53 protein-coding genes and 1 pseudogene (2 of these 54 running past the window's edge) are annotated in these 57,014 nt (G+C 61.7%); 26 read left to right on the forward strand and 28 right to left on the reverse strand.

Features of this window, described 5'->3' with window-relative positions; genetic code table 11:
- Positions 1-406: the 3' portion of an SDR family NAD(P)-dependent oxidoreductase gene (locus OIU19_RS19745; protein ID WP_264236446.1), read on the forward strand. 104 nt of this gene lie to the left of the window's left edge; only the last 406 of its 510 coding nucleotides appear in the window; the start codon falls outside the window, past its left edge; its stop codon occupies positions 404-406.
- Positions 407-740: 334 nt separating this feature from the next.
- Here OIU19_RS19745 and OIU19_RS19750 read toward each other — a convergent pair whose 3' ends face one another.
- From OIU19_RS19750 to OIU19_RS19815, 14 genes are all read right to left on the reverse strand, one after another.
- Positions 741-1,565 carry an SDR family oxidoreductase gene (locus OIU19_RS19750; protein ID WP_264236448.1) on the reverse strand — a complete coding sequence of 275 codons (825 nt, stop codon included), beginning with the start codon at positions 1,563-1,565 and terminating at the stop codon, positions 741-743.
- Between the two features lie 472 nt (positions 1,566-2,037).
- Positions 2,038-2,502: a multidrug transporter gene (locus tag OIU19_RS19755; RefSeq protein WP_186553810.1), complete on the reverse strand. Its 465-nt coding sequence runs from the start codon at positions 2,500-2,502 to the stop codon at positions 2,038-2,040.
- A 267-nt stretch (positions 2,503-2,769) separates the two neighbouring features.
- Complete coding sequence (locus tag OIU19_RS19760; protein WP_264236449.1) at positions 2,770-4,224, reverse strand: mannose-1-phosphate guanylyltransferase/mannose-6-phosphate isomerase; 1,455 nt, start codon at positions 4,222-4,224, stop codon at positions 2,770-2,772.
- A gap of 33 nt (positions 4,225-4,257) precedes the next feature.
- On the reverse strand, positions 4,258-4,914 hold the full coding sequence (locus OIU19_RS19765; protein ID WP_264236450.1) for an alginate O-acetyltransferase AlgF: 657 nt from the start codon (positions 4,912-4,914) through the stop codon (positions 4,258-4,260).
- A 17-nt stretch (positions 4,915-4,931) separates the two neighbouring features.
- Positions 4,932-6,089, reverse strand: a complete 1,158-nt coding sequence (locus OIU19_RS19770; protein ID WP_264236451.1) for an alginate O-acetyltransferase — start codon at positions 6,087-6,089, stop codon at positions 4,932-4,934.
- Between the two features lie 13 nt (positions 6,090-6,102).
- On the reverse strand, positions 6,103-7,560 hold the full coding sequence (locus OIU19_RS19775) for an MBOAT family protein (protein WP_186553814.1): 1,458 nt from the start codon (positions 7,558-7,560) through the stop codon (positions 6,103-6,105).
- 192 nt (positions 7,561-7,752) lie between these two features.
- Positions 7,753-8,856, reverse strand: coding sequence for a mannuronate-specific alginate lyase (locus OIU19_RS19780; protein ID WP_264236452.1), 1,104 nt, complete (start codon positions 8,854-8,856; stop codon positions 7,753-7,755).
- Between the two features lie 8 nt (positions 8,857-8,864).
- Positions 8,865-10,307: an alginate O-acetyltransferase gene (locus OIU19_RS19785; protein WP_264236453.1), complete on the reverse strand. Its 1,443-nt coding sequence runs from the start codon at positions 10,305-10,307 to the stop codon at positions 8,865-8,867.
- A 14-nt stretch (positions 10,308-10,321) separates the two neighbouring features.
- Complete coding sequence (gene algG, locus OIU19_RS19790; RefSeq protein WP_264236454.1) at positions 10,322-11,878, reverse strand: mannuronan 5-epimerase AlgG; 1,557 nt, start codon at positions 11,876-11,878, stop codon at positions 10,322-10,324.
- A 17-nt stretch (positions 11,879-11,895) separates the two neighbouring features.
- The gene (locus tag OIU19_RS19795; protein ID WP_186553818.1) at positions 11,896-13,374 is read right to left on the reverse strand and encodes an alginate export family protein; all 1,479 of its coding nucleotides are present in this window, start codon (positions 13,372-13,374) and stop codon (positions 11,896-11,898) included.
- Positions 13,371-14,879 carry an alginate biosynthesis TPR repeat lipoprotein AlgK gene (algK, locus tag OIU19_RS19800; protein ID WP_372353336.1) on the reverse strand — a complete coding sequence of 503 codons (1,509 nt, stop codon included), beginning with the start codon at positions 14,877-14,879 and terminating at the stop codon, positions 13,371-13,373. Before algK ends, OIU19_RS19795 begins: the two co-directional genes overlap by 4 nt.
- A 12-nt stretch (positions 14,880-14,891) precedes the next feature.
- Positions 14,892-16,058, reverse strand: a complete 1,167-nt coding sequence (locus OIU19_RS19805) for an alginate biosynthesis protein Alg44 (protein ID WP_264236456.1) — start codon at positions 16,056-16,058, stop codon at positions 14,892-14,894.
- 37 nt (positions 16,059-16,095) lie between these two features.
- Entirely contained in the window at positions 16,096-17,577 is a 1,482-nt protein-coding gene (locus OIU19_RS19810; protein WP_186553821.1) for a glycosyltransferase family 2 protein, read from the reverse strand.
- A gap of 62 nt (positions 17,578-17,639) precedes the next feature.
- Positions 17,640-18,956 carry a nucleotide sugar dehydrogenase gene (locus tag OIU19_RS19815; RefSeq protein ID WP_264236457.1) on the reverse strand — a complete coding sequence of 439 codons (1,317 nt, stop codon included), beginning with the start codon at positions 18,954-18,956 and terminating at the stop codon, positions 17,640-17,642.
- 881 nt (positions 18,957-19,837) lie between these two features.
- Here OIU19_RS19815 and OIU19_RS19820 point away from each other — a divergent pair.
- Positions 19,838-20,971, forward strand: a pseudogene (locus tag OIU19_RS19820) (hemagglutinin repeat-containing protein); the annotation flags it as partial.
- Positions 20,972-21,077: 106 nt separating this feature from the next.
- Here the strand turns inward: OIU19_RS19820 and yaaA are convergent.
- Positions 21,078-21,854, reverse strand: a complete 777-nt coding sequence (gene yaaA, locus OIU19_RS19825) for a peroxide stress protein YaaA (RefSeq protein WP_264236458.1) — start codon at positions 21,852-21,854, stop codon at positions 21,078-21,080.
- A gap of 145 nt (positions 21,855-21,999) precedes the next feature.
- Here yaaA and OIU19_RS19830 point away from each other — a divergent pair, with 145 nt between their 5' ends.
- From OIU19_RS19830 to moaE, 5 genes are all read left to right on the forward strand, one after another.
- Positions 22,000-23,142 carry a polysaccharide deacetylase family protein gene (locus OIU19_RS19830; protein WP_264236459.1) on the forward strand — a complete coding sequence of 381 codons (1,143 nt, stop codon included), beginning with the start codon at positions 22,000-22,002 and terminating at the stop codon, positions 23,140-23,142.
- 308 nt (positions 23,143-23,450) lie between these two features.
- Positions 23,451-24,845, forward strand: a complete 1,395-nt coding sequence (locus tag OIU19_RS19835; protein WP_186553827.1) for a PhoH family protein — start codon at positions 23,451-23,453, stop codon at positions 24,843-24,845.
- A 210-nt stretch (positions 24,846-25,055) separates the two neighbouring features.
- Entirely contained in the window at positions 25,056-25,526 is a 471-nt protein-coding gene (gene moaC / locus OIU19_RS19840) for a cyclic pyranopterin monophosphate synthase MoaC (protein WP_264236460.1), read from the forward strand.
- A complete protein-coding gene (locus OIU19_RS19845) occupies positions 25,526-25,771 on the forward strand; it encodes a MoaD/ThiS family protein (protein ID WP_264236461.1) in 246 nt (81 codons plus the stop codon). The genes moaC and OIU19_RS19845 overlap by 1 nt, the downstream gene beginning before the upstream one ends.
- A 2-nt stretch (positions 25,772-25,773) precedes the next feature.
- A complete protein-coding gene (gene moaE / locus OIU19_RS19850) occupies positions 25,774-26,223 on the forward strand; it encodes a molybdopterin synthase catalytic subunit MoaE (protein ID WP_264236462.1) in 450 nt (149 codons plus the stop codon).
- Between the two features lie 206 nt (positions 26,224-26,429).
- Here the strand turns inward: moaE and rhlB are convergent, their stop codons facing one another.
- Together rhlB and OIU19_RS19860 are read right to left on the reverse strand one after the other, a co-directional pair.
- Positions 26,430-27,869: an ATP-dependent RNA helicase RhlB gene (rhlB, locus tag OIU19_RS19855; protein WP_264236463.1), complete on the reverse strand. Its 1,440-nt coding sequence runs from the start codon at positions 27,867-27,869 to the stop codon at positions 26,430-26,432.
- A gap of 100 nt (positions 27,870-27,969) precedes the next feature.
- Positions 27,970-28,626 (reverse strand): alpha/beta hydrolase, encoded by a 657-nt coding sequence (locus OIU19_RS19860; protein WP_264236464.1) that lies wholly within the window; start codon positions 28,624-28,626, stop codon positions 27,970-27,972.
- A 337-nt stretch (positions 28,627-28,963) separates the two neighbouring features.
- On the opposite strand from OIU19_RS19860, the gene OIU19_RS19865 reads away from it, so the two are divergent.
- From OIU19_RS19865 to OIU19_RS19880, 4 genes are all read left to right on the forward strand, one after another.
- Entirely contained in the window at positions 28,964-29,992 is a 1,029-nt protein-coding gene (locus OIU19_RS19865; RefSeq protein ID WP_186553833.1) for an amino acid ABC transporter substrate-binding protein, read from the forward strand.
- Between the two features lie 67 nt (positions 29,993-30,059).
- Positions 30,060-31,238, forward strand: a complete 1,179-nt coding sequence (locus OIU19_RS19870) for an amino acid ABC transporter permease (RefSeq protein ID WP_264236465.1) — start codon at positions 30,060-30,062, stop codon at positions 31,236-31,238.
- A 10-nt stretch (positions 31,239-31,248) separates the two neighbouring features.
- Positions 31,249-32,346 carry an amino acid ABC transporter permease gene (locus OIU19_RS19875; RefSeq protein ID WP_186553835.1) on the forward strand — a complete coding sequence of 366 codons (1,098 nt, stop codon included), beginning with the start codon at positions 31,249-31,251 and terminating at the stop codon, positions 32,344-32,346.
- A gap of 10 nt (positions 32,347-32,356) precedes the next feature.
- Positions 32,357-33,121, forward strand: a complete 765-nt coding sequence (locus OIU19_RS19880; RefSeq protein WP_186553836.1) for an amino acid ABC transporter ATP-binding protein — start codon at positions 32,357-32,359, stop codon at positions 33,119-33,121.
- A 123-nt stretch (positions 33,122-33,244) separates the two neighbouring features.
- Here the strand turns inward: OIU19_RS19880 and algW are convergent, their stop codons facing one another.
- Positions 33,245-34,405, reverse strand: a complete 1,161-nt coding sequence (algW, locus tag OIU19_RS19885; protein WP_264236466.1) for a Do family serine endopeptidase AlgW — start codon at positions 34,403-34,405, stop codon at positions 33,245-33,247.
- Between the two features lie 281 nt (positions 34,406-34,686).
- Here algW and OIU19_RS19890 point away from each other — a divergent pair, with 281 nt between their 5' ends.
- The 3 genes from OIU19_RS19890 (at position 34,687) to cysN (ending at position 38,502) form a co-directional block, all read left to right on the forward strand.
- A complete protein-coding gene (locus OIU19_RS19890; protein WP_264236467.1) occupies positions 34,687-35,445 on the forward strand; it encodes a Nif3-like dinuclear metal center hexameric protein in 759 nt (252 codons plus the stop codon).
- Between the two features lie 222 nt (positions 35,446-35,667).
- Complete coding sequence (gene cysD / locus OIU19_RS19895; protein WP_264236468.1) at positions 35,668-36,585, forward strand: sulfate adenylyltransferase subunit CysD; 918 nt, start codon at positions 35,668-35,670, stop codon at positions 36,583-36,585.
- Positions 36,586-36,600: 15 nt separating this feature from the next.
- Entirely contained in the window at positions 36,601-38,502 is a 1,902-nt protein-coding gene (cysN, locus tag OIU19_RS19900; protein ID WP_264236469.1) for a sulfate adenylyltransferase subunit CysN, read from the forward strand.
- A gap of 184 nt (positions 38,503-38,686) precedes the next feature.
- Here cysN and OIU19_RS19905 read toward each other — a convergent pair whose 3' ends face one another.
- The 3 genes from OIU19_RS19905 to OIU19_RS19915 all read right to left on the reverse strand — a co-directional run bounded on the left by OIU19_RS19905 (position 38,687) and on the right by OIU19_RS19915 (position 39,918).
- Positions 38,687-38,953, reverse strand: coding sequence for a bacteriocin immunity protein (locus tag OIU19_RS19905; protein ID WP_264236470.1), 267 nt, complete (start codon positions 38,951-38,953; stop codon positions 38,687-38,689).
- Complete coding sequence (locus tag OIU19_RS19910) at positions 38,947-39,267, reverse strand: scaffold protein involved in DNA repair (RefSeq protein ID WP_264236471.1); 321 nt, start codon at positions 39,265-39,267, stop codon at positions 38,947-38,949. The genes OIU19_RS19905 and OIU19_RS19910 overlap by 7 nt, the downstream gene beginning before the upstream one ends.
- A gap of 171 nt (positions 39,268-39,438) precedes the next feature.
- Entirely contained in the window at positions 39,439-39,918 is a 480-nt protein-coding gene (locus OIU19_RS19915) for an Lrp/AsnC family transcriptional regulator (protein WP_264236472.1), read from the reverse strand.
- A 127-nt stretch (positions 39,919-40,045) separates the two neighbouring features.
- Here OIU19_RS19915 and OIU19_RS19920 point away from each other — a divergent pair, with 127 nt between their 5' ends.
- A complete protein-coding gene (locus tag OIU19_RS19920) occupies positions 40,046-41,242 on the forward strand; it encodes a methionine gamma-lyase (protein WP_264236473.1) in 1,197 nt (398 codons plus the stop codon).
- 85 nt (positions 41,243-41,327) lie between these two features.
- Positions 41,328-44,024, forward strand: a complete 2,697-nt coding sequence (gene mdeB / locus OIU19_RS19925) for an alpha-ketoglutarate dehydrogenase (RefSeq protein ID WP_264236474.1) — start codon at positions 41,328-41,330, stop codon at positions 44,022-44,024.
- Positions 44,025-44,101: 77 nt separating this feature from the next.
- On the opposite strand, the gene OIU19_RS19930 is transcribed toward mdeB, so the two are convergent.
- Positions 44,102-44,539, reverse strand: a complete 438-nt coding sequence (locus OIU19_RS19930) for a YhcB family protein (protein ID WP_264236476.1) — start codon at positions 44,537-44,539, stop codon at positions 44,102-44,104.
- A 139-nt stretch (positions 44,540-44,678) separates the two neighbouring features.
- Between OIU19_RS19930 and OIU19_RS19935 the strand changes: the two genes are divergently transcribed.
- The 3 genes from OIU19_RS19935 (at position 44,679) to zapE (ending at position 47,867) form a co-directional block, all read left to right on the forward strand.
- Positions 44,679-45,314, forward strand: coding sequence for an alpha/beta hydrolase (locus OIU19_RS19935; protein ID WP_264236477.1), 636 nt, complete (start codon positions 44,679-44,681; stop codon positions 45,312-45,314).
- 25 nt (positions 45,315-45,339) lie between these two features.
- Positions 45,340-46,689: a tryptophan--tRNA ligase gene (locus OIU19_RS19940; RefSeq protein ID WP_264236478.1), complete on the forward strand. Its 1,350-nt coding sequence runs from the start codon at positions 45,340-45,342 to the stop codon at positions 46,687-46,689.
- A gap of 83 nt (positions 46,690-46,772) precedes the next feature.
- Positions 46,773-47,867 carry a cell division protein ZapE gene (zapE, locus tag OIU19_RS19945; protein ID WP_186553850.1) on the forward strand — a complete coding sequence of 365 codons (1,095 nt, stop codon included), beginning with the start codon at positions 46,773-46,775 and terminating at the stop codon, positions 47,865-47,867.
- Between the two features lie 59 nt (positions 47,868-47,926).
- Here zapE and OIU19_RS19950 read toward each other — a convergent pair whose 3' ends face one another.
- Complete coding sequence (locus OIU19_RS19950; protein ID WP_186553992.1) at positions 47,927-48,823, reverse strand: GlxA family transcriptional regulator; 897 nt, start codon at positions 48,821-48,823, stop codon at positions 47,927-47,929.
- Positions 48,824-49,104: 281 nt separating this feature from the next.
- Positions 49,105-50,145 (reverse strand): NADP(H)-dependent aldo-keto reductase, encoded by a 1,041-nt coding sequence (locus tag OIU19_RS19955; protein WP_264236479.1) that lies wholly within the window; start codon positions 50,143-50,145, stop codon positions 49,105-49,107.
- 257 nt (positions 50,146-50,402) lie between these two features.
- On the opposite strand from OIU19_RS19955, the gene rplM reads away from it, so the two are divergent.
- From rplM to OIU19_RS19990, 7 genes are all read left to right on the forward strand, one after another.
- Entirely contained in the window at positions 50,403-50,831 is a 429-nt protein-coding gene (gene rplM, locus OIU19_RS19960) for a 50S ribosomal protein L13 (RefSeq protein WP_186553852.1), read from the forward strand.
- 14 nt (positions 50,832-50,845) lie between these two features.
- A complete protein-coding gene (gene rpsI, locus OIU19_RS19965; protein ID WP_186553853.1) occupies positions 50,846-51,238 on the forward strand; it encodes a 30S ribosomal protein S9 in 393 nt (130 codons plus the stop codon).
- Between the two features lie 263 nt (positions 51,239-51,501).
- Positions 51,502-52,095, forward strand: coding sequence for a ubiquinol-cytochrome c reductase iron-sulfur subunit (petA, locus tag OIU19_RS19970; protein ID WP_264236480.1), 594 nt, complete (start codon positions 51,502-51,504; stop codon positions 52,093-52,095).
- Positions 52,095-53,306 carry a cytochrome bc complex cytochrome b subunit gene (locus OIU19_RS19975; protein WP_186553993.1) on the forward strand — a complete coding sequence of 404 codons (1,212 nt, stop codon included), beginning with the start codon at positions 52,095-52,097 and terminating at the stop codon, positions 53,304-53,306. Before petA ends, OIU19_RS19975 begins: the two co-directional genes overlap by 1 nt.
- The gene (locus tag OIU19_RS19980) at positions 53,306-54,085 is read left to right on the forward strand and encodes a cytochrome c1 (RefSeq protein ID WP_264236481.1); all 780 of its coding nucleotides are present in this window, start codon (positions 53,306-53,308) and stop codon (positions 54,083-54,085) included. Before OIU19_RS19975 ends, OIU19_RS19980 begins: the two co-directional genes overlap by 1 nt.
- 119 nt (positions 54,086-54,204) lie before the next feature.
- On the forward strand, positions 54,205-54,828 hold the full coding sequence (locus OIU19_RS19985; RefSeq protein WP_186553856.1) for a glutathione S-transferase N-terminal domain-containing protein: 624 nt from the start codon (positions 54,205-54,207) through the stop codon (positions 54,826-54,828).
- Positions 54,829-54,838: 10 nt separating this feature from the next.
- Positions 54,839-55,273, forward strand: a complete 435-nt coding sequence (locus OIU19_RS19990; protein WP_264236482.1) for a ClpXP protease specificity-enhancing factor — start codon at positions 54,839-54,841, stop codon at positions 55,271-55,273.
- Between the two features lie 102 nt (positions 55,274-55,375).
- On the opposite strand, the gene OIU19_RS19995 is transcribed toward OIU19_RS19990, so the two are convergent.
- The 4 genes from OIU19_RS19995 to OIU19_RS20010 all read right to left on the reverse strand — a co-directional run.
- Positions 55,376-55,594 (reverse strand): YgdI/YgdR family lipoprotein, encoded by a 219-nt coding sequence (locus OIU19_RS19995; RefSeq protein ID WP_186553858.1) that lies wholly within the window; start codon positions 55,592-55,594, stop codon positions 55,376-55,378.
- A 114-nt stretch (positions 55,595-55,708) separates the two neighbouring features.
- Complete coding sequence (locus OIU19_RS20000; protein WP_264236483.1) at positions 55,709-56,287, reverse strand: BON domain-containing protein; 579 nt, start codon at positions 56,285-56,287, stop codon at positions 55,709-55,711.
- On the reverse strand, positions 56,284-56,877 hold the full coding sequence (locus OIU19_RS20005; protein ID WP_186553860.1) for a phosphoheptose isomerase: 594 nt from the start codon (positions 56,875-56,877) through the stop codon (positions 56,284-56,286). The genes OIU19_RS20000 and OIU19_RS20005 overlap by 4 nt, the downstream gene beginning before the upstream one ends.
- A gap of 88 nt (positions 56,878-56,965) precedes the next feature.
- On the reverse strand, positions 56,966-57,014 hold the end of the coding sequence (locus OIU19_RS20010; protein ID WP_264236484.1) for a YraN family protein. It continues 323 nt past the right edge of the window; only the last 49 of its 372 coding nucleotides appear in the window; its start codon lies off the right edge, out of view — the gene reads right to left on this strand; the stop codon is at positions 56,966-56,968.

A 57,014-nucleotide genomic window follows, 5' to 3' on the forward strand; every position in this document is an offset into this window, starting at 1 on the left:
GCTTAACGGCCGCAGTCAGGCCCACGTCGATGAAGGGTTCAGGCAGGTGCGCGAGGCACTTCCCGCCGCTCGCCTCATCGGCGTCGCCGCCGACCTGAGCACTGACCTGGGCACCCAGACGTTGATCGAGCGCGTGCCGCACACCGATATCCTGGTCAACGGCTTAGCCGTGGTCGAAGCCACCACCAGCCTGGCACGCCATTACGTCCAGGGTATGGTGGCGCGTAACTGGGGGCTGCTGGTGTTTCTGTGCGCTGAGCGCGAGTTGGGGACGCTAGTGGGCGGGATGGGCGAGACCTTGGTCGGCACTGGAGTGAGGGTTGATGCGGTTGTGCCCGGGGTGGCGGAGCAGGTGGCGACCAGGGTGGTTGATCTGGCGGTGGTCGGCGTCCAGCCTTTGTGCTGACCGTGCCGGCCTCTTCGCGGGCAAGCCCGCTCCCACAGGTACAGCGTCGGTCTCAGGCTCAACACACCTGCCTCAAACGACTCGGACCCTGTGGGAGATCCTGGCCGGCACTGGGGTGAGGGTTGATGCGGTTGTGCCCGGGGTGGCGGAGCAGGTGGCGAACAGGGTGGTTGATCTGGCGGCGGTTGGCGTCCAGCCTTTGTGCTGACTGTGCCGGCCTTTTCGCGGGCAAGCCCGCTCCCACAGGGCCCGAGTCGTTTGAGCTAGGTGTGTAGAGCCTGAGACCGACGCTGTACCTGTGGGAGCGGGCTTGCCCGCGAAGAGGCCAGCACAGTCAAAGCGGACGCAACAACCCAAAGCGCTTGCGCAGCACCTTGTCGAGCAGCCGCTGTGGCAGCAAGCGCGCCAGCAGCGGTAGCGCAGTGCTGCCATTGCCCAAGCGCACCAGCGCTGGCGTCGGCGACTTCTGTGTCGCCGCCAACAAACCCTGAGCGAACTGCGCGGCCGGTGTGGGTTTGTCCTGCGAAGCGCGCGCGCGTGCCTGGATATGTTCGCGCAGCGGCCACCACGGTGAATCAGCCGCCAATACCTGCTCGGCCTGCTGCTGGGCATTGCTGGCAAACTGCGAAGCAATCGCCCCAGGCTGTACCTCCATCACCCGAATGCCGAACGGCGCCAGCTCCAGGCGCAGGGCATCACTGAGTGCATGCACGGCGGCTTTCGAGGCGCAGTAGGCGCCGGCAAACGGCGTCACCAACACCCCGGAAACACTGCCGATATTCACCACCAGGCCGCGGTTGCGACGTAGCAGCGAGAACAGCGCGCGGGTCACGCCGACCACGGCGAATACGTTGGTCTCGAACTGCTGACGCAGCGCCTCGACCCCGCCATCGAGCAGCGGCCCCATGGCGCCGTAGCCGGCGTTGTTGATCAGGATATCCAGGCCACCATGGCGCTGTTCGAGTTCGCCGGCCAACTGCGTCAAGCCGTGTGCATCATTGACATCCAGCTGTCGTGCGCAGAAACCAGCCGCGCTCAGTTGCTGCACATCCTCGAGCTTGCGGGCCGTGGCCCAGACTTCGTGACCAGTATCGCGGAAGGCGTTGGCCAGGGCGCGGCCGATGCCGCTGGAGCAGCCGGTGATGAGAACTGTGGGCATGGCGGGGCCTGCGCAAAAGGGATGAAGGTTCGATCATAGCGCAGCCGGGGCCATGCAGCCTTGCCAATGCCTGACGCAACGGTGCCGCGCGGCCAACGCGCACCACCTGTGCTGAGCCTCTGACCGGCAGCAGAATCTGCGAGGGGATATAGCGTAGGTCGAGGTCCTTGAACACGGCGGTTAGCCAGCCCTCCCAGGCGGGATCTTCGAACTGGTCGAGGTTCAAGTCGTAAAAGGTGATGCCCCGCAGGCGGCGCGCCAGGCGTTTATAGACCGGCCGCAGGCTGTTGCACGGCGGGCAACTGTGCGAGCCGACGAAGATCACGCTGCGCCGCTCGCGGCGTTCGGCATCGAGCAGGTCGTCCAGGGCATCGGGGTCGCAGAGTGGATGCAGGTGCACGACAACGTCCTCCTGACAAGGCAATGCGCCTATTCAATGCCAGGTGGTGCCGCGGCGAAACTGACAAAAATGCTAGTTGGCAAACGAGCCTTGCAGGTGTTCTGGACGAAACTCCAGGGTCTGCGGGCGATACCCTGAACGCAGCGGCGGCAAGGGCAGGCAGTCGCTCCACTCGGCGCCAGGTTGCAATTCGCCGGGCCCGCGGTAGCGCGGTGCGCTGTAGGTGCTTTCGGCGAGGTTGACGGTATCGCCCGGCGCATAGGCGCCGACTCGCCAGCGCAGTTCGGTGAGAGGGGCCTTGTTGCCGTTTTTCATCGTCACGCGCAGGGCGCGGTCGGCAGGACACTGATCCGGAGCGTAGGTCAGGCGCAATTCCAGGCGGGCCAGCTGCGAAGATTCGCGGCTGTCTTGCCAGACTACCCACAGCGCAACCAGCCCCAGGCCCAATACGGCGGCCAGGGAGATCGGCAGGGCCTTGGCCGGGTAGCGCAGGAGCAGGACCAGCCAGGTGAGGATGAGCAGAGCGCCGATGATCATTGTGCAGGGCATGCCTTGGTTGGGCGGGTTTGACCATCGTAGCTGTAAAAGGGGTTCACCTCAAAAAGCAACGTTGGCGCACGCAAGGATGGCTGCGTGGCCCTGTTGGTTGATGGAACTAATAGGCGCGGGGGCGTGGGAGCGGGCTTGCCCCGCGATAGCGATCTGACAGAGTGATTGCGTTGTCTGCCATGACGCTATCGCGGGGCAAGCCCGCTCCCACGTGGTCACCACGTAGTCAATGTCCCCAGGTGATCAGGGAAACGCTTACTGGGCGATGGTCTTCACCGAAACCCCACGCTCCATCGGCGTGGACGTGCGCCCGTAGACGTCTTCGAAGCGCTCGATATCATCCTCGCCCAAGTAGCTGCCGGACTGCACTTCGATGATCTCCAGGGGGATCTTGCCGGGGTTGCGCAGGCGGTGGACCGAGGCGATCGGGATGTAGGTCGACTGGTTCTCGGTGAGCAGGAACACGTTCTCGTCACAGGTCACCTCGGCCGTGCCCGAGACCACGATCCAGTGCTCGGCGCGGTGGTGGTGCATCTGCAGCGACAGGCTGGCACCGGGCTTGACCGTGATGTGCTTGACCTGGAAGCGCCCACCCATGTCGACCGAGTCGTACGAGCCCCACGGGCGGTACACCTCAAGGTGGTTCTGGGTCTCGCTGCGGCCCTGCTTGTCGAGGGTGTTGACCATCTGCTTGACGCCTTGGACCTTGTCCTTGTGGGCGATCATCATGGCGTCCTTGGTCTCGACCACGACGATGTTCTCAAGGCCGATCACCGACACCAGCTTGCCGTTGCCGTGGATCATGCAGTTGCGGCTGTCTTGCACCACCACATCGCCTTTGGTGACGTTGCCGTTGTCGTCTTTCTCGTGCACGTCCCACAGCGACGACCAGCAGCCGACATCGCTCCAGCCGGCCGACAGCGGCACCACGCAGGCGCGCTGGGTCTTTTCCATCACCGCGTAGTCGATGGAGTTGTCCGGGCAGCAAGCGAAGGTGGCTTCGTCGATGCTCAGGGTGTCGCCTTGTTGATCGCTGCGCTCCAGGGCCAGCAGGCAGGTGTCGTAGATGTCCGGATCGTGCTTTTTCAGCTCTTCGAGGAAGCGGCTGGCGCGGAACAGGAACATGCCGCTGTTCCAGAAGTAGCCGCCGGCACGGACGAACTCGGTGGCGCGTTTTTCGTCAGGTTTTTCGACGAACTGCGCAACCCGCGCCACGCCTTCAGGCAGCAGCGCGTCCTGGCTGGAGCGGATGTAGCCGTAGCCGGTTTCCGGTTTGGTCGCCGGCACGCCGAACAGCACCATTTCACCGCGCTCGGCAGCCACGGTGGCCAGGGCCAGGGCGCGTTGCAGGGCTTTTTGGTCATCGATCACATGGTCGGCCGGCAGCACCAGCATCAGCTCATCGCAACCTTCATTGACCAGCTTCATTGCGGTCATCGCCACCGCTGGCGCGGTGTTACGGCCGAACGGCTCCATCAGGATCGCCTGGGTCTCAAGGTTCAGCGCGCTCAGTTGCTCCTGAACGATGAACTTGTGGTCTTTGTTGCAGACCACGATCGGTGCCTGCATGCCTTCGAACACCAAGCGCTCGAGGGTCTGCTGGAACAGGGTGTGCTCACCGGTCAGGGCGAGGAACTGCTTGGGGAACTGCTTGCGCGACAGAGGCCACAGACGCGAACCGCTACCACCAGAAAGAATTACCGGAATCATGATGTTTCTCCAAAGGTCGATAGAGGCAGGGGATCAGTTAGTGGACACAGGGCGGGTTACCCACACCGGCGACAGGCTGCTGCCGGAGCCAGTGACGTACAGCACGGCAGCTTCGCCGCGTTCCAGGGCGACGGGTTTGACGTCGCCGACTTTCTTGTCTCCTTGGTACAGGGCCAGGTTGACCTTGACCGGGTTGATCTCACGCTCGCCGCGGCCGTTGGCGGCTACTGGCTTGACCACTTCGGTCTTGCCGTCGGCGGTCTTCAGGGTCAGCTGCTGGTCGGTCAGGTTTTGCACGCGGACCAGGGCTTTCTGCTTGTTCTTAAACGGTGGTTCTTCGATCAACTGCGGGTTGCCAGTGCTGTTGTTGACCAGCGTGTAGTACTTATCCGAGGCGAGCTTGACCGGCACCGATTTGCCCGCGACCTGGGCGGTGTAGTCGCCGCCTGGGAGGAAGCTGAAGTCGCTGCTGGCTTGTGCGCCAACCTGCTTGATCTGGGTGTTGCCGACACTGGCGGCGGTCGGCGCGCTGCTGGCGTTGTACAGGCGCACGAAGGTCGAGCCTTTAGGCGCGCTTGGGCCGTACAGGGCCGCGTCAGCGCCGGCGAAGGCATGTACCGAGGCCAGCGCGGAAAGGGACAGGCCGGCTGCGAGGGTGAGGGCTTTGGCAAAAGATGGCTTATGGGTCATGTGCGTGTTCCTCTCTATCAGTGGTTCGCCCGGTTGGACGACAGGGCCAGGTTTTCTTCAGATTTACGGGTGTTTTTCAGCTGCGCGATCCACTGCGGATCGAACGCGCTGAGGTCGTTTTTCATTGGCAGATAACGTTCGGGGAATTCCCACACCACCACCTGTGGCGCGGCATTCTTGAAGGCATCGCTTTGCAGGTACTTGAGCATCGGGAGCAACGGCCCGTGGCCGTCTTCGGCGTAGTTGGCGACATCGCTGCGCAGCGCTTGCTGCAGGGCACCGAGGAAATTCCAGTGGGGGTTGGCGCTGTAGCTGGTGCCGACCAGGGCCACCGGGATCTGGCTGTCGGCAAACAGCGCATCGCCGGTCTCGCCTTCGGTCTCGACCGCGTGGGTGCTGCGTTGCTGCAGGTTGTCCGGAGCGGGCAGCAGGTTGCTGAACAGCGGGTCGAGCGGCAGGAAGTTGGTCAGGTCGCCCTTGTATGGCTTGGTCTCGCCCGCTTGGGTGATGAACGCCTGTGGGTCGCCGCTGAGCAGGCCCTGGCGAGCCACCGCTTCGGCCACCGCCTGGGCGGCGACCTCGGCGCCCATCGGCGTCCAGTGAGTGTCGGTACGCAGGAACACCTGGCCACGCGCTTTGGCTTGCTCCATTGGCGCTTGCAGGTCAGGGGCGAATACGTTGGCCTGACGCGCCTGTGCATGGAACTGGTTGTACAGGTCGCCATGCAGGCTGGCCGGCAGCTCCTGGCCGAGGTATTCGGAGTAGATCCGCGCCTTGGCCGGGACGATCGCCAGCACCAGCTGCGTGCCTTGGCGTTGCAAGGTGTCGCGCACACCGCGGATCAGCGCCAGGTTTTCCTGCATCAGTTGCTCGGCGCCAGCAGTGGGCTTGAACTCTTCGTCGCTGAACAGCCATTGATCGCGCCCCAGCACCACGCCGGGACGGCCTTCGTTGAACAGCTTGAAATCGAGTGCCGCCCAGAGGTTGGTACTGATGCGCTTGATCGGGAACTGATCGTCGTAATGGGTTTCGGCGGCCTTGGCCAGCTTGCCGTTGAGCAGGGTCATCTGCTCGGTGCGCTGGAACGTCGAGGCGCCGCTGAGCGACCACACGCCCAGGCCTGTGAGCAGGCCGAGGAAGGTCAGGGAGTAGGTGATGCGAAGTGTCCGGGTCATGGTCGTCCGTGCCTCAGAACTGGAAGTAGAGGAATGGCGAGTAGCTCTGCGCGGAGAGCTTGAGCACCGAGGCGACGAACAGCAGCAGCACCAGCACACGGGCCATCACCCGGGTCCAGTCCAGGCCGATCGAGCCGTCGGCGTTGATCTGCACCGGCGTTGCCTTGGCGGTTGGCTTGGCATTGCGGTAGAAGTCGCGCAGGCCGAAGAACGCCAGGCTCGCGTAGGCGATGAACATGGTCGCCACTTGCAGGCCTGTGAGGTTGGCGCGGTTGAGTTCCGACAGCTGCCACTCACCGAAGCTGAACATGGCGCCGTACATACGCCCGGCGACGTGCAGGTTCTCGGCGCGGAAGATCACCCAGCCGACCACTACCAGCAGGAAGGTGAAGGCCCATTTGACCGGGTTGAAGCGCTGCGGGTTGGTATCCAGGCCCAGGGCGCGTTCGATTGCCAGCCACATGCCGTGCCAGGCACCCCAGATGATGTAGGTGAAGTTGGCGCCATGCCACAGACCACCGAGCAGCATGGTCAGGAACAGGTTGCGGTAGGTGTTGAAGGTGCCTTTGCGGTTGCCGCCCAGGGTGATGTACAGGTAGTCGCGCAGCCAGGTCGACAGGCTGATGTGCCAGCGTCGCCAGAACTCGGTGATCGACTGGCTGATGTATGGCTGCTTGAAGTTCTCCATGAAACGGAAGCCCATCATCAAGCCCAGGCCGATGGCCATGTCGCTGTAGCCGGAGAAGTCGAAGTACAGCTGCGCGGTGTAGGCCAGGGCGCCCAGCCAGGCATCGCCGGTTGTGGGGTTTTCCAGGGCGAAGCAGTGGTCGGCGACCACCGCCAGGGTGTCGGCGATGAACACTTTCTTGATGAAGCCCTGCATGAAGCGGGTGCAGCCTTCGGAGAACTTGTCCAGGGTGTGGGTGCGGTTGTTGAACTGGTCGACCAGGTCCTTGAAACGAAGCACGGGGCCGGCGATCAGGTGTGGGAAGATCGCCACGAACGCGGCGAAGTCGATCAGGTTGCGGGTGGCCGGGGTGTCGCCGCGGTACACGTCGATGATGTAGCTGATCGACTCGAAGATGTAGAACGAAATGCCGATCGGCAGCAGCACGTGGGTGATGATGAATGGTTCAAGGCCGAACGAGGTGATGATCGCGTTGAGGCTGTCGACGCCAAAGTTGGCGTACTTGAAGTAGCCAAGGATCGCCAGGTCGACACCGACGCCGAGCAGCAGCCAGCGCTGGGCCGGCTTGGTGCGCACGCCGGCGGCGCCGACTTTCAGGCCGATCCAGTAGTTCCACAGGGTGACCCCGGCGAACAGCGCGAGGAAGTCGACCCGCCACCAGGCGTAGAAGATGTAGCTGGCAACCAGCAGCAGCAGGTTGCGATAGCGTTGCCCGCTCAAGTAGTACAGGCCGAGGAAAATCGGCAAGAACAGGAACAGGAACACGTTTGACGAGAAGACCATCCCGGTTCTCCTTATTGTTCACAGCATCCGGGGCAGCAGCCCCCCAAACCCCCCAGTCGATGACTGAAGAGCAACTCATTTCCTTGTGGGAGCGGGCTTGCCCGCGAACAATGGCGAAGCCATTGCCAGACCCTGCGGTGTCCTCTTCGCGGGCAAGCCCGCTCCCACAGGGATCACGCCCACATCGGATTGTTACTTCTTGCTTTCTGCGCTCGGGTCGTAGACCCGGGTCAGGTTGCCGCCGAGGCGGAAACTGTCGAACGGCTGCATGCCCCGTTTGCGCTGCAAGGTGTCGCCGCTGCAGGCGTAGAGGCTGCAATAGGGTTCGAGCCAGGAATACTTGCTGTCGACCTTGAGGTCTTTCATGTCCTGTTTCTCACCATTGCGGCGCTTGAACGCACTCGGGTCCTTGGCCCCGGCCAAGACTTTCTGGCCCAGGCGCTGCAAGGCGTTGTTGTTCTCACCGCGCAGGTCGACACCATTGACCTGGGCGAAACTGGCGATCATCGCCAGTGGCGGCAGGGCGTAGTTGTGATAGGCCAGCGCGCGCTGCTTGCGCTTGAGTTCGTTGGGCAAGAAGCCCTGCTCATCGACCTGGTTGGCGCCGACCTTGTATTCCTTCACTGCCCAGTCGAACAGGTCGCGGCGGTCAGTGGCCACGGCGGTGGCCATGACCGACCAGGCCGCCCAGTAGCTGTGGTTGTTGATCTTCTCCAGCGGCAGGTCGCTCCAGTCGCGCACGGTCTGTTCGGCGAGGCGGGCGAACCACTTCTCGATCAGTTCGGCCTCGGCCTGGTGCGCGGCCAGTGGCTGGGAGTTGGAGAACTTAAGACGCAGCCACGAACCACTCATGCTGCCCAGCGCCCATTTGCGCATGGACTTGCCGGTGTGGTTGTAGTCGGTCGACATCAAGGCATCGGCGCGCGCCCACGTGCCGAGCCAGCTCAGTGCACAATCGAGCTGGGCCGGGCGGCCGTCACGCATGTACTGACCGACCATCTTGCTGATGCCGCGCTCCAGCGTAGTGATGTCCTGGGTGGAACTGCGGAAGGCTTTTTCCGACGCCAGGTTGAGCGTCGCCCGGGCCTTGTCCGAGCCTTCGTACTTGCTGCGAAATTGCAGCGCACCGGTGTAGGGCTTGGGCGCCGCTTCACACTGGAACTTGCCGTCGGTGGTCTTGATCTGCTCGATCCCGGCGTAGTAACCCTGGGGCGGCACCAACGCGGCATGCGCGGCACTGCCAAACAGCGCCAGGGCGAGCAGGGCGGGGGCGGTGATGGTGCGAGTGTTGGTCATGGTTCGCCTCACTGGCCAGCTTGCGCGGTGTGCGCGGGGCTGGCGAAGTTGTTGCGTTTGCACAGCTTGGCCTCGACCTTCTGGGTGCCTTGTTCTGGCCCCTGGACTTCCAGCGCCAGCAGGTTCTGGCTGGCCCAGTCTTCGTCTTCACGCAGTTGGAAGACGAAACGCCCGTCGGTCTCGGAGGTTTCCGGTTTCTCGATCTTTATGTCTTCATGACGGCCGTTGAGGTACCACAAGGTGGCCTGCAGGACCTTGACCGAGGTGTCCTCGAACTTGATGTCCATCTGCAGGTTGCGGTTAACCAGATCCTTGATCACGCCGCCCTTGCCGTTGACCATCAGCTCGTTCTTGCCGGGCTTGAGAGTGGCGCTGGCGCTCATCTGCGCCGGGCGATCGTCGCAACCGTCGTCGAGCAGCCCGAGGATCTGCCGCCAGATGGTTTCCTGGTCCAGGCGATACAGTGGCGAGAATTCCCAGATGAGGATCTTCGGTGGGTTTTTCTGGAACTCTTCGCTGCCCAGATACTGGATCATCGCCCCTTCCAGGCCGCCACCGGGGAAGGCGACGTTGAGCACGTCGGCGCCGATGTACTGCTGCAGGAAGCCCGAGAAGTTGTAGTTCTTGCCGCTGTGGCTGGTGCCGACCAGGGTGATCTCGGCGTTGCCGCTGTCACCGAACAGGTCGTCGCCGCCGCTCGAACCCTTCGGCTCAGTGGCGAACTGGTCCATGTACTGCACCGCATAGCTGGTGCCACAGAGCTGGCCGGCGACGTTGTGCAGGGTGCCGGTCTTGCCCATGCGCCCGGATTTGTGAGTTTCGAATTCCTTGCGCGGGATGCCCTCGAAAGCGGGCATCTTGTGCACCGTATCGGCGACGATCTTCGCTGCGCGCTCGGCGCCGTATGGGGTCCAGTGCTGGTCGCCGCGGAAGTAGAAGTCCTTGCCCTGGTCGGCGGCGGCCAGTTGCTCGTTGGTCAGCGGCGACAGGTCCGGCACGTTGTAGCCCATCTTGGCGAAACGCTGCAGCATGGCCTGGTAGTTACCCAGCGCCTTCTGGTAGTCGAAGGCGGCTTTCTCTTGCGGGTTGAGCATGTTGCGGTTCACCAGGCCACGGGTTGGCTGGTACACCACGACCAGTTCGACGCCGCGTTTCTTGAACGCGTCGTGCACCTGCTGCAAGCGCTTGTAGCCGGCGGCAGTGGTGGTGAACTCGGTGCGCAGGTCTTCGCGGGTTCGGAACAGCCAGTCGCCTTGCGCCTGCACCAAGGTGGTGAAGTTCTGCTGGTAGCGAGTGGTGTAGCGGCTGGCGTCATGTGCTTCTGGGCACAGCTGGCAGCAGGGCTCGGCGCTGAAGCTTGGCGCTTGCACGTCTTCGGCGCGCACGCCTTGGCTGATCGCCAGCAGGGCGGCGGACAGACCGAGCAGTTTCATCAGATGTGGGGTCGTCATGGTCTTGGCTTTCCTTAATCGATCATTTCGGTCTGGCGTTCGACCGGGTCGATCAGCACGGCCTTCTGCTGGCGTACCAGCAGGTCGAGGATTTCGTCCTGGCGCTCGCCAAGCACGCCATTGAGGCTGATGCCGCTGGCTTTGCGTGGGGCGAGCATGGACACCTTGTACAGCTCGACCGACAGCGGCGAGTCGATCGACAAAGGCCCGGAACCATTGGCTGCCAGCTCACCGCCAACGACGATCAGCGAGACCTTGGTATCGAACGGGTCAAGGGCGATGTCGCGGTCGGTGTCGGACAGGTCCTTGATGTGCCCGTAGACCCCGACCAGGCCGTTGGCCATGGCGACGTTTTCATACAGGCGGATGTTGACGCTGTTACGCACGCGAATGCCGTGGCGACGGTTGTTGATCAGCTTGTTGCCCCAGATCAGGTTGTCGCCGCTTTCGTACAAGGTGATGCCGTCGGTATGGTTGCGGTAGATCTCGTTGTAGGCGATCAGGTTATTGACGCTGTTACGGTCGATCACCACCCCGGAGAGCTTGTTGTCGTAGCTCTTGTTGTTGATGATCCAGCTGTCGTTGACCTCACGCGAAACGATGATGCCGTGCTTCTTCTTGGTGCCGTACACGGTGTTGCCAGCGATGATCAGCCGGTGCGAGCGGTCGTGTGGGTCGATGCCGTAGACGATGTTGTCGCGGTAGGTGCTGTCCTTGACCACGAAGTCGCTGGTCTCGTAGCAATAGAAGCCGTACCACATGTCGCTGAACTCGGAGCCGATGATCCAGCCGGTCGGTTCCGGGCGGCCCATGCGCTTGGCCATGTTCGGCGTGTACTGCGAGATGCTCACGCCATACGACTTGGACTTGGCGTAGCCGAAGCTGGCCATCTTGCTATTGACGATGTAGGTCTCGGTGCCACCCCAAGACAGCAAGAAGGGGCGAAATTCCTTGGGCGAGCGGAAGGTCGATGGGCCGTTGTCCTTCTCGCGCCAGCCGGTGACCTGGGTGTCGCTGACGAACAGCTTGCCGTCGTTGACCAGGAACGAGCCGCCCTCTTGCGACAGGCGCAGCTCCTTGACCTTGCCGTCGATCTCAAGGATGCCTTTCTGCCCGACCACGATCGGCAGGCGGGCGAGGAACACCCCAGGCGAGACTTCGCGCAGGTACTGGTCAGGCACCTGCTTGCTCAGCTGCGCCATGTCGACATGCCCGTCATCGACGAAGATCGCCTGCGGGATGCCGTGCTGGCGCTGGACCCATTCGGCGGCCTTGTTGTCGCCGCCGATGAACTCCTTGAGCGACTCTTCTTGGAGCATGCGGCGCACGCTGACCTTGCCCTTGCGGCTGCGATCGATCTTCTTTTGCACCGCTTGCGCGGTGTAGCCGGAAAGATCGGGCAGCTTGGGCGGATCCATGTGCAGCGGCTCGACCGGTGCACTGGATACCGTGTAGGTCTTGGCCTGCTGCAGACCTTTGGCCATTTCCGGCTCGGCGGCCTGGACCACGCCTGCGGCCAGCAGCAAGGCGCTGGCGAGCAGACTGTGGCGAAGATGCGGGTGCAGGTTCATAGCTTTCCTCTCCCGGCTCAGAAGCGCCAGATCACGTCGACGAAGGCGCGGTGCATGTACGAATCGGCTTCTTTGCCATAGGCGTCACCCGGCTTGAAGACACCCGCGCGCAGGCGTACCAGGGCCGACGGTTCGTCGATCGACTGGCTCAGCGAAGCCGGCAGCAAGCCTTGCTTGAAGTACTTGGTGACGACCACGTCCATCTCTTGGCCCAGGTCCTTCTCGCCGCTGATCAGCGGGCGGTTGACGCCGTTGTCCTCGACCACCGCGTTGATGCCGCTGGAGCCGATGTTCTGTTGGTCATCGACGCGCCAGAACTTGTGGTAGATGAAGCTTGCGTCGTAGTCCTCGCGCAGCTGCCAGGAGGCGAACAGGGTGGCAGCCTGCAAGTTGCCCAGCTCGCCACGGAAGGCCTCGCCGAAGCGGTGCACGCGCGAGCGGGTGCCGGTGAAGTTGGAGCGATTGCTCTCAAGGCCGGTCTGTTCGAAGTTGTTCGAGCCGTCGCTGCCACCCCCGCCGCTGCCGCGGGCATAAGCGGCGCCGACCTGCCAGTTGGGGTCCAGGCGCAGGCGGATACCCAGGTCGGTGGCCCAGGCGTTGACGTCACCGCTTTGCTTGCCGGTAACCACTTGCTCGCCATTGCGCGTCTCGCTGCTGAGCTTGTCGCGATCGCCGGTCAGCCAGGTCAGGCTGCCCCAGTAGTTGACGGTGTGGTCGTTGCGCCAGTTGTAGGCATCGCTGTTGGCCTCAAGGCCAAGCCAGGTGAGATCGCCAGTGCGGGTCTTGTCGAGGGTGTCGATGGTTTCGCCGGGTTTGTTCAGGCTGCCGCTGTCATGGGTGTGATGGGCGCGCAGGCCAACCCAGTGACCTGGCGTCCACTGCGCGGCGACGTTGCCGTAGACGTGCGTGCGGTCTTCGTCTTCGGCGGCCAGCTCAGTCAGGTCGGTGCGGTATTCGCTGAAGCGCTGGGCAACGCCGACATCGGCCTTGAGCAGGGTGGTGTCGAAGGTCCAGTTCAGCGCCTCGATGTTGGTGTCGCGCCACATGCCGTCGTCGTTGCGCAGGCGTTGCCGGCCAAAGCGCAGGTATTCGCCGGGGTAGGGCGTGAAGCCGTTGTAGCCGACCCAGAACTCGCGCAGGGCCAGGTAGCTTTTGTCGGGCTGGCGGCTGTCGTCGCCGGTGTCGATGGCGCTGCCATCGTCCGAGGCGCGCAGGGTGTCGGTCTCGATGATGTCGGTGGCGGTCACTGCCTGGCCCATGGCATAGGCGTTCCAATTGCCGCGCTCGCCATATACCCAGGGGCGCAGGTCCAGGCCCAGGCCGTTGACGTCACCGCCGGAGCGGGTGCCCAGGTCGCGGTCGTCTTCGGATTGAGCAGTGACTTTCACTTCCAGGCCGAAGTTTTTCTGCGCAGTCATGTCAGCCAGGGTCGGGCACGACCACAGCAGGGCGAAGCTCAGGCCGATGCCGGCTTTCACGAAAGGGTTGAGCGTCATAGGGAGGCGTCCTCGGCGTCTTCATCGTCTTGCAGGGCTTCGATGGCCATGACGCTGTTGGCGCCCTTGGCCATGCTGCCGCGCGCCTGCTTCTCCTGCGCCAGCAGGCGCTCGGCCTGGCTGCGCTGGTCAGGCGTCAATTGCTGATCGAGTTGTTGCAGCATGGCGCTGGACTGTTCGGTGGGGTTGGCCTGGGCCAACTGGGCGAACACCCAGGCATTGCCCGGATTCTGGCGAATGCCGTGGCCTTCGCTGTACAGCTGGGCCAAGGCGTAGTCGGCGCTGAGCTGACCGCCGCGAGCGGCGCTGAGCAGGTGGTCGACGGCCTTCTGTGGCTCGACCTGGCCCAGATAGCCCCGGCGATAGAGCTGGCCGAGGTAGTAGTGGGCGCTGATCTCGCCGGCATCGGCTGCGGCCTGCAAGTGGGTTTGGGCTTTCTCGGCATCGGCCGGCAGGATCTTGCCTTCGTAGTAGAGGCGGCCCAGCAGCAGTTCGGCGCGTGGCTGTTCGGCGGCGCGGCCCTTTTCGATGTAGGCCAGCAACTGTTCGGTGTCGCCCAGTTCGGGGAAGTCGTACAGCAGCTGGGCGAGGCTGACCCAGGAGGCTGGGTTGGCCGGTGCCACGTGTTCGAGCAGCTCCTTGGCGGTTTTCTCGTCGGTTTGGCCGAGGTTGCGATCAGCCAGCACGCGGGCGACGCTGTCGACCCGGGTAGCCGGCACAGTGCCGCGGGCATAGCCGGCCTTGAGCTGCTCGAGCAGAGCGTTGCGCTGGTCGGCCTGGTTGCGTTTCTGGTAGACGGTGGCCAGCTCGACGTAGCAGATGTCGGTGCTGTTGATGGCGGCCTTGCAGATGTTCTCGACGTCATCCAGGTGCTGGTCGTAGGTGCCCTGGGTGCGGTAGAGCAGGATCTGCGCCAGGCCCGCTTCTGGCTGGCCGGCGGCGCGCCATTGCTCGATCTGCTGTTGCGCGTTGACGTTGGGGAAGCTCTGCGGGTATTGCAGGTAGAGCATCGCCAGCGGGATCAGGGTGTTGCCTTCGCCTTGCTTGGCGGCGAGCTTGAGCAAGGTCTCGGCTTCTTCGCGTTCAGCCTGGGTGCTGTCGGGCTTGGCCACCAGCAGGCGACCCAGGCGCGCCTGGGCACGCGGCGAAGTGGCAGCGGCGTCGCGGTAGGTGGCCTCGGCCTCCTTGAGCTGGGCAGGGTCGCGGGAGGCGACCTTGATGTCGGCCAGGCCCACTTGGGCGTCGCTGTAGCCGAGGTCGGCCAGGGCCTTGTAGTTGCGCTCGGCGGTGGCGGTGTCGCCACGCTTCATCGCTTCGTTGGCCAGGCGCTGGTCGGGCAGGCCCGCGCAGCCGGCCAGGGCGATGGCAGCGGTCAACGCGCAAAGCCCGAGGTTGACACGCACCTTGTGGGAGCGGGCTTGCCCGCGAAGGGTCAGTGAGATCGGCGCCGGCCTATTCGCGGGCAAGCCCGCTCCCACAGGGACAGAGGTGTGCTTGGAGATCATTGTTCGATCCTCTTAAAGCCCACGGGCGACGGCTTTGTCGATCAGCCAGTTCAACGACGGACCGCGGTCGCTGTAGACCGACGCTGGGCGACCGGCCAGTTCAGCAGGCAGCGCGCCGTCTGGCTTGATCTGCACGCGGATGTCGGAGGCCAGGTCTGCGCTGTTGAGGCTGGCGCTGCTGACGATCTGGCCGGTACGTACTTCGTCTTCGCCGGCGATCTGGAAGTTGACCCGGGTGCCTGGCTTGACCTCGTCGAACTGGCGATAGCTGAAGCGCGCCTCGATCATCGGGTTGGTGGTGCGGGGGATCAGCTGGAAGATCGGCTGGCCTTTGCTGGCGTACTGGTCGTCGTCCACCAGTTGCTGGGCAACCACGCAGTCGCAGGGGCTGGTGAGGGTGCCAGCGAGCTGCTTGCCGAACAGTTCCTCGACTTTGGCCGGCTCCAATTGCGCGTCGTCCAGATGGCCCTTGAGCATGTCCAGCATGCTGGTGCTGAAGCTTGCCAGTGGCGCGCCCTTGACCACTTGGCCGCCGCTCTCCACCAGGCTTTTGACGGTGCCATCACGGGGCATGGTAACGGTAGTGGTCGGCACTGCGACCACACCGGCTTCGGCATGGCTGACGAAGTACATGCCATACAGCGACTTGGCGACGAAGCCGAAGGCGGCGATACCCACCACGAACACGCCGAGGGTCACGGTCACCGCGCGCAGGCGGCCGAAGGCGCTCAGGCCCGAGCCGCCGTCTTTCTGCTTGCGCGCCTTGGTGAAGTTGTCGCGCTGCAGGGTACTGAGCACGTCACCGGCGGTGATCAGTTCACCGGACAGGTGCGAGGTGATGATGTGGCGCAGGGTGGCGATGTCACGCGGCTCCAGGTTCTGGAACTCGGCACCGGTACGGCCGGTGGCGGGGTCGCTGGCACGCACGAGGAATTCGATATCCATCGACAGGCCGAGGTTGTCGACCACGAACTGCAGGCGACCACGCAGCACATCGCCGATCGGCAGCGCGCGCTTGGCATGGAAGGACAGGCCCCCAGCGGAGAGGTCGTCGACCTTGACCTCTTGTGGCTCGCGATTGCCATCCAGGAAGCGCAGCTTGGCGGGGATGCGGACCCGGGCGTGCTGGCGCTGGGCTTCGGACTCATGCACGACATTGACGTTCACGGCGGTATTCATGGCGATTTCGTTCCTGTTGTATCCGATCCGGGGTGGCTCACACGACCATGAACAGCACGGCGACGAAGATGCTCGCGGCCGAGAAGGTCATGGTGCGGGAGGACCAGGTGTTGAACCATTGTTGAAAGCTGGCAAGGTCACGCTTGAGGGCAGTGGGCTGGCGGGTCCAGGACTGCTTGTCGAGGCGGAAGAACACGTAGATCTTCATCAACGCGCCGACGATCTGGTTGTAATAGAGAATCACGGGATAGGCCGGACCCACGCTGTGGCCTGAGCACAGCAGCATGATGGTCAGGATCAGCCGGGTGATGCCGATCCACAGCAGGTACACCAGCAGGAAGGCCATGCCGAACTTGAGGCTGGCGATCACCGCCACGGTCAGGCCGAGCAGGCTGGTCCACATCGACACGCGCTGGTCGAACAGCACCACGCTGGTGAACAGCCCCAGGCGCTTGAGGCCCAGGCCCAAGGCGCGCGAGTTCTGCCGCAGGTTGTTGCCGTACCAGCGGTACATGAGTTTGCGGCTGGCCTTGAGGAAGCTTTTTTCCGGCGGGTGCTCGACCGTGTTGATCGCCGCATCCGGCACATAGAAGGTGTCGTAGCCCAGGCGCATCAGGCTGAACCAGCTCGACTTGTCGTCGCCGGTGAGGAACTTGAAGCGGCCCAGGCGCCAGTGCATCAGCGAGTCGCTCTCGACGTCGGCGATGAACTCAGGGTTGGTCACTACGCTGGCGCGGAACATCGACATCCGCCCGGTCATGGTCAGCACGCGCTTGGACAGGGCCATCGAGCACATGTTGATGTGGCGCTGGGCGAAGCGCAGCTTGTGCCACTCGCTCATGATGTAGCCGCCGCGCACTTCGCAGAATTCGTTGGTGGTCAGGCCACCGACATTGGGGAACAGCTTGAACCAGGGTACGGTCTTGCGCACCACGCCTTCGCCGAGCACGGTGTCGCCATCGATCACCGCCACCACCGCGTGCTGGTCGGGCATCATCCGCGAGATGGCGCGGAAGCCAAAGGCCAGGCCATCGCGCTTGCCGGTACCGGCGATGCGCACGAAGTCGAGGGTGACATGTTCAGGCGGGTTGTATTTGGCCCACAGGCTTTTCACCAGCAGCTCGTCGCACTTCTCCACCAGCGAGCAGACCACAGTGGTCGGGTAGCCGCAGTTGATCGCTTCGCGGATCACCGAGCTGTAGACCTGGGCGGTAGTCAGCGCATCGATGCGAAAACTGGTGACCATCAGGTACACGTGGGACGGGTCCGCGGCCTTGCCCAGTTTGCGCACTTTGTTGCGCAGGTACGGGTAGACGCCGTACAGGAAGATCATGCCGCGGATGAAATGGGTGGCGCCCATCGAGTAGCGCCAGATGCCGACGGCGCCGACCAGGAAGATGAAGTGCTTCGACTGCGAGTCGAAGATGTCGCTGGGCAGGGCCAGGGCGATCAACATGAGCAGGCTCATGTAGAGCAGCCACCCGGCGCACTGCAACAGCACTGTCTGGAACCTTTGCATGTTCGGCATCCGTCGCGAAATTCAGTGAAGAGCGGGGCCTTGCGGCCCCGCGTCAGGCTGGCTTACCAGCAGATGCCTTCGGTGCGGCTGGTGGAGCAGGTCGGCTTGCTCATGAAACCGACCAGGTCGATCACTTGCTTGCCTTCCGGGGCGCGGTCGGCCAGGGCACGGAACTGCTCGTCGCGGTTGCCCAGGATGATGATCTCGGCGTCGTTGACCACTTGCTCGAAGTTGGCGTTGAGCAGCGAGGACACGTGCGGGATCTTCGACTCGATGTAGTCTTTGTTGGCGCCGTGGACTCGGGCGTACTCGACGTTCTGGTCGTAGATGTTGAGCTCGTAGCCCTTGCCGATCAGGCGCTCGGCCAACTCGACCAGGGGGCTCTCGCGCAGGTCGTCGGTGCCAGCCTTGAAGCTCAGGCCGAGCAGAGCGATCTTGCGTTTGTCGTGGCTTTCGATGATGTCGAAGGCGTTCTGCACCTGCGATTCGTTACTGCGCATCAGCGAGTCGAGCAGCGGCGCTTTCACATCCAGGCTGGAGGCGCGGTAGGTGAGGGCGCGCACGTCCTTGGGCAGGCACGAGCCGCCGAAGGCGAAGCCTGGGCGCATGTAGTACTGCGACAGGTTGAGGACTTTGTCCTGGCAGACCACATCCATCACTTCACGACCATCGACGCCGACCGCCTTGGCGATGTTGCCGATCTCGTTGGCGAAGGTGACCTTGGTCGCGTGCCAGACGTTGCAGGTGTACTTGATCATCTCGGCCACGGCGATGTCCTTGCGGATCACCGGGGCGTCGAGCTCTTCGTACAGCGCTTGCAGAACGTCGCCGCTGGCCTTGTCCAGTTCGCCGATGACGGTCATTGGTGGGTGGTCGTAGTCCTTGATCGCGGTGCTTTCACGCAGGAACTCAGGGTTGACCGCCACACCGAAGTCGACCCCGGCTTTCTTGCCCGAGCAGTCTTCCAGGATTGGGATCACCACGTTCTTGACGGTGCCTGGCAACACGGTGCTGCGCACCACGATGGTGTGGCGGCGGCTGGTGTCACGCAGTACGTAGCCGATCTCGCGGCACACCGACTCGATGTACTCAAGGCCCAGGTCGCCGTTTTTCTTGCTCGGCGTGCCGACGCAGATCATCGACACGTCGCTGGCACGGATGGCCTCGGCGAAGTCGGTGGTGCCACGCAGGCGGCCATTGGCCAGGCCTTGTTGCAGCAGTTCTTCCAGACCCGGTTCGACGATGGGCGACTTGCCCTTGTTGATCAGGTCGATCTTGGTGGCGGACACGTCCACACCAATCACTTCATGGCCCCGTGCCGACAGGCAACCTGCACAGACTGCACCCACATAACCCAAACCAAAGATGCTGATACGCATCGCATTCACCTCGTGTGTTTATCACGCCAGCCCTTCAGCGGAAGAGCCGACCGGGTTGATTAACCAGCAGTATTCGGGCGCACGGATCCATGGCGAAAAGACACTTCACCGAACGCAGGCATGAATAAATCCGGAGTGCAAAAAGTTGTGCACTCTTAAATGGCAGTCAAAGGCCGATAATTAAAAGGCGTGCCCTGAAATGCAGCCGTCTTAAATGCAGAACGCTACTTGGCGAACTGCTGTGCTTGTTTTTTCAAGTGAATAAATCCTTTGAAATCAACCACTAGGACGATTAAAGGGGGCGCGTCTATCCTCCGTGTGACAGGGCTTAGTGGCGCGTGCCATTGCCGCTGTCGAACTTTCCTGGGCGGGTGTAGATACCTGCCGTTGTCATCTGTAAGTCATCTCTCACGTTCAACGCTCGTGAATCGTTACGGGTGCTATGAGCGACCGCGGCTAGCAGAAGTTCCTGAGGGGGTTCGTGCAGAATGAATGATTTCTAAATATTTTTTCAGGCGTAAATACTTTCATATTGATGGCACTGGCGAGTGCCATCCCGATATATAAAGGGCGAAAACGGGGTGAGATGGTTTTGTGCCAGTATCGGAAAAATTTTTTCAAAATTCGTCAAAAAAGTACGAACGGTCTTATGGCGTTTGGCGATAACAATCTGCTAGACGAAAGATTGGCGCCAGTTTTATGTCACTGCGGCGGGCCGTTTTGGTGCGCGTCTCATTCGGATCGCGAAAGTCCATTCTTTTAGTGGGCCTTTTCTGTTGGCTGTCGGAAAGAGAGAACGACGCCCTCCAAAATTCTGGGACCATGGTAGTAGGTGGAATCGCCGCTGATTCTCGATACATCGGAAGGTTGATCCATCAGATCTTGATGGCGGACGCGATGTGAGCGTCATAGGTAGTCAGCTCAAGGCTGGCGGCGACCTGATGGTGGGAGCTACGGGCGATGTGGCGGTGCTCTCTGGGGTCGAAGAGCACGGCGAATACAGCAAGAAAACCAAGTCCGGATTCCTTGGGCTGTCGAAGAGCGGCAAGAGCCAGCTCAAGACCAGCGCGAGTCAGGTAGCCAGCGAACTGGACGCGGGCAACGACATCGTCCTAGCTGCTGGGAACGACCTGCGTCTGCGCGCCAGCAAGGCTGCCATCAAGGGTCGAGACATCGACATTGACGTTGCCCAGGGTAGCGTTAGCCAGGAAAGCAAACAGTCGCAGAGTTGGGGGGGCGTGCACGGCGGCACCAGTGGCGGCTTCAAACTGGGTATTGGCGCTAGCCATGGCGCCGCCAGCGCCGATAGCGCACAAGGCACCTCGACGCCGAGCCAGCTCAACGCCGGACGCGACGTCAAGCTCGATGCCAGCAACGACTTGAACATCATTGGCAGTGGGGTTCAGGCCGGGCGGGGTATCGATCTGGCTGCGGGCAATGACTTGAACATCCGCGCTGCGCAAAACGACAGCAGCCAGGAACACAACCGCCGCAGTGGCGGCGGTGAAGTGGGAATTACCGTTGGATCGGAAGGCCTGGGTATCTATGCCAGCGTCAACCTGGGCAAGGGCAATCTGGAGCGCGAAGCGCAGCGCCACCAAGAGGCCTACATCTACGCCAGCGACCAGCTGAAATTCACCAGCGGCAAGGACACCACCATCGCCGGCGCGCAGTTGCGCGGTGACCAAGTGATCGGCCAGGTGGGCGGAGATCTGAGCGTGGCCTCGGCCGTCGATACCGGCAAGGTCAAGGGCAAGGAGTTCGACCTCAGCGCCACGGTCACGGTAGGGCCGGGTGCGGGCGTCAGTGGCTCGGTCGGCTATGGCCAAACCTCAGGCAAGACCGAATGGGTCGAGAACCAGACCCGCATCACTGGTGCCAGCAAGGTCGACATCCGAACCCAAGACCACACCCAGCTCGACGGCGCGTTGATCGCCGCTGTCAACGGCAACCTCAAGCTCGACACCGGCAGCCTGGGCTACAGCGATATCGCCGGCAAAGACAAAGAGCACGGTTGTGGTCCTGACTGCCGCCTCAGACCCCGCTTGTGCGGGATCTGACAGTATTACCGCTTAGCAACATGCTGATGCACGATACAACCTGATCTCGTGCCGCGATCATTCACTCTGAATGATCGCGCAAGAACACCAAATGATCCGTCTTCGACTGCTCGGCACTGTAGTAGTACCCCTGCACATCGAACTGCTTAAGCTGCTCAGGATCGTTGATCCGCTCCTGGATCACGAACCGGCTCATCATCCCCCGGGCCTTCTTGGCATAGAAGCTGATGATCTTGTACTGGCCGTTTTTCCAGTCCTTGAAGTCGACGTTGATGACCCGCGCATTCAAGGCGTTGCGCTTGACCGCGCTGAAGTACTCGTTGCTGGCCAGGTTGAGCAGCACGTCATCGCCTTGCTCGGCCAGGGCCTGGTTCAGCCATTCGCTGATCCGCGTGCCCCAGAAGGCGTAGAGGTCTTTACCGCGGGCGTTGGCCAGCTTGGTGCCCATCTCCAGGCGGTAGGGCTGCATCAAGTCGAGCGGGCGCAGCAGGCCATACAGGCCGGAGAGCATGCGCAGGTGCTGCTGGGCATAGCTGAAGTCGTCTTCGCTGAGGCTTTCGGCGTCGAGCCCGGTGTACACGTCACCCTTGAACGCCAGCAGCGCCTGCTTGGCGTTGGCTGGGCTGAAGTCTGGGGTCCAGCTGCCGAAGCGTGCAGCGTTGAGGCCGGAGAGTTTGTCCGACAGGTGCATCAACTCGCTGATTTGCGCAGGGCTCAGCTCGCGCAGCTGGGTGATCAGCTCCTGCGAGTCGTCCAGGTACTGCGGCAGGGTGAAGCGCTGGGTCACCGCAGGGGTGTCGTAATCGAGGGTCTTGGCGGGGGAAATCACCGTCAGCATCAGGTCGGCTCCTTGAATCGTAGAGGCGGATTCTACGGGCTGGCCGGGGTAAGTCCAAACTATGCCGACGATAGTCACAGAACATCGGCGAGGCTCGCGTTATAGTGCGGCTCATGATTGAACGGGATTTGCGGAGAGTCCGATCGTGCGCATTGCCTTAGCCTTGCTGGCAGGCTGGTTCAGCCTGGCCGTGCAGGCCGCCCCACCGATTCAAGCCAGCCTGGACCGCAGCCTGTGGCCTGAGCAACTGGACAGCCCGGCGCTGTTCGATGTCGCTTCGCGTGCCGAGATCCTGTCATTTGCCCAAGTGCTGCAAGAAAGTGAAATGCTCGATGAGCCGGCGCTGGCTGCGCGGCTCAAGCTCAGGCAGGTCAATTTGACGGTGATTCGTGCGGTGCGGGCGCGGATGTGGCAGCGGCTGTGGCAGAACTATCAGCAGGCCCAGCGCAGTTGCGAGCAGGATGCCTCGTTCTGCTACCCGGTCGAGTCGATGGCCGAACTTCGCACTCAAGCCGTCACGTTCAACGCTGATGTCGGCGAGTTCTATACCGGTTGGATCGAGCCGAGCCGGCAGTTCCATGTACGCTATCTGGATGAGCAATTGCGCAAGGCAGCGTTGTTCCCGCAGACCAGCAGCGAGATCGAGCGCCTCTCCAGCCGCGAGCGCAATGGCGATGAGCTCAATGACCGGATGTTCTTGCTGACCTTCGTTGGTGGCCCCGGCGCCGAAGGCAGCAGCACCGACAGCCTGACCGACTATTTGCGCCGGCAGAAGCTGGGCGGCACCTTCTTTGTCTTGGGTAATCGCCTGCAACAACGTCGCGACGCCGCCGCCAGTTCGCTCGGCGAGCTATATGCCGGGCAATGCGTAGGCATTCAGGGGTGGGAGTACCGCTCGCATGCGCAGTGGCAGGACTGGCAAGACTCGCTGCGCCGCAGTCAGGCGCGGGTCCAGGCGGATTTGCCCGAGCAGTACGTGCCGTTGTTCCGTCCGCCCTATGGCCACCGCCGCGCCGATGGCGAGGCGTTCATGGCCAGCCAGGGGCTGCAGGTGTCGCTGTGGGATATCGATGCATTGGATGACACGGCCTTGACTGCCGAGCAATCCGCCCAGCGCGTGGTAACCCTGATGCTGTTGTGGCGCAAAGGGGTGATTCAATTGCACGACAATCAGCCCAAGGCCCAGCAGGCGGTGCAGTGGCTGCTGCACAACACCGGTCAAAGTGGCATCGGCTGGGAGGATTGCCAGGCGTATGCGCACCAGGATGGCCCCCCTGCATCACGCTAGGCGGCAACCTACCCCGCGAAAAGCATAGGGCTTGATCTTTGACTTTAGTCCCCCGATGGCAGCCAGCCAAGGCGCGTTAGCCATTCGGAAAAATAAACTTCATCGGGACGTAAAAAAGCTTTTTTTGTTCATGGTTTTTGCGGTATGAAAGAACCAGACAGCCGATTCCTGCAGCACAGGTGGCGTCATCCAGACCCTCCTTTGCCAGGTGCGCTTCCCGCCCGTAACGACGCGGATACGGGGAGAACGGCGTCACTCTGCGGCGCAGCGGTTACGCGCCGCGTGGTTCTGACACAAGGTGCCCGAGTATGGATGACCATGGACGCAACCCTTCCTCCACCCAGCCGATCCTCTATGTGCTCGATACCAACGTCCTGATTCACGATCCCAACGCATTACTCAACTTCGAGGAGCACCACGTCGCCATTCCGATGACGGTGCTGGAGGAACTCGACAAGCTCAAGACCGGTAAACACACCATCGCCGCCGAATGCCGCCAGGCGATCCGGCTGATCGATCAAACCCTCGGTGACGCCTCGCCCAGTGATGTCGAACAGGGTGTGCCGATCCAGCGTGGCAAGAGCGGACCGAAAGGTTTTTTGTCCATCCTGATGAGCCCGCGTAGCGAGCCCAACCGTCTGCTGCCAGAGAACCTGGCCGACAACATCATCATCAACCAGCTTCTGGAACTGCGCGCTAAACGATCCGACCTGGACGTGGTGCTGGTGACCAAGGACATCAACATGCGCCTGAAGGCGCGCGCTTGCGGGATTGCCGCCGAGGACTACAGCACCGACCAGTTGGTCGACGACGTGTCATTGCTGTCCAAGGGCTATCACTCGGTCAGCGGATCGTTCTGGGACCGGGTCAGCAAGGTCGAGACCCGTCAGGAGCGCGGCCGCACCTGGCATCGGGTGCAGCTGACCGACAACCTGCCGGCGGTGCACGTCAACGAGTTCATCATCGATGAGCAGGGCTTCGTGGGTTGGATCAAGGGCATCCGTAACGATGAGCTGCTATTGCTCGACCTGCACCAGGAGCCGCTGCTGCACCAGGAGGCCTGGGGGCTGAAACCGCGTGACATCCATCAGAGCCTGGCGCTGTTCGCCTTGCTCGATCCGGATATTCACCTGGTCAACCTGACTGGCGCCGCCGGTTCCGGCAAGACCATCCTGGCCTTGGCTGCGGCTATCGAACAGACCATGGTCAGCAAGCGCTACCGGCGCATCATCGCCACCCGCAGCGTGCAGGGGCTGGACCAGGAGATTGGCTTCCTGCCAGGCACCGAGGCGGAGAAGATGGAGCCTTGGCTGGGGGCGATCACCGACAACCTTGAAGCCTTGCACATGGACGATGAGAGCACCCATGGCAGCGTCGAGTACATCCTTGAGCGGGTGCCGCTGCAGTTCAAGTCGCTGAACTACATTCGCGGTCGTAGCTTCCAGCAGAGCCTGATCCTGATCGATGAATGCCAGAACCTTACCCCGCACCAGATGAAGACCATCATCACCCGCGCGGGGGCAGGGTCCAAGGTGGTGTGCCTGGGCAACCTGGCGCAGATCGATACGCCTTACCTGTCGGCGACCAGTTCTGGGTTGACCTACTTGACCGAGCGCTTCAAGGACTTCCCGCATGGCGTGCACATCACCCTGCAGGGTGTGCCTCGTTCGGTACTGGCTGAGTACGCTGAGTCGCACCTGTAGATAGGTGGCTGTAGGGGCTTCATCGCGGGGCAAGCTCACTCCAACAGGGCTGCACCGCTCTTGTGGGAGCGGGCTTGCCCCTCGATGAAGTCGCTACAACGCCAGCCGGTTGCCCGCTGCATAACCCCATCACCATCCGCCCGGCTTTTTTCGCTGCGTAAACCTGACCGGCAGGTTTACACTGATCGCTCCCTTCCCAGGAGCAGAGCAGTGCTGACTCATCTCGATTCCCAGGGGCGCGCCAACATGGTCGACGTCACTGAAAAAGCCGTGACAGAACGCGAAGCGGTGGCCGAAGCGCGCGTGCGCATGTTACCGCAGACCCTGCAAATGATCGTCGACGGCGAGCACCCCAAGGGCGATGTGTTCGCCGTGGCGCGGATTGCCGGTATCCAGGCGGCGAAAAAGACCAGCGAGCTGATCCCGCTTTGCCATCCCCTGATGCTCACCAGCGTCAAGGTCGAGCTCAGCGCCGAAGGTACCGATGCAGTGCGTATCGTCGCCCGCTGCAAGCTGGCCGGGCAGACCGGAGTGGAGATGGAAGCACTGACTGCCGCCAGCGTTGCGGCGCTGACTATCTATGACATGTGCAAGGCAGTGGATAAGGGCATGGTCATCGAGCAGGTGCGCCTCTTGGAAAAAATCGGCGGCAAGAGCGGCCACTATCAGGTGCAGGCGTGATGAAAGTCCAAGTGGTGTATTTCGCTCGCTATCGTGAGCAACTGGGGCGTGATGGCGAGCCGCTGGAAGGCGATTTCGCGACGATTGCCGATGTGCGCGACGCCTTGCTGGCGAAGGGCGATGATTACCAGGTGCTGGCCGAGCAGAACCTGATGTGCGCGCGTAACCAGGATCTGTGCCGGCTCGACGAGCCGTTGGCAGAGGGCGACGAAGTGGCGTTCTTCCCACCGGTGACCGGAGGCTGAGCATGGCGGTTAGAGTGCAGGAGCAGGCGTTCGATCCGGGCGCCGAGGTCAACGCCATGCATGCCGCCAACGTCGGGGTCGGGGCGGTGGTCGGCTTTGTCGGTTATGTGCGCGATTTCAATGATGGCCGGGATGTGGCCGGGATGTTCCTGGAGCATTATCCGGGCATGACCGAGAAGGCTTTGGCCAAGATCGTCGTCGAGGCCGAGCAGCGTTGGCCGTTATTGAAGGTCGAGGTGCTGCATCGTATTGGCGGGCTGGAGCCGGGCGAGCCGATCGTGTTCGTCGGTGTGGCCAGTGCGCATCGGCTGGCAGCATTCGATGCCTGCAACTTCATCATGGATTACCTAAAGACCCGGGCGCCGTTCTGGAAGAAGGAAAACACCCAGGACGGGCCGCGCTGGGTCGAGGGCAGGCAGTCGGATCAGGATGCTGCCGAGCGCTGGCAATAGCTACGCGGGCAGTCGCAGGATGGCCTGTCGACCCTTGTGTGATCAGGCTTACCCTGTGGGAGCGGGCTTGCCCGCGAACGAGGGCGAAGCCCTCGCCGTACCTAGATAGCGCTGCTAGTGGCCTCTTCGCGGGCAAGCCCGCTCCCACAGCGTCCCTGCTAGCTCAATCAATCAGCAGTTGTTCTGCGATAGTCGAGCTTGTGTGATCAATGATGCTTGCGCGGTACTGCTTGCAGCAACTCGTCAGGCGGCATCTCGCACTTGATCTTGCGCCCCAGCAGCTCTTCGATCGCTGGCAACTGATACGAATCATCTTCACCGGCAAAGCTGATCGACACACCCGCAGCCCCGGCGCGGCCGGTACGGCCAATGCGGTGCACGTAGTCATCCGGATCTTCCGGCAGGGTGAAGTTGATCACGTGGCTGATGCCATCGATGTGAATCCCACGCCCGGCCACGTCGGTGGCGACCAGTACGGTGATGCGCCCCTCTCGGAAGTTTTCCAGGGTACGAATGCGCTTGTGCTGCGGCACGTCACCGGACAACTGGGCGGCGTTGATGCCGTCGCGCACCAGGCGCTCTTCGATGCGCCGCACTTCGTCCTTGCGGTTGGCAAAGACCATCACCCGTTCCCACTTCTGCTGGGTCACCAGGTTGTACAGCAGCTTGTACTTGTCGCTGCCGGCCACGGCATAGACGTGCTGCTCGACGGTCTCGCTGGCAACGTTCTCCGGCTCGATCTCGACGATCGCAGGGTTGGTCGTCCACTGCTTGGCCAGGTTCATCACATCGTCGGTGAAGGTCGCCGAGAACAGTAGGGTCTGGCGCTCGCTCTTGGGTGGGGTCTGGCGGATGATCTGCCGCACCTGGGGGATGAAGCCCATGTCGAGCATGCGGTCGGCTTCGTCGAGCACCATCACCTCGACCATGTCCAGGTGCACTTCGCCGCGCTGGTGGAAGTCCAGCAGGCGCCCTGGCGTGGCCACCAGGATGTCGCAGTGACGCGCTTCGAGGGCCTTGAGCTGCTTGTCGAAGTCCATGCCGCCGACGAAGGTCATCACGTTCAGGCCGCTGTACTTGGTCAGCGCCACGGCGTCCTTGGCGATCTGTACCACCAGCTCACGGGTTGGGGCGATGATCAGCGCGCGCGGCTCGCCCATGTAGCGCTCTTTAGGCGCCGGGGTCTGCTGCAGTTGGGAAATGATCGAGATCAGGAACGCGGCGGTCTTGCCGGTGCCGGTCTGCGCCCGACCAATGGCGTCCTGGCCGCGCAGGGTGTAACCCAGCACTTGGGCCTGGATGGGGGTGCAGTAGGGGAAGCCCAGGTCCTGGATGGCATGCATCAGCTCGTTGGAGAGCTTGAAGTCATGGAAGCGGGTCTTGCCTTCTTGTGGCTCGACGACGAAGTCTTCTGGTTTCCACAGGCTGGCTTGTGGCTTGGGTTTGCGCTCGCGGCGCGGCTTGTCCGGTACGGGCTTGTCGACGCGAGGGCTGGCAGGCGCTGGAGCTGGCGCTTTGGCGCTGGGCTGGGCCTGGGGTGCCGGCGGTTGGACCGCGGGCGCGGGCGTGATCACGCGGGCATCGGGTGCGACGGCCTGAGGCGCGGCGTCTCCCTTGCCGAATATTTTTTTAAGTGCCTTGAGCACGGTCGTCTCATCAATTGGTTAAGGAATGTACGCCCGGCAGTGTAATGCAAGAACCGGGCGCGGCGTAGCGCAATGCACAGCCAACTACATACGGGCGGACTCAGCGCAGGCGTTCACTCAGCCAGTCGTGGATGTCGGACAGCTCTGCCACGGCCACCTTGTGCTCCATCGGGTATTCATGCCAGCGCGCGGCGACGCCCCAGCTGTTGAGGTATTCGAAGGCCGTGCGGCCCATGGACGGGATCACCACCGGGTCATGCACGCCATGCAGGCACAGGGCCGGGGTGCGCTGTTGGCAGGCGCTGAGCTGATGGCCTTCGCTGAAGGTCGGGGCATAGGTGGACAGGGCAATCACGCCGCCCAGTGCTTCTTGCCACTTTATATAGGCAGTGTGCAGAACCACCGCGCCACCCTGGGAGAAACCGGCGAGGATGATCCGCGCCAGGTTGATGCCCTTGGCTTGCTCGGCCTTGATCAGTTCGATCACCTGCTCGGCCGATTCATCCAGCTGCGCCTCGTCAATGGCGCGGGCTGGAGTCATGGCCTTGATATCGTACCAGCTAGGCATCTGATAGCCGCCGTTGATGGTCACCGGGCGGGTCGGGGCCTGAGGCATGACGAAGCGGGTACTGAGCAGGCGCTCTTGAAGAAATTCGGCCACCGGTAGGAAGTCGTAACGGTCGGCCCCCAGTCCGTGCAACCAGATCACACAGGCGTCGGCGGTATTTTGCGGTTCGAGAATCAGCGGTTGGGTCATGACTGCTCCGAAAGTGTGCGCGCTGGCTTAAGTGGTGCGTAAAAAGAAGGCATCTGTAGTGAATGCCAGAAATAGATGTCGCAACTCTACAACTTTTCCTACTTGACTACCGCTTAAACGCTTAAGCCTTCGACTGTGGTACGCGCTTTGCTATGAATCGAGTGATGCGAAGGGATGGCCCCATGCCGGTAACACCCCTCGTACGGATACAAAGGCTGTCATAGAACAGCTCATTGCGCCAATTGACCCAAAAACAAGCCAACAAGGGTCGGATGCGCCTCATAAGGGTGCGGTGCAATTCCGGCTCGATACAACAAGAGCGATTTGGAGGTTGTGAATGAAGATGTTGAAAACCACCCTGGCAGTCCTGACCGCTGCCGCCGCGCTGGGCGCCACCAGTTTCGCCCAGGCCGGCGCTACCCTCGATGCGGTAAAGAAGAAGGGCTTCGTCCAGTGTGGCGTGAGCGATGGTCTTCCGGGCTTCTCGGTACCTGATGCCAAAGGCAACATCGTCGGTATCGACGCCGATGTCTGCCGCGCCGTTGCCGCCGCCGTGTTCGGCGACGCCACCAAGGTCAAGTTCAGCCAGCTCAATGCCAAGGAGCGCTTCACCGCGCTGCAGTCCGGCGAAGTCGACGTACTCTCGCGCAACACCACCTGGACCAGCTCGCGCGATGCCGGCATGGGCCTGGTATTTGCCGGTGTTACCTACTACGACGGCATCGGCTTCCTGGTCAACAAGAAGCTCGGCGTCTCCAGTGCCAAGGAGCTCGACGGCGCTACCGTGTGTATCCAGGCCGGTACCACCACCGAGCTGAACGTCTCCGACTACTTCCGTGCCAATGGCCTGAAGTACACCCCGATCACCTTCGACACCTCCGACGAGAGCGCCAAGTCGCTCGAATCCGGCCGTTGCGACGTGCTTACTTCGGACAAGTCGCAGCTCTACGCGCAGCGCTCCAAGCTGGCTGCACCCACCGAGTACGTGGTACTGCCGGAAACCATTTCCAAGGAGCCTCTGGGCCCTGTGGTACGCAAAGGCGATGAAGAGTGGTTCAGCATCGTCAAGTGGACCTTGTTCGCCATGCTCAACGCGGAAGAGGCGGGCATCACCTCGAAGAACGTCGAGGCCGAAGCCAAGTCGGGCAAGAACCCGGACAACGCCCGTCTGCTCGGCGCTGACGGCGAATACGGCAAGGACCTCAAGCTGCCCAAGGACTGGGTCGTACAGATCGTCAAGCAAGTGGGTAACTACGGCGAAGTGTTCGAGAAGAACCTGGGCAAAAGCACCCCCCTGCAAATCGATCGTGGCTTGAACGCCCTGTGGAACAACGGCGGCATCCAGTACGCGCCACCTGTGCGCTGATGGCTGCACCCTGCGGTGGCATTCCGCCGCCGCAGGCTGTTCTGATCCCTTTTTTCCGGGGCACTTCATGCAAAATCAAATCGGCGCACAAAAGGGGTTTTCCCTGAGCGATCCACGTGTGCGTGCGTGGCTGTTCCAGATCGTCACGGTGGCATTGGTGGTCGGTCTGGGTTGGTACCTGTTCCACAATACCCAGACCAACCTGCAGCACCGTGGCATCACCTCGGGCTTTGACTTCCTCGAACGCAGTGCCGGCTTCGGCATCGCCCAGCACCTGATTCCCTACGTGGAGTCGGACAGCTATGCGCGGGTGTTCGTCATTGGCCTGCTCAACACCCTGCTGGTGACCTTCATCGGCATCATCCTGGCGACTTTGCTGGGTTTTATCGTCGGCGTGGCGCGGCTATCGCCGAACTGGATGATCAACAAGCTGGCGACCGTGTATGTGGAGACCTTCCGCAACATTCCGCCGCTGTTGCAGATCCTGTTCTGGTACTTCGCGGTGTTCCTGACCCTGCCCGGACCCCGTGGCAGCATCAACATCGACGACATGTTCTTTATCAGCAACCGCGGCCTGAACATGCCCGGCGCGTCCATGGCGGACGGGTTCTGGCCGTTCGTTGCCGCGGTGCTGCTGGCGATCGTCGCGGTGGTGCTGATGGTGCGACATGCCAACAAACGGTTCGACGAGACTGGCGAGCCGTTTCACAAGTTCTGGGTGGGTTTGCTGCTATTGCTGGGCATTCCTGGCGTGTGCGCGCTGCTGTTCGGTAGCCCGGTGCACTGGGAAGTGCCGCAGCTCAAGGGTTTCAACTTCGTTGGCGGCTGGGTGCTGATCCCGGAGTTGCTGGCATTGACCCTGGCGCTGACCATCTATACCGCAGCCTTCATTGCCGAGATCGTGCGCTCAGGGATCCGTTCGGTCAGCCATGGCCAGACCGAAGCTGCGCGTTCGCTTGGCCTGCGCGAGGGCCCGACCCTGCGCAAGGTGATCATTCCCCAGGCCCTGCGGGTGATCATTCCGCCACTGACCAGCCAGTACCTGAACCTGGCGAAGAACTCGTCCCTGGCCGCCGGTATCGGCTATCCGGAGATGGTCTCGCTGTTCGCCGGTACCGTGCTCAACCAGACCGGCCAGGCCATCGAGGTGATTGCCATCACCATGAGTGTCTATCTCGCCATCAGCATCAGCATTTCGCTGCTGATGAACTGGTACAACAAGCGCATTGCGCTGATCGAGCGGTGAGGATACGCCCGTGAATGCCCATGTTTTCAAACCCGATATGCCGCCACCGGTGAAAACCGTCGGCGTGCTCGCATGGATGCGTGCCAATCTGTTCTCCAGCTGGCTTAACACCCTGCTGACCCTGTTCGCCCTTTACCTGGTGTGGTTGATCGTGCCGCCGCTGTTGCAGTGGTCGCTGATCGACGCCAACTGGGTCGGTACCACCCGTGCCGACTGCACCAAGGAAGGCGCTTGCTGGGTGTTCATCCAGCAGCGCTTCGGCCAGTTCATGTATGGCTACTACCCCAGCGAACTGCGCTGGCGCGTCGACCTGACGGTATGGCTGGCGGTGATCGGCGCAGCGCCGCTGTTTATCAGTCGCTTCCCGCGCAAGGCCATCTACGGCCTGGGCTTCCTGGTCCTGTACCCCATCGTCGCCTATGTGCTGCTGCATGGCGGTAGCCTGGGCCTGGCGACGGTGCCGACCAGCCAATGGGGCGGCTTGATGCTGACCCTGGTGATCGCCACTGTCGGAATTGTCGGCGCGTTGCCGTTGGGCATCTTGCTGGCATTGGGCCGACGCTCGCACATGCCGGCGGTGAAGGTGGTCTGTGTGACCTTCATCGAGTTCTGGCGCGGCGTGCCGCTGATTACCGTGCTGTTCATGTCGTCGGTGATGCTGCCGCTGTTCCTGCCCGAGGGCATGAGTTTCGACAAGCTGCTGCGGGCGATGATCGGGGTGATCCTGTTCCAGTCGGCGTACATCGCCGAGGTGGTGCGCGGGGGCTTGCAGGCGATTCCCAAGGGCCAGTACGAGGCCGCTGCGGCGATGGGCCTGGGTTACTGGCGGGCGATGGGCCTGGTGATCCTGCCGCAGGCGCTCAAGCTGGTTATCCCCGGCATCGTCAACACCTTCATTGCCCTGTTCAAGGACACGAGCCTGGTGATCATCATCGGCCTGTTCGACCTGCTCAACAGCGTCAAGCAGGCGGCGGCCGACCCGGCCTGGCTGGGCATGGCGACCGAGGGCTATGTGTTCGCGGCCCTGGTGTTCTGGATTTTCTGTTTCGGTATGTCCCGCTACTCCATGCATCTGGAGCACAAGCTGGACACTGGCCACAAGCGTTAGGAGTTTGCATATGAGTGAAGCGATCAAGCAGCCTGCTGGCCCCGAAGGCATCATCCAGATGCAGGGCGTGAACAAATGGTACGGCCAGTTCCATGTACTCAAGGACATCAACCTGAATGTGCGCCAAGGCGAGCGTATCGTCCTGTGCGGCCCGTCTGGCTCGGGCAAGTCGACCACCATCCGCTGCCTCAACCGCCTGGAAGAGCATCAGCAGGGGCGTATCGTGGTCGATGGCGTCGAGCTGACCAACGACCTCAAGCAGATCGAAGCGATCCGCCGCGAGGTGGGCATGGTGTTCCAGCACTTCAACCTGTTCCCGCACCTGACCATTCTGCAGAACTGCACCCTGGCGCCGATGTGGGTGCGCAAGATGCCCAAGCGCAAGGCCGAGGAAATCGCCATGCACTACCTTGAGCGGGTGCGGATTCCCGAGCAGGCGCACAAGTTTCCGGGGCAGTTGTCCGGTGGCCAGCAGCAGCGGGTGGCGATTGCCCGGGCGCTGTGCATGAAGCCGAAGATCATGCTGTTCGATGAGCCGACGTCGGCGCTCGATCCGGAGATGGTCAAGGAAGTGCTCGATACCATGGTCGGCCTGGCTGAAGACGGCATGACCATGCTCTGCGTGACCCACGAGATGGGCTTTGCCCGGACCGTGGCGAACCGGGTGATCTTCATGGACAAGGGCGAGATCGTCGAACAGGCGGCGCCGGATGATTTCTTCGACCGGCCGCGCAGTGATCGGACCAAGCTGTTCTTGAGCCAGATCCTGCACTGATAAAACGCCCTCGTGGGAGCGGGCTTGACCCGCGATAGCGTCCGATCAAACTAACGCTATCGCGGGGCAAGCCCGCTCCCACAAGGTTCGCTGGCTAGGCTGAAACTCTACCTAGACTGAACCTCACTTCTCCTCGGTTTTGGCCACCGGCGCCGGTGGCGGCCGCAACCCTACCTCGGCAATCAGCTTGAGCTGCTGGCCATTGCGAATCACCTCGATGGCGACCTTGTCGGTCGGCTTGATCCTCGCCACCTGGTTCATCGATTTGCGGCCATCGCCGGCCGGTTCGCCATTGATGCTCAGAATCACGTCACCGAGCTGCAAGCCTGCGCGCTGCGCCGGGCCATCGCGGAAGATCCCCGCCACGACAATCCCTGGCCGCCCCTCAAGGCCAAACGACTCGGCCAGCTCCTGGCTCAGCGGTTGTACTTCGATACCCAGCCAGCCACGGATCACCTGGCCGTGCTCGATGATCGACTTCATCACCTCCAGCGCCAGCTTGACCGGAATGGCGAAACCAATGCCCTGCGAGCCGCCAGATTTGGAGAAGATCGCCGTGTTGATCCCGATCAGGTTGCCGTTGGCATCGACCAGCGCACCACCGGAGTTGCCTGGGTTGATGGCGGCGTCGGTCTGGATGAAGTCTTCGTAGTTGTTCAGCCCCAGCTGGTTACGGCCGGTGGCGCTGATGATGCCCATGGTCACGGTCTGGCCGACGCCGAACGGGTTGCCGATGGCCAGCGAGACGTCGCCAATGTGAATGTTGTCGGAGCGGCCGATGGTGATCGCCGGCAGGCTCTTGAGGTCGATCTTCAGCACCGCGAGGTCGGTTTCCGGGTCGCTGCCGATCACCCGCGCCAGGGTTTCGCGGCCATCCTTGAGGGCCACGACGATCTGGTCGGCGCCGCTGGTGACGTGGTTGTTGGTCAGCAGGTAGCCCTCGGGGCTCATGATTACGGCCGAACCCAGGCTCGACTCCCAACGGCGCTGTTTGGGCAGGTTGTCGCCGAAGAAACGGCGGAACTGCGGGTCTTCGAACAGCGGGTGGGCGCTCTTGTTCACCACCTTGGTGGTGTACAGGTTGACCACCGCCGGGGCGGCCAGGGTCACCGCGTCGGCATACGACACCGGGCCCTGCATGATCCGCGTGGTTTGCGGTGCTTGTTGCAGGTTGACGTCCTGGCTGGGCAGGCCGACCCATTCGGGGAAGCGCTGGATCACCAGTAGGGCAATCAATATGCCGGTAAGCAGTGGCCAGCCAAAGTAACGCAGAACCTTGAGCATCGAATGAATCCTGGGAGTGGGGCAAGGGCCGTTGCAGAGCGGGCCGGGATGCAAGCGCGCGCGATCATACACGTCAAAAGTATGCTCGGCGACGGCTGCAATCGCGGGTCAAGCCCGCTCCTACGCAGGCCGCGCTGATCCGTGGGTGCGGGCTTGCCCCGCGATTGCCATATGCCCCAGGCGACTATCGCCGGTTTCCCCGCGTCCGGCGACGGCCCATAATGGCGGCCATTATACGGGCGTTGCGCCCGCCGAATGTGCAGATTTCGAGGAGATTTTCCATGGCCGTCGCCCTCAGCACCCTGGTCGAGGAAGCCGAGCGCTACCTGTCCAGCGCCAAGATCCAGGATTACTGCCCCAACGGCCTGCAGGTCGAGGGGCGGCCGCAGGTCAGCCGGATCGTCACAGGCGTCACTGCCAGCCAGGCGTTGCTCGATGCTGCCGTCGAGGCGCAAGCGGATCTGGTCCTGGTCCATCACGGTTATTTCTGGAAAGGCGAGAACCCGTGCATCACCGGCATCAAGCAGCGCCGGTTGAAGACCTTGCTCAAGCATGACATCAGCCTGCTGGCGTTTCACCTGCCGCTGGATGTGCATCCGGAGGTGGGCAACAACGTGCAGTTGGCGCACCAGCTGGGGATTACCGTCGAAGGGCCGCTGGATCCGAACAACCCGAAGGTGGTGGGCATGGTCGGCTCGCTGAGTGAGGCGATGTCGGCACGCGACTTTGCCCGGCGAGTGCAGGAAGCGTTGGGCCGTGAGCCGCTGTTGATCGAGGGTGATCAATTGGTGCGACGCATTGGCTGGTGCACAGGCGGCGGCCAGGGCTACATCGACACGGCGATTGCCGAGGGTGTCGATCTGTTTTTGAGCGGTGAAGCTTCCGAGCAGACCTTCCACAGCGCTCGCGAGAATGGCATCAGCTTCATCGCGGCCGGGCACCATGCGACCGAGCGGTATGGCGTGCAGGCGCTGGGCGATTACCTGGCACGGCGGTTTGCTGTGGAGCATCTGTTCATCGATTGCCCTAATCCGATCTGATCGAGAGTTGGGCCGCTTTGCGGCTCATCGGTCCTGTAGCCGCTGGCTTGCCTGCGATGGCCTGCACAGCAGGCCGGACGCGGCCCAAACCCCCAGTCATATGGTTAGATTGTTTCGATCTAGCCAGCCTCCTAAATAGAATCAGGTGCTGTGATAAAGTGGCTCGCTCGAACACGGCCCGCTTGGCCGTCCATAAGATCGTATCGTTTTACGTGAGTAGCCATGGTCGACAAACTGACGCACTTGAAACAGCTGGAGGCGGAAAGCATCCACATCATCCGCGAGGTGGCCGCCGAGTTCGACAACCCGGTGATGCTGTACTCGATCGGCAAGGACTCCGCCGTGATGCTGCACCTGGCGCGCAAGGCCTTTTTCCCGGGCAAGCTGCCGTTTCCGGTGATGCACGTCGACACCCAGTGGAAATTCCAGGAGATGTACAGCTTCCGCGACAAGATGGTCGAGGAAATGGGCCTGGAGCTGATCACCCACGTCAACCCTGAGGGTGTGGCGCAGGGCATCAACCCGTTCACCCATGGCAGCTCCAAGCACACCGACATCATGAAAACCCAGGGCCTCAAGCAGGCACTGGACAAGTACGGCTTCGACGCCGCCTTCGGTGGTGCGCGCCGTGACGAAGAGAAGTCGCGGGCCAAGGAGCGGGTCTATTCGTTCCGTGACAGCAAGCACCGCTGGGATCCGAAAAACCAGCGTCCGGAGCTGTGGAACGTCTACAACGGCAAGGTCAACAAGGGCGAGTCGATCCGCGTCTTCCCTCTGTCGAACTGGACCGAACTGGACATCTGGCAGTACATCTACCTCGAAGGCATCCCAATCGTGCCGCTGTACTTCGCCGCCGAGCGCGACGTCATCGAGAAGAACGGCACCCTGATCATGATCGACGACGAGCGCATCCTCGAGCACCTCTCCGAGGAAGAGAAAGCGCGCATCGTCAAGAAGAAGGTGCGTTTCCGTACCCTTGGCTGCTACCCGTTGACGGGTGCTGTCGAGTCGGAAGCCGAGACCCTGACGGACATCATTCAGGAAATGCTCCTGACCCGAACGTCCGAACGCCAGGGCCGTGTCATCGACCACGATGGCGCCGGTTCCATGGAAGACAAGAAACGCCAAGGCTACTTCTAATTTCAGGGTTACTCCATGTCGCACCAATCTGATCTGATCAGCGAGGACATCCTCGCCTACCTGGCCCAGCACGAGCGCAAGGAACTGCTGCGTTTCCTCACCTGCGGCAACGTCGATGATGGCAAGAGCACCCTGATCGGGCGCCTGCTGCACGACTCCAAGATGATTTACGAGGACCACCTCGAAGCCATCACCCGTGACTCGAAGAAGTCCGGCACCACCGGCGAAGAAGTCGACCTGGCGCTGCTGGTCGATGGTCTGCAGGCCGAGCGTGAGCAGGGCATCACCATCGATGTCGCCTACCGCTATTTCTCCACCGCCAAACGCAAGTTCATCATCGCCGACACCCCCGGCCACGAGCAGTACACCCGTAACATGGCCACCGGCGCCTCGACTTGCGATCTGGCGATCATCCTGGTCGACGCCCGTTACGGCGTGCAGACCCAGACCCGCCGACACAGCTACATTGCCTCGTTGCTGGGCATCAAGCACATCGTCGTTGCGGTCAACAAGATGGACCTCAAGGGCTTCGATGAAGGCGTGTTCGAGTCGATCAAGGCCGACTACCTGAAGTTTGCCGAGGCCATCAACCTGACGCCGAGCAGCCTGCACTTCGTGCCAATGTCGGCGCTCAAGGGCGACAACGTGGTCAACCGCAGCGAGCGTTCGCCGTGGTATACGGGCCCGGCGTTGATGGAAATCCTCGAGACCGTTGAAGTTGCCGCCGACCGCAACTTCACCGACCTGCGCTTCCCGGTGCAGTACGTCAACCGGCCGAACCTGAACTTCCGCGGCTTTGCCGGCACCCTGGCCAGCGGCGTAGTGCACAAGGGCGATGAAATCGTCGTGCTGCCGTCGGGCAAGAGCAGCCGGGTCAAGTCGATCGTCACCTACGAAGGTGAGCTGGAAAACGCAGGGCCAGGCCAGGCCGTGACCCTGACCATGGAAGACGAGATCGACATCTCCCGTGGCGACCTGCTGGTGCATGCCGACAACGTCCCACCGGTGACCGATCAGTTCGACGCCATGCTGGTGTGGATGGCTGAAGAGCCGATGCTCCCAGGCAAGAAATACGACATCAAGCGTGCCACCAGCTACGTACCCGGCTCGATTGCCAGCATCACCCACAAGGTCGATGTGAACACCCTCGAGAAGGGCGCCGCTAGCGCGCTGCAGCTGAACGAGATCGGCCAGGTCAAGGTCAGCCTCGACGCCGCTATCGCGCTGGACGGCTACGACAGCAACCGCACCACCGGTGCGTTCATCGTCATCGACCGCCTGACCAACGGCACCGTTGGCGCCGGCATGATCATCGCCCCGCCAGTGCTGCCGCATGGCAGCACCGGCCAGCATGGCAAGTTGGCCCACGTTGCCACCGAAGAGCGCGCCCTGCGCTTCGGTCAGCAGCCGGCTACCGTGCTGTTCAGCGGCCTCTCTGGCGCTGGCAAGAGCACCCTGGCCTATGCCGTTGAGCGCAAGCTGTTCGACATGGGCCGTGCGGTGTATGTGCTCGATGGCCAGAACCTGCGTCATGACCTGAACAAAGGTCTGCCACAGGACCGCGCCGGTCGCACCGAGAACTGGCGCCGCGCCGCCCACGTCGCGCGCCAGTTCAACGAAGCCGGCCTGCTGACCCTGGCCGCCTTCGTCGCACCGGATGCCGAAGGCCGCGAACAGGCCAAGGCACTGATCGGCAAAGAACGCCTGGTGACCGTGTACGTACAGGCATCGCCGATTGCCTGCCGCGAGCGCGACCCGCAAGGCCTGTACGCTGCCGGTGGCGACAACATTCCGGGTGAAAGCTTCCCGTTCGATGTACCGCTGGATGCCGACCTGGTGATCGATACCCAGAACAGCAGTGTTGAAGAAGGCGTCAAGCAAGTGCTGGACGTGTTGCGCCAGCGCGGCGCGATCTGATCGCTAGCGCTACAGCTGTTGGGGCTGCTTTGCAGCCCTTCGCGGGCAAGCCCGCTCCCACAGGGATAGCGCCGATCCTAGGAGCAGCGCTATCCCTGTGGGAGCGGGCTTGCCCGCGAAGGGCCGCAAGGCGGCCCCAAAACTGACGACATGGTGGCAGTGCGCTTCGGCGGTTTATGCAGCGTCATGACATGTCGCGCAGGCTCACAAGCCCCTCTGCCGTCCGCCAGCCAATTACACGCTGGACAATCTGCTCAGCGCTTTCATCCTTCCCCGAGGCCGGGTTGTAGATCAGGTCGGAGCCGGATGGGTGTCCCACCAGCTCAATGAAATGCTCAAGCAAACGGTCCTGCCAGGCGCGCGTCCCGGCGGCCTGGATCAACTCCTCGACCAGCGCCTTGAACTCTCCATAGCTGTAATCAGCGAGGCTGGTTCTATCAAGGATCACCACGGAACCTCCGACGAAAGCGCAAATTGCAGAGCGCTCATGACCCTCAGGTTGTATGCGTCATACAGCGAGCCGCCAAACTCGGGTGGGTCGAGGTGGCGGATCTCATAGGAGCGCAGCCCCTTTGCGGTGTCCTTGAACGGCGCACGGGGTGGCCAGCCTTGTTTGATTCGATGCAGCTGAGCACTGATGAACTGCTGGGAGTAGACCGGGTCTTCGGCAATCGCCATCCAGAAGGCCATGGAATATTGCTCGAAACTTTCGAATGTGTGCCCTGCCAGTTTGCTGGTGATGTGCCGGGGTAGGTAGGCGGCCATGAATATTTACCTGCGTAAGTGACGACAAGCGATGTGCAGGGAGAGTCAGTCCGCTGCTAGCGCAATTGCAGGTATTGATGTTTGCTTGAAACGCGCAGAGGGAACAGCTTTCGAGGGCTGAGTCGGCTGTAGGTGGTTTTTGACGTTTGCGTAGGTTGATTCAAAAACGTTCTAGATGTGCTTTTCCGACACGGGGATCACACGTCTTTCCTTGACCGCTTTATAAGAAAAACTCGAATAAATCTCCTTCACCCCCGGCAACCGCTGCAGCACTTCCCGGGTGAACTCGCCAAACGACTCCAAGTCCCGCGCGAGGATCTCCAGCAAAAAATCATAGCGCCCGGAAATGTTATGGCAGGCGACGATTTCGGGAATTTCCAGCAGCCGCTTTTCAAACGCCAGGGCGATTTCCTTGGTGTGCGAATCCATCATGATGCTGACGAAGGCGGTCACGCCAAAACCCAGTGACTTGGGCGAGAGAATGGCCTGATAGCCGGTGATAAAGCCGTTGTCTTCGAGCAGTTTGACTCGCCGCCAGCACGGCGAGGTAGTTAACGCGACCTGGTCGGCGAGTTCGGAAACGGTGAGGCGGGCGTTGTCTTGCAGGGCCGCGAGCAGGGCGCGGTCGGTGCGGTCGAGAGTCGAAGGCATGACTTGCCCTCCAGGGTGGCTAATTGTTGTTTTTGTTCCAAGAAGCACCCGCTTGCGTGGGCAACTTTGGAAAAATCCCGGCAGCTCGTTGGCATAAGCTTATAACAAACCACACGAGGCTGTTGCCATGCGCGACTCCAACAATAATTCAGGGTTTTCCACGCGAGCGATCCACCACGGTTATGACCCGCTTTCCCACGGTGGCGCGCTGGTACCGCCGGTGTATCAAACCGCGACCTATGCCTTCCCCACTGTTGAATACGGCGCTGCCTGCTTCGCCGGCGACGAGCCGGGGTACTTTTACAGCCGCATTTCCAACCCGACCCTGGCCCTGCTGGAGCAGCGCATGGCTTCGCTGGAGGGCGGCGAGGCGGGGCTGGCCTTGGCCTCGGGGATGGGCGCGATCACTTCAACGTTGTGGACCTTGCTGCGCCCTGGCGATGAGCTGATCGTCGGGCGCACGCTGTATGGCTGTACCTTTGCCTATTTGCATCACGGTATCGGCGAATTTGGGGTCAAGGTGCAGCATGTGGATCTCACCGATCTACAGGCGCTCAACGCCGCGATCACGCCGAAGACGCGAATGATCTACTTCGAGTCGCCGGCCAACCCCAATATGCAGTTGGTCGATATCGCTGCAGTGGTGGCGGCCGCTGCTGGCCATGACATTCGGGTGGTGGTCGACAATACTTACTGCACGCCTTATCTACAGCGCCCGCTGGAGCTGGGCGCTGACCTGGTGGTGCATTCGGCCACCAAATACCTCAGCGGCCATGGCGATATCACCGCTGGGCTGGTGGTCGGGCGCAAGGCGCTGGTCGATCGTATTCGCCTGGAAGGGCTCAAGGACATGACCGGCGCGGTGCTGTCGCCGCACGATGCTTCGCTGCTGATGCGCGGTATCAAGACCCTGGCCCTGCGCATGGATCGGCATTGCGCCAATGCTCGGCAGGTGGCGGCGTATCTGCAAGAGCAGCCCCAGGTGGAGCTGCTGCATTATCCAGGGCTGCCGAGCTTTCCTCAGTACGCGCTGGCACAGCGGCAAATGCGCCAGCCGGGCGGGATGATCGCCTTTGAACTCAAGGGTGGCATCGAGGCTGGCAGGCGTTTCATGAATGCCCTGCAACTGTTCAGCCGGGCCGTGAGCCTGGGCGATGCCGAGTCGCTGGCCCAGCATCCGGCCAGCATGACCCACTCCAGCTACACCCCAGAGGAGCGTGCCCATCACGGGATTTCCGAAGGGTTGGTGCGGTTGTCGGTGGGGTTGGAAGATGTCGATGATCTGCTTGCTGATATTGAGCAGGCACTTCGGTTGTGTGCCTGAGCAGTGGCTGGTGGCTTCTTCGCGGGCAAGCCCGCTCCTACAGGCCTACGCGGCTCTACAAAACCTTCAGGGATGAGGCGATGCCATGGTAGCGATGATGAATCCCAATGAGCCGCTGAGCGCCGAAGAGGCCGATCTGGACAGCGATCCCGGCGAGACCGCTGAATGGTGTCAAGCGCTGGAGTCGACCCTGGCCCATTGCGGCCCGGCGCGGGCGCGCTACTTGTTGCAGCGGTTACAGGCGCATGCCCTGGAGCTGGGCCTGGAGCGCGATGTCCAGGCCTTTTCCGCCTATCGCAACACCTTGCCGGTGGAGCAGCAGGGTGTTTATCCCGGTGACCTTGAGCTGGACGAGCGCATCACCAGTATCCTGCGCTGGAACGCCCTGGCGATGGTGGTCCGGGCCAACCATGCCTATGGCGATCTGGGCGGTCATATCGCCAGCTATGCCTCGGCGGCGGAGATTTTCGAAGTGGGTTTTCAGCACTTCTTCCGGGGCGAGGGCGGCGGTGAGCAGCGCAGCGCAGATCTGGTGTTCTTCCAGCCGCATTCGGCACCAGGCATCTATGCCCGCGCCTTTCTCGAGGGGCGCTTGAGCGAGGCGCAATTGGCCAATTACCGCCAGGAAGTCGCCGGCAATGGCTTGTGCTCTTATCCACACCCTTGGCTGATGCCTGAGTTCTGGCAGTTCCCTACCGGTTCCATGGGCATTGGCCCGATCAATGCGGTGTACCAGGCGCGCTTCATGCGTTACTTGCAGCACCGCGGCCTGTTGGATACGTCGCAGCGACATGTTTGGGGCGTGTTCGGCGATGGCGAGATGGACGAGCCGGAATCGATTGCCGGGCTCACCCTGGCGGCGCGCGAGGGCCTCGATAACCTGACTTTCATCATCAATTGCAACTTGCAGCGCCTGGATGGCCCGGTGCGTGGCAACGGGCAGATCATCCAGGAGTTGGAGGCGCTGTTCAGCGGTGCCGGCTGGAATGTGATCAAGGTGCTGTGGGGCTCGGAATGGGATGCGTTGTTCGCCCGTGACCATGAACATGCGCTGCTGCGCCAATTGGCCGCGACCCCGGATGGCCAGTTCCAGACCCTGGGCGCCAACGATGGCAGCTACAACCTCGAGCATTTCTTCAAGCAAAACCCGGCGTTGCAGCGGCTGGTCGAGCACATGAGCTCAGAGCAGATCAATGCGCTCAGGCGCGGTGGCCACGACATGCGCAAGCTGCATGCCGCCTACGCCGCCGCCAAGGCCTGCAAGGGCCGACCGACGGTGATCCTGGCCAAGACCAAGAAGGGCTACGGCATGAGCAGCGCCGGTGAGTCGCGGATGACCGCGCACCAGGCCAAGAAGCTCGATGTGCAGGCACTGCTGGCATTTCGCGATCGTTTCCATTTGCCATTGTCGGACCAGGCGGTGGAGCAACTGCAGTTCTATCGCCCCGCCGAGGACAGCGCCGAGATGCTCTACCTGCGCCAGCGCAGGGCCGCCCTAGGCGGACCTTTGCCGCAGCGGCGCAGTGACTGCCGCACGCTGCCAGTGCCGGATCTGCAAGCATTCGGCAGTTTCGCCCTGCACGCCGATGGCAAGCCGATGTCCACCACCATGGCCGCCGTGCGCTTGCTTGGCAGCTGGCTGAAGACGCCGGAGCTGGGCCCGCGGGTAGTGCCGATCGTGGCTGACGAGGCGCGCACCTTTGGCATGGCCAGCCTGTTTCGCCAGATCGGCATCTACTCGTCTTGTGGCCAGCGCTACGAGCCTGAGGATGCCGGTTCGCTGCTGACCTATAAGGAAGCTCGCGACGGTCAGTTACTCGAGGAAGGCATCACCGAGGCAGGGGCGATTTCCTCCTGGGTGGCGGCGGCAACCTCCTACGCGGTGCACGGCGAGCCGATGTTGCCGGTGTACATCTATTACTCGATGTTCGGCTTCCAGCGCGTCGGTGACTTGATTTGGGCTGCCGCCGATCAGCGTGCCCGGGGCTTACTGCTCGGGGCAACGGCCGGGCGCACCACACTGGGCGGCGAGGGGTTACAGCATCAGGATGGTTCGAGCCTGGTGATGGCTGCGCTAGTGCCTAACTGCCGAGCTTGGGATCCGTGCTTTGCTGGCGAGCTGGCAGTCATCCTCGATTACGCCGCGCGGCGCATGTTGGTCGAGCAGTGCGACGAATTCCACTATGTGGCGGTGATGAATGAAAACTATCCACAACCCACGCTGGCTGCCCAGCTCTACGAGGATGTGCTGCGTGGGATGTACCGTTCTAGCCAACAGCAGGCGCTCAATCCACGTGGCAAGGTGCGGTTGTTGGGCTCAGGGGCGATCTTGCGGGAGGTGATCGCCGCCAGCGAGCTGTTGGCCACCGAGTGGCAGGTCGACAGTGAGGTGTTCAGCGTGACCAGCTTCAGTGAACTGGCACGTGAAGCACGGCAAGAGCGCCGGTCTGCGGCGATGGGGCAGGGTGGCGAACAAGAGAGTCATGTACGCCGCTGTTTGGCAGGAGATGCACCGGTGATAGCCGCCAGTGATTATGCACGGGCCTGGCCGCAGCTGATTGCCGAATACATCGAGGCGCCTTACATGACCTTGGGCACCGATGGATTTGGGCGCAGCGATACGCGCCAGGCGTTGCGCCAGTTCTTCGAGGTGGATCGGCATAGCGTAGTGATGGCGGCGTTGTATAGCCTGGTCAAGCAAGGGCAGTTGGCAGGGCAGGTGCTGGGGCAGGCGAGGGCGCGTTATCAGCTGAGTGATTCGCAAGCGCCCTGGTGCCGCTGATCCTGGAGGTGACGCCAAGTGTCAATGTGTCTGAAATAAACAAGGCCTCTTGCGAGGCCTTGTTCGTTACATCCTGATCAACGCTTGAGCCCGTAGCTCTCGTCGAGCATGCCCGGCGCGTTAGGTGCCTTGGGCGCGTAGTCACGCGGTACTTCGGCCGTGTCCTTGGGCGGAGTCAGGCGGTCACGTGGACCTTGCGCCGCTTCCGAGTGCAGGGCGGCCAGCAGGCGCTGACGGGTCAGTTCGTCGAGGGCCAGGCGGTTGGCGCCATCGGCCAGGTGATCCTGCACATCCTGGTAGCTCTGGGTCAGGCGTTGGACCAGGGCAGCAGTGCTGTTGAAGTGCGTCACCACTTCGTTCTGATAGCTGTCAAAACGCTGCTGGATGTCATCCAGCTGGCGTTGCGTGCTGCTGGGTGCAGCGTTGGGCAGCAGGCGGGCCACGACGAAACCGACGACTACGCCGACGACCAGGGCCAGGGTCGGCAACAACCAAACAAGGAGCGAGAGTTCCACGAGTCCTTCCTCTATAAACGGCTTTGCTTTACGTTAACGGCTCAGACCTGCGCTGTATACCGCGAGCGATCGCAAATATTTCAGAACAGAATTCATCAGCTAGACGAGTCGACCCCTCCTGAGGTCACGGAGTAGTGCTTTGCTTATCCGCGAAACCCCTTTGTTCATCGATGGTCCCTGCGGCCAACTTGAAGCCTTGCACCTGGAAGTCGCCGAGCCGCGCGGGGTGGTATTGATCTGCCATCCCAACCCGGTCCAGGGCGGCACCATGCTCAACAAGGTGGTCTCGACCCTGCAACGCACTGCCCGTGATGCTGGATACACCACGTTACGCTTCAACTATCGTGGGGTCGGGCAAAGCGCTGGCAGCCACGACATGGGCGCAGGCGAAGTCGACGATGCCGAGGCGGTCGCCGCCTGGGTGCGTGCTACCCATCCACACTTGCCGCTGGTGTTGATGGGCTTCTCCTTCGGCGGCTTCGTGGCTGCCAGCCTGGCCGGGCGCCTGGAGGCCACGGGTGTGACCTTGCAACACCTGCTCATGGTCGCGCCAGCGGTGATGCGTTTGAACGCCGACTTCCCATTGCCGCAGCGCTGCCCGTTGAGCGTGATCCAGCCAGACACCGACGAGGTGGTCAATCCGCAGCTGGTTTACGATTGGTCCGACGCCCTGTCGCGCCCCCATGAGCTGCTGAAAGTGGCAGAATGCGGACACTTCTTCCATGGCAAGCTGACCGATCTGAAGGATCTGGTGCTGCCGCGTCTTTCGAACTGAGCCAAGCCTGATCAAGCGATTACCCATGACTACGCGCATTCTTACCGGTATCACCACCACCGGCACCCCGCACCTGGGCAACTACGCCGGGGCCATCCGCCCGGCAATTCTCGCCAGCCAACAGCCCGGTGCCGACTCGTTCTACTTCCTGGCCGACTACCACGCGCTGATCAAGTGCGATGACCCGCTGCGCATCCAGCGCTCGCGCCTGGAGATCGCCGCTACCTGGCTGGCCGGCGGCCTGGATCCGGACAAGGTGACCTTCTACCGCCAGTCCGACATCCCTGAGATCCCCGAGCTGACCTGGCTGCTGACCTGCGTCGCCGGTAAAGGCCTGCTCAACCGCGCCCATGCCTACAAGGCCTCGGTGGACAAGAACCTGGAAAACGGCGAAGACCCGGACGCCGGCGTGACCATGGGCCTGTTCAGCTACCCGGTGCTGATGGCCGCCGACATCCTCATGTTCAACGCCCACAAGGTGCCAGTGGGCCGTGACCAGATCCAGCACGTGGAAATGGCCCGCGATATCGGCCAGCGCTTCAACCACCTGTTCGGCCAGGGCAAGGAGTTCTTCGCCCTGCCGGAAGCGGTGATCGAAGAAAGCGTGGCTACCTTGCCAGGCCTGGACGGTCGCAAGATGTCCAAGAGCTACGACAACACCATTCCGTTGTTCAGCAGCGCCAAGGACATGAAGGACGCCATCTCGCGGATCGTCACCGACTCGCGCGCGCCGGGCGAGGCCAAGGATCCGGACAACTCGCACTTGTTCACCCTGTTCCAGGCCTTCTCGACCCAGGCGCAGTCGGCCGAATTCCGTGAAGAACTGCTGCAGGGCTTGGGCTGGGGTGAGGCTAAGCAGCGCCTGTTCCAGCTGCTCGATGGCCAACTGGCCGCGCCGCGTGAGCACTACCATCAGTTGATCGCGCGCCCCGCAGACCTTGAGGACATCCTCTTGGCCGGCGCCGCCAAGGCGCGCAAGATCGCTACGCCATTCCTTGAGCAACTGCGTGAAGCGGTCGGCCTGCGTTCGTTCCGCACCAGCGTGCAAAGCACCGGCGAAGTGAAGAAAAAGGCTGCCAAGAGCGCCCGCTTCGTCAGCTTCCGCGATGACGACGGCAGCTTCCGCTTCCGCCTGCTGGCTGCTGACGGTGAGCAACTGCTGCTGTCGCGCAGCTTTGCCGACGGTAAGAGCGCGGGCGCTGTCAGTAAGCAACTGCAGCAGGGGGGTGAAGCCGATGTACGGGTCGATGGCCTGAGCTTCTCGCTGTGGCTCGAAGGCGAGCAAGTCGCCGCCGGCCCGCAGTTCGCCGACGCCACCGCCCGCGACGCAGCGCTGGTCAGCTTGCGTGCAGCACTGCAACCACAGGCCGACTGAGGCATTTCGCCGCAACTCTGATTGCCATTATGCGGGCCCGTCGCTACAGTGACGGCCCGCTTTTGTTACCTCGCTAACGAATTATGACGCCCTTAGAACGATATCAAGCAGATCTGAAACGTCCCGATTTCTTCCATGACGCGGCGCAGGAAACAGCGGTGCGTCATTTGCAGCGTCTGTACGACGATCTGGTCGCGGCGCAGAACAACAAGCCGGGCGTGTTCGGCAAGCTGTTCGGCAAGAAAGACCAGACGCCGGTCAAGGGTCTGTACTTCTGGGGCGGGGTAGGCCGGGGCAAGACTTACCTGGTAGACACCTTCTTCGAGGCCCTGCCGTTCAAAGAGAAGATGCGCACCCACTTCCACCGCTTCATGAAGCGCGTGCACGAAGAGATGCGCACGCTCAAGGGCGAAAAGAACCCGCTGACGGTGATCGCCAAGCGTTTCTCCCAGGAAGCCAAGGTCATTTGCTTCGACGAATTCTTCGTTTCCGACATCACCGATGCCATGATCCTCGGCACCTTGATGGAAGAGCTGTTCAAGAATGGCGTCTCCTTGGTGGCAACCTCCAACATCGTCCCTGACGGCCTGTACAAGGACGGTTTGCAGCGTGCGCGCTTCCTGCCGGCGATTGCCATGATCAAGCAGTACACCGACGTAGTGAACGTCGACAGCGGGGTCGACTATCGCCTGCGTCACCTGGAGCAGGCCGAACTGTTCCACTACCCACTCGACGCGGCGGCTCACGAGAGCCTGCGCCAGAGCTTCAAGGCGCTGACGCCGGAGTGCACCCAGGCCGTCGAGAACGACGTACTGATGATCGAGAATCGCGAGATCCACGCCCTGCGTACTTGCGATGACGTTGCCTGGTTCGACTTCCGCGCCCTGTGCGACGGGCCGCGCAGCCAGAACGACTACATCGAGCTGGGCAAGATCTTCCACGCCGTGTTGTTAAGCAATGTCGAGCAGATGGGGGTGACCACCGATGACATCGCCCGGCGCTTCATCAACATGGTCGATGAATTCTATGACCGCAACGTCAAGCTGATCATCTCCGCCGAGGTCGAGCTCAAGGACCTGTACACCGGAGGCCGCTTGAGCTTCGAGTTCCAGCGTACCCTGAGCCGTTTGCTGGAGATGCAGTCGCACGAATTCCTGTCGCGCGCACACAAGCCTTGAGTGCGCCACTGCCGCTGTAGGAGCGGGGCAAGCTCGCTCCTACAGCGGCCTCGCTGTTTTCACGCTTCCTGCATGAACTGCTGCCGATACTGGTTCGGCGACAATTCGGTGTGCTGGCGGAACAGCCGGGCAAAGAAGCTGGCATCGTCGTAACCCACCTCATAGCTGATGGTCTTGATGCTCTTGCGAGTGCTCGACAGCAGGCCTTTAGCCGTCTCGATGCGCAGCCGCTGCAAGTAGTGCAACGGCTTGTCGCCAGTCGCCGTCTGGAAGCGGCGCATGAAGTTGCGAATGCTCATGCCGTGGTTGCGGGCCACGTCCTCGAAGCGGAACTTGTCGGCGAAGTGTTCTTCGAGCCAGTGCTGAATCTGCAGGATGATCAGGTCCTGATGCAGCTTCTGCCCACCAAACCCCATCCGCCCAGGGGTATAGCTGCGCTGCACTTCATAAAGAATGTCACGGGCCACGGCGCGGGCGACATTGGCCCCGCAGAAGCGCTCGATCAGATAGATGTACAGATCGCAGGCCGAGGTGGTGCCGCCGGCGCAATAGAGGTTATCAGCGTCGGTCAGGTGCTTGTCCTGATTCAGCTTCACCTTGGGGAAGCGTTCGGCGAAGCTGGCGAAGAAGCGCCAGTAGGTGGTTGCCTCCTTGCCATCGAGCAGGCCGGCCTCGGCCAGCCAGAACACGCCGCTGGCCTCCCCGCACAGTACCGCGCCACGCGCATGCTGCTCGCGTAGCCAGGGCAGGACGTGTGGGTAGCGTTGCTGGAGATTGTCGAAGTCGTCCCAGAATGCCGGGAGGATGATCACATCGGCATCGCCCAGACCGCCATCGACCGGCACCTGCACGTTGCTGAAACTGTCCACCGGCTGGCCGTCGGGGCTCACCAGGCAGATCTCGAACATCGGTTGCAGGCCCAGGCCCAGCTGTTTGCTGTAGCGCAGGCTGGCCAGGTGGAAGAAATCCTTGGCCTGCATCAGCGTCGATGCGAACACTTTGTCGACAGCCAGAATGCTGACGCGCCGCAGTGAAGTGGAGGGTTGGGTAAACATCATTGTCATTGTTCTTATAGGGTAGAGTGGTCAATCACCGGCTGGATCGTCTTATTTTTTGGCGATTGTGTCTACCCCGCAGGACTGCGTCGTTCTTTTCGCGGGCAAGCCCGCTCCCACAGGGTCAGTGGATAACCCTGTGGGAGCGGGCTTGCACGCGAAAAGAACGACGCAATTCACGATCAAGGCGCCGGGTTAGGCTGCTCCTGATGAATCGCCTCGATCGCCGCCAGCAACTCATCACTGAGTACCAGGTCGGTGCTCGCCAGGTTGCTGTCCAACTGTTCCAGGCTGGTCGCGCCAATGATGTTGCTGGTCACGAACGGCTGGCGAGTGACGAACGCCAGGGCCATCTGCGCCGGATCCAGGCCATGCTCGCGGGCCAGCTGCACATACCGGCTGCAGGCTGCGACCGTCTGCGGATTGGAGTAGCGGGAAAAGCGGCTGAACAAGGTCAGGCGGCCTTGCGCCGGCCGCGCGCCATTTTCGTATTTACCCGAGAGCATGCCGAACGCCAGTGGCGAGTAAGCCAGCAGGCCGCATTGTTCGCGAATCGCCACCTCGGCCAGGCCCACCTCGAAACTGCGGTTGAGCAGGTTGTAGGGGTTCTGGATCGACACCGCCCGTGGCCAGCCACGGCTCTCGGCCAGGTGCAGGAACTTCATCGTGCCCCACGGCGTTTCGTTGGACAGGCCAATGTGGCGGATCTTGCCGGCGCGCACCTGCTCATCGAGCACCTCAAGCGTTTCTTCCAGCGGCGTGAAGTGATCCTGCGGCAGATGCTGGTAGCCCAGTTTGCCGAAGAAGTTGGTGCTGCGCTCTGGCCAGTGCAACTGGTACAAGTCGATGCGGTCGGTCTGCAGGCGTTTGAGGCTCTCATCCAGGGCAGCGACGATGTGCTGGCGGTTGTGCTTGAGCTGGCCGTCGCGGATATGGCTGATGCCGTTGCCGGGGCCGGCGACCTTGCTGGCGAGGATCCACTGGTCGCGATCGCCGTTGGCTGCGAACCAATTGCCGATGATTCGCTCGGTGGCGGCATAGGTCTCCGGGCGCGGCGGCACCGGATACATTTCGGCGGTGTCGATGAAGTTGATTCCGCCGCTCTTGGCCCGGGCGATTTGCTCGAAGGCCTGCGCCTGATCGTTCTGCTCGCCCCAGGTCATGGTGCCCAGGCACAGGGCGCTGACGTTGAGGTCGGTACGGCCGAGCTTGCGATGTTCCATGCGGGTGCGTCTCCTCGGGAAATAAGCCATCAAATCAGGTTGAATTTTTTTGCGCAATCTGGATAATTCTGCACCTCTGCGTTCTGCGGAAGTGATGCACCGCCTTACGAGAGTAACCCCGCCGAATATTGGACGTGCCCGACCCGAGCCCCCAATAGCGTCCGTATCCGGCTGCGCGCTTGCTTGTCAAGCTGTGCACTATCCAGTAAGATTCGCCGTCTATTTTTCGCTGGGCGGCCTCTGAGGCTTTAGAGATAATGAAAACTTTTACTGCTAAACCAGAAACAGTAAAGCGCGACTGGTTCGTCGTCGACGCCGCTGGTCAGACCCTGGGTCGTCTGGCTACCGAAATCGCTCGTCGTCTGCGTGGCAAGCACAAAGCTGAATACACCCCTCACGTTGACACCGGCGACTACATCGTCGTTATCAACGCCGAGCAGGTACGTGTCACTGGTGCCAAAACTACTGACAAGATGTACTACTCCCACTCCGGCTTCCCAGGTGGCATCAAGGAAATCAGCTTCGACAAGCTGATCGCCAAAGCCCCTGAGCGTGTCATCGAGACCGCGGTCAAAGGCATGCTGCCTAAGAACCCGCTGGGTCGCGACATGTACCGCAAGCTGAAAGTGTACGCGGGTGCTGCTCACCCACACACTGCTCAGCAGCCTCAAGAACTGAAGATCTAACGGGATAGTTCATTATGTCGGCGACTCAAAATTACGGCACTGGCCGTCGCAAGACCGCAACCGCTCGCGTTTTCCTGCGTCCAGGTACCGGTAACATTTCCATCAACAACCGTCCTCTGGACACCTTCTTCGGTCGCGAAACCGCTCGCATGGTTGTTCGCCAGCCGCTGGAGCTGACCGAGAACGTGGCCAAGTTCGACATCTATGTCACCGTTTCCGGTGGTGGTGTTAGCGGTCAAGCCGGTGCGATCCGTCACGGTATCACCCGCGCTCTGATGGCCTACGACGAAACCCTGCGTGGCGCTCTGCGTCGTGCTGGCTACGTCACCCGCGACGCTCGTGAAGTTGAGCGTAAGAAAGTGGGTCTGCGTAAAGCGCGTAAGCGTCCTCAGTACTCCAAGCGTTAATTTCGCTTCGGCAGTCGAAAAAAGCCCGGTTCTTTGGAACCGGGCTTTTTTTACGTCTTGAACTAACCTGTCAGCATGTCCGTGACCACTTGCCACATAGACGCAGATCAAGCAAAGAGAGGGTTATAGCCCGGCCGGGGGGTAATCACCTTGTCAGTGTGTGGATTTGTTTCTTACCATGGCGACCAAAATTTAGTGCCACAGACTTAACTAAATACAGGCCTGATCCAACAGGCCAAAAGCAGCTGATGGGAGAGGACTGAATGAGTAATGACGGCGTCAACGCAGGCCGGCGCCGCTTCCTCGTAGCCGCCACGTCCGTGGTGGGTGCAGCGGGGGCTGTGGGGGCTGCGGTACCGTTCGTGGGGTCATGGTTTCCCAGTGCCAAGGCGAAAGCCGCAGGTGCACCGGTGAAGGTCAATATTGCCAAGGTTGAGCCGGGCCAGCAGATGGTTGCTGAGTGGCGCGGTCAGCCGGTATTCATCGTGCGGCGAACGCAGGAGATTCTAGGGAATCTGCAGAACATCGCCGGCGAGCTATCCGATCCTGAATCGAAGGCGTCAGCGCAGCCGACCTATGTCGACCCGCAAACGCGTTCGATCAAGCCAGAAATTCTCATCCTCGTGGGCCTATGTACCCACCTGGGCTGCTCGCCGACCTTCCGCCCTGAAGTTGCACCGGCTGACCTCGGTCCGAAGTGGGTAGGTGGCTACTTCTGCCCTTGCCATGGCTCCCACTACGACCTCGCGGGTCGCGTCTATAAATCGCAACCTGCGCCTCTCAACCTGCCAGTGCCTCCGCACTCATACGTGACGGACGACATCATCGTCATCGGCGTCGATCAGGAGAACGCATGATGAGCAAGTTCATGGACTGGATTGATGCTCGCTTCCCCGCCACCAAGATGTGGGAAGACCACCTGAGCAAGTATTACGCGCCCAAGAACTTCAACTTCCTGTACTTCTTCGGCTCCCTGGCACTGCTGGTGCTGGTCAATCAGATCGTGACCGGTGTCTGGCTGACCATGAGTTTCACTCCCTCGGCGGAAGAGGCGTTCGCCTCGGTCGAGTACATCATGCGCGATGTCGAGTACGGCTGGATCCTGCGCTACCTGCACTCCACCGGTGCCTCGGCGTTCTTCATCGTGGTCTACTTGCACATGTTCCGTGGGCTGCTCTACGGCTCCTACCAGAAGCCACGTGAGCTGGTCTGGCTGTTCGGCATGCTGATCTACCTGGCACTGATGGCCGAGGCCTTCATGGGCTACCTGCTGCCGTGGGGGCAGATGTCCTACTGGGGCGCCCAGGTGATCATCTCGCTGTTCGGCGCGATTCCGCTGATCGGCGATGACCTGACCCAGTGGATCCGTGGTGACTATCTGATTTCCGGTATCACCCTGAACCGCTTCTTCGCCTTGCATGTGATCGCCTTGCCGATCGTGATCCTCGGCCTGGTGGTACTGCACATCCTGGCGCTGCATGAAGTGGGTTCGAACAACCCCGATGGCGTCGACATCAAGAAGAAAAAAGACGAAAACGGCATTCCGCTGGATGGCATTCCGTTCCACCCGTACTACACCGTCAAGGATATTGTCGGCGTGGTGGTGTTCCTCTTCGTGTTCTGCGCCGTGGTGTTCTTCTTCCCGGAAATGGGCGGTTACTTCCTGGAAAAACCGAACTTCGAACAGGCCAACGCGTTCAAGACCCCCGAGCACATCGCTCCGGTCTGGTACTTCACGCCGTTCTACGCGATCTTGCGTGCGGTGCCTGACAAGCTGTTCGGCGTGATCGCCATGGGCGCCGCCATCGCTGTGCTGTTCGTGTTGCCCTGGCTCGACCGCAGTCCGGTGCGCTCGATGCGCTACAAGGGCTGGTTGAGCAAGATCTGGCTACTGGTGTTCTGTGTGTCCTTCGTCATCCTTGGCATCCTCGGTGTGCTGGCGCCTACGCCGGGTCGGACCTTGCTTTCGCAGGTCTGCACCGTGCTGTATTTCGCCTACTTCCTGCTGATGCCGTTCTACACCAGGCTTGAGAAGACCAAACCGGTTCCGGAAAGGGTGACTGGCTGATGAAAAAGCTTATTGCAGTATTGTTCCTGGCTGTGATGCCTGCCTTGTCCTTTGCCGCGGAACACGGCCTGGAGCTGGACAAGGTCGATGTCGATCTGACCGACAAAGCCGCCCTGCAAGATGGTGCGCGCACTTTCGCCAACTATTGCATGGGGTGCCACAGCGCCAAGTTCCAGCGTTACGAGCGGGTGGCGGATGATCTGGATATTCCACATGAGCTGATGCTGGAGAACCTGGTGTTCACCGGGGCCAAGATCGGCGATCACATGAAGATCGGCATGCAGCCGGACGACGCCAAGACCTGGTTCGGCGCAGCGCCCCCGGACCTGACCCTGGTCGCCCGGGTGCGTGGCAACGATTGGCTGTACTCTTACCTGCGCAGCTTCTACGAGGACAAGTCGCGGCCTTATGGGGTCAACAACAAGGTCTTCCCTAACGTCGGCATGCCTAACGTGCTGGTCGGCTTGCAGGGTAACCAGGTGATTGGCTGCAAACAGGTGCAGAGTGTGGTCGATGGCAAGAAGCAGTACGACCCGCTGACAGGCAGCCCATTGACCCATGAAGCGTGTGACCAGCTGACCATCGAGCCGAAATCCGGTACCCTGACGCCCGAGCAGTTCGACGAGAAGGTCAAGAACCTGGTGACCTTCCTGGCCTATTCGGCCAACCCGGTCAAACTGGAGAGCCAGCGCATTGGTACCTATGTGTTGCTGTACCTGGCTTTCTTCTTCGTGTTCGCCTACTTGCTCAAGCGCGAATACTGGAAGGACGTGCACTGATCACGCAGTAATTTCTGGTTAGTTGAACGCGCCCTGGGGCGCTCCCCGCAGCTGCGGAGAGCCTCCCAGGGCGCGTTTGCATTTCAGTTTCACGAGCATCCCATGCGAGGAGGCGCTTCATGGGCGTAACCAACAGGTTAGCCTGCTATTCCGATCCCACTGATCACTACTCTCACCGGGTGCGCCTTGTGCTCGCCGAGAAGGGCATCAGTGTGCAGATCATCGACGTCGATCCTGGTCGTCTGCCACCCAAGCTGGTTGAAGTGAACCCCTATGCCAGCGTACCGACCTTGGTCGACCGCGATTTGGCGTTGTACGAATCGACCGTGGTCATGGAATACCTCGATGAGCGTTATCCACATCCGCCGCTGATGCCGGTCTATCCGGTCGGGCGCGGCAACAGTCGCTTGCTCATGCATCGCATCCAGCGTGACTGGTGCGCACTGGCCGATGTGTTGCTCGACAAGCGTAGCGCCGAGGCTGCCCGCACCCAGGCGCGCAAAGAGCTGCGCGAGAGCCTGACGGGCGTTGCGCCGCTGTTTGGCGAGATGGCCTGCTTCATGAGTGAGGAGCAAAGCCTGGTCGATTGTTGTCTATTGCCCATACTCTGGCGCTTGCCGGTAATGGGTATCGAATTGCCGCGGCAAGCCAAGCCGCTGCTTGATTATATGGAGCGACAGTTTGCTCGTGAGCCTTTCCAGGCGAGCCTGTCTGCTGCTGAACGTGAAATGCGCAAGCTTTAAGGAGCCGTTGATGAACTCCAGTCGCCCCTATCTGGTTAGAGCACTGTACGAGTGGATCGTCGACAACGATTGCACGCCCCATATGCTGGTCAACGCCGAGTACCCGGCCGTCCAGGTGCCTCAGGGCTTCGCCAGTGATGGCCAGATAGTTTTGAATATTTCCCCCAGTGCAGTGCGTAGCCTGCACATGGACAACGAGGCGGTGAGCTTTGAAGGTCGCTTTGGTGGGGTTGCCCATTCGTTGTATGTGCCGATCAGCGCGATCCTCGGGATCTACGCCCGAGAGAATGGCCAGGGCATGGTCTTCGAGCTGGAGCCGCCATTGAGCGATGATGAAGATGAGTTCGAAGAAGAAGGTGTCGAGCCAGATGACGATGGTCCGCCAGAGGGTGGCGGACAGCCGCCGCGCCCGAGTGGCCGGCCGAGTCTGAAGGTGGTCAAGTAACGAAAAAGGCGATCCGTGATGGATCGCCTTTTTTGTGTTGCCGCGTCTGACCTGTCGCGGAGCAGGCCCGCTCCTGCACGCTCGTAGCGGGCTGCCGTGCTATCACAGGTCGCTGATGGTGCGAACCTGGTCCTTGTTGATGCGAGTGCGCTTGCCGTCCAGTTGTTCGAACTCGTAGAAGCCTGAGTTACGGTCGTAGTGCGGTTGGTCCACGGCCTGGATTTCGCGGCCATCGTTCAGGGTGATCAGGCTCGGGGTGGAGCAGCCGGCCAGGGTGGCGCAGGCGCCGATCAGCAGGGCGGGCAGCAGGTACTTGTTCATGCGGTGTTTCCTGAGTTGTCGAGGTGTAAGCACCGCGTGGTAAGTCCGCTCGCACGCGAGTGCTCAGAGCAAGGGCGCGTGGGAGCGGGCTTGCCCCGCGATGGTAGTGGCTGATCAGTCGATGTATTCGAACAGCTTGACGATCTTCTGCACGCCAGAGACGCCCTGCACCACGTTGGTGGCGGCATTGGCTTCGTTTTGGGTGACCAGGCCCAGCAGGTAGACGATACCGTTTTCTGTGATCACCTTGATCCGCGAGCCAGGGACGTTGGCGTCACCGAGCATCGAGGCCTTGATCTTGGTGGTCAGCCAGGCATCGTTGTTGCGCGCCAGGATCGACGAGGGCTGCATCACCTGCAGCTCGTTGTGGACCTTCTTGACCCGTTGCACCTGGCCTGCGGTCTGCTCGGCGAGGCTCTTGAGGTCGGCGCGTGGGGTCTGGCCGGCCAGCAGTACAACACCGTTGTAGCTGCTCACGACAATGTGCGAACCCTTGTCCAGGTCAGGGTTGGCCTTGGCGACGTTGACCGAGACCTTGGTCTCGATCAGCGAGTCGTCGATCTTGCTGCCGATGGTACGGGTGCCGCGATCATCCTCGATGGGGTTGTCGCGGGTCGAGGTCAGGACCGAGCTGCAGCCGGAGATGCTCAGGCACAGGGTCAGGGCCATCAGGCCGAAACGCTTGGGGATCATTCTTCACTCCCGAACAGTTGGCTGTCGATCAGATCGCACAGGCAGTGGATCGCCAGCAGGTGGACTTCCTGGATCCGCGCGGTGACCGTCGAAGGCACGCGGATCTCTACATCTTCGGGCAGCAGCAGCGAGGCCATGCCACCGCCGTCGCGCCCGGTCATTGCTACGACAATCATTTCGCGGTCATGTGCGGCCTGGATCGCTTGTATCACGTTGGCCGAGTTACCGCTGGTGGAAATCGCCAGCAGTACGTCGCCGGGCTGGCCCAGGGCGCGGATCTGCTTGGAGAAGACTTCGTTGTAGCTGTAGTCGTTGGCGATCGAGGTAATCGTCGAGCTGTCGGTGGTCAAGGCGATCGCCGGCAGGCTCGGGCGTTCGCGCTCGAAGCGGTTGAGCAGCTCGGAGGAGAAATGCTGGGCGTCGCCGGCCGAGCCGCCGTTGCCGCAGGCGAGCATCTTGCCCTCGTTGAGCAGTGCATTGACCATGACCATGCTGGCATGTTCGATGTGCGGTGCCAGGATGTCCATTGCCTGTTGCTTGGTGTCGATGCTGGCCTGAAACAGCCGGCGAATTCGGGATTGCATGTCCATCTGGTGTGACCTTAAGAGGGGCGGTGGCCTTTGCTACGCGCAACAGGGACCAGCCCGCGAAACATAGAGCAAAAAATTCGGAATGGGTTCAGCATTCGAAGGCGTTTTGCAGCCATTGCAGCGGTTGGCCTGCGTGG

This window comes from Pseudomonas sp. BT-42-2, assembly GCF_025847435.2.
Lineage (GTDB): Bacteria > Pseudomonadota > Gammaproteobacteria > Pseudomonadales > Pseudomonadaceae > Aquipseudomonas > Aquipseudomonas urmiensis.

Coding starts and splice junctions, on each gene's coding strand:
- OIU19_RS19750 (WP_264236448.1), bottom strand. CDS start 1,565: ATGCCCACAGTTCTCATCACCGGCTGCTCCAGCGGCATCGGCCGCGCC.
- OIU19_RS19755 (WP_186553810.1), bottom strand. CDS start 2,502: ATGATCATCGGCGCTCTGCTCATCCTCACCTGGCTGGTCCTGCTCCTG.
- OIU19_RS19760 (WP_264236449.1), bottom strand. CDS start 4,224: ATGATTCCGGTAATTCTTTCTGGTGGTAGCGGTTCGCGTCTGTGGCCT.
- OIU19_RS19765 (WP_264236450.1), bottom strand. CDS start 4,914: ATGACCCATAAGCCATCTTTTGCCAAAGCCCTCACCCTCGCAGCCGGC.
- OIU19_RS19770 (WP_264236451.1), bottom strand. CDS start 6,089: ATGACCCGGACACTTCGCATCACCTACTCCCTGACCTTCCTCGGCCTG.
- OIU19_RS19775 (WP_186553814.1), bottom strand. CDS start 7,560: ATGGTCTTCTCGTCAAACGTGTTCCTGTTCCTGTTCTTGCCGATTTTC.
- OIU19_RS19780 (WP_264236452.1), bottom strand. CDS start 8,856: ATGACCAACACTCGCACCATCACCGCCCCCGCCCTGCTCGCCCTGGCG.
- OIU19_RS19785 (WP_264236453.1), bottom strand. CDS start 10,307: ATGACGACCCCACATCTGATGAAACTGCTCGGTCTGTCCGCCGCCCTG.
- algG (WP_264236454.1), bottom strand. CDS start 11,878: ATGAACCTGCACCCGCATCTTCGCCACAGTCTGCTCGCCAGCGCCTTG.
- OIU19_RS19795 (WP_186553818.1), bottom strand. CDS start 13,374: ATGACGCTCAACCCTTTCGTGAAAGCCGGCATCGGCCTGAGCTTCGCC.
- algK (WP_372353336.1), bottom strand. CDS start 14,879: ATGATCTCCAAGCACACCTCTGTCCCTGTGGGAGCGGGCTTGCCCGCG.
- OIU19_RS19805 (WP_264236456.1), bottom strand. CDS start 16,058: ATGAATACCGCCGTGAACGTCAATGTCGTGCATGAGTCCGAAGCCCAG.
- OIU19_RS19810 (WP_186553821.1), bottom strand. CDS start 17,577: ATGCAAAGGTTCCAGACAGTGCTGTTGCAGTGCGCCGGGTGGCTGCTC.
- OIU19_RS19815 (WP_264236457.1), bottom strand. CDS start 18,956: ATGCGTATCAGCATCTTTGGTTTGGGTTATGTGGGTGCAGTCTGTGCA.
- yaaA (WP_264236458.1), bottom strand. CDS start 21,854: ATGCTGACGGTGATTTCCCCCGCCAAGACCCTCGATTACGACACCCCT.
- OIU19_RS19835 (WP_186553827.1), top strand. CDS start 23,451: ATGGATGACCATGGACGCAACCCTTCCTCCACCCAGCCGATCCTCTAT.
- OIU19_RS19845 (WP_264236461.1), top strand. CDS start 25,526: ATGAAAGTCCAAGTGGTGTATTTCGCTCGCTATCGTGAGCAACTGGGG.
- moaE (WP_264236462.1), top strand. CDS start 25,774: ATGGCGGTTAGAGTGCAGGAGCAGGCGTTCGATCCGGGCGCCGAGGTC.
- OIU19_RS19860 (WP_264236464.1), bottom strand. CDS start 28,626: ATGACCCAACCGCTGATTCTCGAACCGCAAAATACCGCCGACGCCTGT.
- OIU19_RS19865 (WP_186553833.1), top strand. CDS start 28,964: ATGAAGATGTTGAAAACCACCCTGGCAGTCCTGACCGCTGCCGCCGCG.
- OIU19_RS19870 (WP_264236465.1), top strand. CDS start 30,060: ATGCAAAATCAAATCGGCGCACAAAAGGGGTTTTCCCTGAGCGATCCA.
- OIU19_RS19880 (WP_186553836.1), top strand. CDS start 32,357: ATGAGTGAAGCGATCAAGCAGCCTGCTGGCCCCGAAGGCATCATCCAG.
- algW (WP_264236466.1), bottom strand. CDS start 34,405: ATGCTCAAGGTTCTGCGTTACTTTGGCTGGCCACTGCTTACCGGCATA.
- OIU19_RS19890 (WP_264236467.1), top strand. CDS start 34,687: ATGGCCGTCGCCCTCAGCACCCTGGTCGAGGAAGCCGAGCGCTACCTG.
- cysD (WP_264236468.1), top strand. CDS start 35,668: ATGGTCGACAAACTGACGCACTTGAAACAGCTGGAGGCGGAAAGCATC.
- cysN (WP_264236469.1), top strand. CDS start 36,601: ATGTCGCACCAATCTGATCTGATCAGCGAGGACATCCTCGCCTACCTG.
- OIU19_RS19910 (WP_264236471.1), bottom strand. CDS start 39,267: ATGGCCGCCTACCTACCCCGGCACATCACCAGCAAACTGGCAGGGCAC.
- OIU19_RS19915 (WP_264236472.1), bottom strand. CDS start 39,918: ATGCCTTCGACTCTCGACCGCACCGACCGCGCCCTGCTCGCGGCCCTG.
- OIU19_RS19920 (WP_264236473.1), top strand. CDS start 40,046: ATGCGCGACTCCAACAATAATTCAGGGTTTTCCACGCGAGCGATCCAC.
- mdeB (WP_264236474.1), top strand. CDS start 41,328: ATGGTAGCGATGATGAATCCCAATGAGCCGCTGAGCGCCGAAGAGGCC.
- OIU19_RS19940 (WP_264236478.1), top strand. CDS start 45,340: ATGACTACGCGCATTCTTACCGGTATCACCACCACCGGCACCCCGCAC.
- zapE (WP_186553850.1), top strand. CDS start 46,773: ATGACGCCCTTAGAACGATATCAAGCAGATCTGAAACGTCCCGATTTC.
- OIU19_RS19955 (WP_264236479.1), bottom strand. CDS start 50,145: ATGGAACATCGCAAGCTCGGCCGTACCGACCTCAACGTCAGCGCCCTG.
- rplM (WP_186553852.1), top strand. CDS start 50,403: ATGAAAACTTTTACTGCTAAACCAGAAACAGTAAAGCGCGACTGGTTC.
- rpsI (WP_186553853.1), top strand. CDS start 50,846: ATGTCGGCGACTCAAAATTACGGCACTGGCCGTCGCAAGACCGCAACC.
- petA (WP_264236480.1), top strand. CDS start 51,502: ATGAGTAATGACGGCGTCAACGCAGGCCGGCGCCGCTTCCTCGTAGCC.
- OIU19_RS19975 (WP_186553993.1), top strand. CDS start 52,095: ATGAGCAAGTTCATGGACTGGATTGATGCTCGCTTCCCCGCCACCAAG.
- OIU19_RS19980 (WP_264236481.1), top strand. CDS start 53,306: ATGAAAAAGCTTATTGCAGTATTGTTCCTGGCTGTGATGCCTGCCTTG.
- OIU19_RS19985 (WP_186553856.1), top strand. CDS start 54,205: ATGGGCGTAACCAACAGGTTAGCCTGCTATTCCGATCCCACTGATCAC.
- OIU19_RS19990 (WP_264236482.1), top strand. CDS start 54,839: ATGAACTCCAGTCGCCCCTATCTGGTTAGAGCACTGTACGAGTGGATC.
- OIU19_RS19995 (WP_186553858.1), bottom strand. CDS start 55,594: ATGAACAAGTACCTGCTGCCCGCCCTGCTGATCGGCGCCTGCGCCACC.
- OIU19_RS20000 (WP_264236483.1), bottom strand. CDS start 56,287: ATGATCCCCAAGCGTTTCGGCCTGATGGCCCTGACCCTGTGCCTGAGC.
- OIU19_RS20005 (WP_186553860.1), bottom strand. CDS start 56,877: ATGGACATGCAATCCCGAATTCGCCGGCTGTTTCAGGCCAGCATCGAC.